The organism is Nocardia cyriacigeorgica, from assembly GCF_010858045.1.
Classification (GTDB): Bacteria; Actinomycetota; Actinomycetes; order Mycobacteriales; family Mycobacteriaceae; genus Nocardia; species Nocardia cyriacigeorgica_E.
Map to the genome: position 1 here is coordinate 1 of NZ_JAAGVC010000010.1, position 55,768 is coordinate 55,768.

Consider the following 55,768-nt stretch of genomic DNA (forward strand, 5'->3'; position numbering starts at 1 on the left):
GGCCGTAGGGGGGCGGGCGATGTCCGGGCGGGATCGGGTGTCCACCGGGCGGGACCGGCCCATAGCCGTACGGTGGTTGACTCACTCCCCCGTACCCCCTCGTCTCATGTTCACCGACAGCCGCTGACGCAGGATAGCAAGCTGTTTAGAGTAGGCACTCATGCTGACTCTTCGGGGGGGCGCCGTCGGCGCGCTGCTTATCACCATCGTCGGATTGCTCACGATGGGAACGCCCGCGACCGCACCGGTAGCCCATGCGCAGGAAGCTGTCGCCGACGGCATCACCATCGTCGCCGATCTCAAACTCAGCCGGGATGGCGTGCTCGAGGTCAAAGAGCAGATCACCGTCCCCGAGGGTGACAAGTTCACCATGACGGTGCCGCTGCGGGTGCCCGCGGGCGAGGGCGCCGAACGGGTCTTCGAGGTCACCGGCATCACCGCGGAGGGCGCGGGCACGGCGAAGGTCGAAGGCGATCTGTTCACCGTACGCGCCGATCCCGGCCAATCGAGTTTCAGCTACTCGGTGAACAACACCGTCAGCGAGCAGGAGGGCACCCAGCTCTTCCATTGGGTGGGCGTGATGAACGCCGATATCGCCTCCATCACCGCCTCGCTGATCAGCCCGAGCTTCGAAATGGGCATCGTGGACTGCACACTCGGTCCGCCGAACGCGAGCAAGCCGTGCGCGGACGTGCACATCGAGGCCGACGGCGTGCTCTACCTGGAGCAGACCGACCTCAACAAGGGCGACGCCATCGACCTGACCTTGCAGATCCCGCCGGGCACCGTGCCCGCCAACGCCGAGATCCGCGAAACCGGTTCGACCGCCTTCGATATCACCGCGCCGGTGCTCGCCGCGTTCGGTGCGCTGCTGCTGGCCCTTGCGGCCGCGGCGGCGTATGTGTTCCGCGCGCGACGTCAGCAGGCCGATGCGGGAACCGGCACCATCGACCCGGTGCTGCGCGAGAACGGCAAGGCGCAGTTCACCTCCCCCGACGGCATCCTGCCCGGCGAGGCCGGTGTGCTGCTCGACGAGAACGCCGACCCGACCGATATCGCGGCCACCGTCGTCGATCTCGCGGTACGGCGCTATCTGTGGATCGCGCCGATCAGCGATTCGGATTGGCGGATCACCCGGGTGAACCCCGCCGACGATCAGCTGCGGCCGTACGAGCGGGCCGTGTACGAGGCGCTGCTGCCCGGCGGCGCGGAGGCCGTCACCGTGAGCGAATTGCGTGCGCCCGGGCGGGTGCAGGCCGGCCCGGTGCGCGAAGCGATGCTGGCGGATGCGGTGGAGCGCGGCGCGCTCATCGACCAGACCCGGCGCAAGCTGCCGATCTGGTTGGGCATCGGCCTGCTCGTGGTCGGTGTCGGCGCGACCATCGGCCTGGCCCTCACCTCCGGCCACGCCCTCGTCGGCGTCGCCATCGCGCTCGCCGGTGTGGCCGCGCTGCTGCTGCCGCGTTTCCTGCCCACCCGCACCGCCCACGGCCGCACCCTCACCGGCCAGGTCCGCGCCCTGCAACGCGGCCTCGACGCCCTGCGCCGCGATTCCATTCCCCCCGCCGACCAGGAGCTGGTTTTCTCCCGCGCACTCCCGTTCACCGTCATCACCGGTCGCGCCGACAACTGGATCCGCACCTTCCGCGACCTCAACCCCAGCGCCGACCGCCAACCCGGCCTCTACTGGTTCGGCGGCTTCGACCGCGACCCCAACCTCCACCGCTTCGCCGGGCATTTCCCGTATTTCATCACCGCGGTGGAAGGCCTGTTCCCCGCGGGGAACTGACTCCCCCATTGCGAGCCGGTGAGTGGTACATGACGCAGGCGACACGCCGCGAGTGCCTACGTCATGTACCGCTCGGCGGCTAGGTGAGGGTTGCGCGGCGAAGGGCGGAGAGGGGGTCGGTGTAGAGGGGGGTCAGGGAGGTTACTACGGCGGCGAACTCTTGGACTTTGGGGGCGAAGCCGGTGATGCGGATGTCGGTGGGAGGGAGGGCTGTCGACTGGTTGAAGGCTCGGGAAACGTGGGACAGGGCGGGGCGGTAGGCCGTGAAGGCTTGGCCGCCCAGGACTACTCGGTCGGGGTTGAGGAGGTCGCGGATGAGGGCGACGGTCTGGCCCAGCGTTGTCGCGCGTTCGGCCAGGAGGTCGCGGGCGGGCTGGGAGCCCTCGGCGGCGGCGCGGTAGAGGTCGGCGATGGTGGTGCCCGCGGTGCCGTTGTGGGCGGGGATGATGCCGCGGCCGACGGCGCGGGCGTGCAGGGCACGGTCGCCGACGGTCACCTCGAAGCAACCCGTACGGCCGCAGGTGCATTCGACGTCCGAGCCGGTGGGAAGGTGCGCGATGGAGCCGGGGCCATTGCTGGGGGTGTGCACGCGGCCGTCCAAAGTGACGGCCACACCGGCGGTTTCGCGAACATAGAAGTAGAGGCTGCTGCCCTTGGCGAGCCCGGTGACGTCACGATCACCGGTGGGCAGCAGCAGTTCCGATGCGGCCATGGCCTCGACGTGCGGCGCCACCGACACCGGAAGTTCGAGTACCTCGGCGAGCACCGCGCCCAGCGGTGCCGCGCGCCAGCCGAGCTTGGGATGGTCGACCACACCGGTCTGCGTGTCGACACGGCCGCCGATGGCGACCCCGGCCCACAACGGTTTACGCCGATGCCAGCGCTGCAGGAACGCGCGGGCGCTGCGGGCAACGGTGGTGACGGCGAATTCCTGGCCGGTCTGCGGCGTGGCGATGGCCAGGCCGCCCAGGATGCGGCCGCGCAGGTCGGCAGCGACGATCTTGGTGGCGGCGGCACCGATGTGCACGCTGATCGTCAGATACGAGTCGTGGTCGATCTCGAACGGCACGCGGGGCCTGCCGACGGCACCGGAGGCGGTGAGGTCGGGGCGTTCGCGCAGCAGCCCCGCGGTCAGCAGTGCCGAGACCTGACGGTTCACCGTCGCGATACTCAAACCTGTTGCGCGAGCGGCATTGTCGCGCGAGACGGGTCCGCCGGTGGCGGCTCGCAGCACCGCGGCCGCCGGATTGTCGGAGATCCGCAGTTCCGGCGCGACGACGACCGGGCGAGTGTTGCGGACACGGGCAGTGGACCGAGAAACGCTACGTTCCAGGGTAGGAAGGGACATCTGTGGATTCCTTGCTGAAGTCCCGTCAACGGGACGTGCCTACACGTGTGGCGTGGCGGCGACGCGCGAGCGGAAGAACTCGCTCAGCCGCGACAGCAGGGACAACACAGTTCCCGCGTGAGCGGGAGCCGCAGACCGAGACCAGCGGTCACATAGGTGACGCGCTGAGCGGTGATACGGCCGGTGAACATGCGATCGAAGGTAACACCGATTCGGGCGACGCACCAAGCCCCGGCACGCCGATGTGCGCCCGGACACAACTGTTTCCGCAGGTGAAGACGTTGTCTGACGAATCATGAACAATCGACGGCCGAACCGGACGGCGCGGCGGTGCACACGCCGAAACCCCGCCGAGCAATGCTCGGCGGGGTTTTCGCGCAGACCGCACCGCGGCCTACCGTTTACCCGCGGATCGGACCAGATGGGCGGACAACCATCGGTCCGCAGCTACTTCGCCGGTGCCGGCGCCGGGAATGGCTGATTGATCGTCGAGAAGTACTGGATCGCGGCCCCGATCGCGACGGGCGCGGTCACCAGCAACTGCCCGGCCACCGTGCCGAGCGCACCGACGGCGAGGACACCACCGATGCAGCCGATGGCGGCGGCGGGGATGAACGGACCGAACAGGCCGATGATGGTGGCCGAGGCGACGGTGGCGCCCGCGATGCCGCCGAGCACGCAGCCCACAGCCGCGCCGCCGAGCCCGCCGACGAGTGTGCCGATCGTCGCCCCCATCGCGATGGTGCTCGTCAGCCTGGTCCAGGCATCCTTTTCCCGATCGTATTCGGACTTGAACGGCGCCTTGTCCTCGAAGGGCAGCGCGACCGGCTTGTAGACCGCATGCGCGAGATCGAATTGCGGCGTCAACGTCGCGGTGCGATCCGAAATCTGCGCGGCGATCGGGAATTCGAATTCATCCACCCGGAAACGCAACGGTGTTCCGGCGAGCACCGTTCCGTCCGCGGCCTTGACCTTGAATGTGTCGTCCTCTACCACCAGCGATCCGGCATCGGTGGTGATGATCGACTGAGTTTCCGTCGCGTGCGCGGTGAAACCGACGGCTCCGGTGTCCTTTTCCGGCGCCGCACCCGATGTTCCGGCAGCTACGCCGGTCGCGACGGTCACCAATGCCGCGATAACGGCCAGCTTCCTCATCCTCATGAAACGCAATCCCTCATCTCAATGAAACTTCCGGGGAACAGCATCGACGGAATTGCGACCGCTGCCGAGATTAAAATGCGGCCAGATTTCAATGAGTCGTGCGCGGGCGCGTCACTGCCCGCGAGCCGCCGTTACCCCGGCGGCTCGCGGTGGGGACCAGCCACGCGTTCCTTACACCGGCGCGTAGGACGCGTAGATCACTTCATTGCGAAAAGTCCTGGCGTCCAGCAATTTCAGATCGGGAATCTGGTGGCCCCTGCCTGCGATGGCACCGTCCACCGTGATGTTCTCTGCGATCACCAACGAACGCACGATCAACCTCCTCGGTGTCGTCCTCCACCGATGGAGACGAGCCGGGGTCCGGCGATTCATCGCCGTGGCCACGGGGGCGCGTCGTCCGCTCGCTCACCGGTGAGCCCGGCGCGCTCAGCTCTTCTTGGCGGCGGCCTTCATCTGCTTCTTGAAGGCACGGACCTCCAGCAGGGATTCCGCGTCGACGATATCGGCGGCCGAGCGGCGCGAACCGGGTTCGGCATAGGCGCCGGCGGCGTCCTCCCAACCCTTGGGCCGGATGCCGAGTTGTTTGCCGAGCAGGGCGAGGAATATGCGGGCCTTCTGGTCGCCGTAGCCGGGCAGGTCCTTGAGGCGGCGCAGCACCTCTTTGCCGTCCGGATCGCCCTGGGTCCAGATGGCCTCGACGTCACCGTTGTAGTGCTCGATGATGTAGCGCGCGAGGTCCTGGGTGCGGCGGGCCATCGAGCGCCCGTAGCGGTGGATGGCGGGCGGGGTCGCGCACAATTCCTCGAACTCGGCGGTGTCGGCCTCGGCGATCCGGTGGATATCGAGCCCGCCCATCCGGTCGGCGATCTTCTTCGGCCCACGGAAGGCGTGCTCCAGCGGATACTGCTGGTCCAGCAACATGCCGATGACCAGGGCAAGCGAGCTCTCCGACAGCAGCTCGTCGGCCTCCGGTTCCTGCGCGAGAGTCAACTTGGCCATGCTGCGCTCCTCCTAGCGGTCCGGATGTCCCCCGATCATCCCACCCCGCCCAGGTCCCGTGCACGAGCCCGGTCGCGGCCGACGCGCGGAAAGGAGTGGAAACCGAACGCGGTGTTTCGTAGCGTCTGCCGCATGGACGAGGCCGAAGTGGTGGTGCGCGGCTGCACCGGGCGGGATGAATGGCCTGCGTTGATCCGCATCTGGCGCGCGGCGGTCACCGCGACCCACGACTTCCTCTCCCCCGAAGACATCGATTTCTACGAGTCCCGCATGCCGGCCTATCTACCGGAGGTGGAGCTCTCGGTCGCCGAGCGCGACGGCGTTCCCATCGGCTTCTCCGGCGTAGCCGACGGCAAACTCGAGATGCTGTTCGTCGATCCGGCCCAGCACGGCACGGGAGCCGGTTCGGCGCTGCTCGCCGCAGCGACGGTGGTCAACCCGCGGCTGCTCGTGGATGTGAACGAGCAGAATCCGCGGGCACTCGGCTTCTACGAACACCACGGATTCACCCGGCTCGGGCGCTCGGCGACCGACCCGGAGGGTCGCCCGTTTCCGATCGTGCATCTCGGCCTCCGGTAGCCGGACCTGCGCGAACTCCACCGCGAGGTTACCCAGCGGTAGTGATACCTGTCACAGACCTGCGTCGCGAGCGCCGATCCGCCCACGTAGGCTCGGCGCATGCCACAAACGGCGATACCCACATCCGCAACACCCACGATGGATGCACCAATGAACAGCTTCGGGTTACGTCCCGACCGCTTCGACTCGGCGGGCCAGGAACAACTGATCGATGTGCGCGACCTGGAGGCCGCGCTGCCCGGATTGTCGCGGTTGCGCGACTGGGCCCATCAGGCGCTCGCACTGGGGCCCGGTGAAACCGCCGTCGACATCGGCTCGGGCACCGGCTCGGAAGTCATCACCTTCGCCGAGGCCGTCGGCCCCACCGGCACTGCCATCGGCGTCGAACCCGACCCGCATCTGCTGGCCGCGGCCGAACGCAACGCCGCCCAGCTCGGCTCCCGGGCGAAATTCCATTCCGGCGACGCCTACGGCATCCCGTTCGGCGCCGACACCTTCGACGCGGTGCTGTGCGAGCGCGTCTTCCAGCACCTCACCGCCCCCGATCGCGCCGCCCGCGAAATCGCGCGGGTGGTGAAACCCGGCGGACGGGTCGTGGTGGTGGACGCCGATTGGGGCACCGCGATCGTGCACCCCGGCGACCACCGGGTGGTCCGCGGCGTCGTCGACACCCTCATCTCGGCGACCACCAATCCGTTCTCCGGCCGTCGCCTGCCCGGCCAGCTCACCAAGGCCGGGCTGGTCGTCGACGATATCGGCTCGCACGCCCTGGTCCAGCAGCGTTCGGCCGGTGCGGGCGCGCTGGTCTCGCGGATCTCGGCGATGGCGGTGGCGCGCGGTTCGATCACCGAAGCCGAGCGCGACCAGCTGCTGGCCGATCTGGCCGCGGGCGCGGCGAGCGGCGACATCCACCTGTCGGTGACGATGTTCGCGGTGCTCGCCCACAAACCCGCCTGAAACCGGCCGATCGAGACGACGAACCCGCGGCGCGAGGTACCCGCCGCGGGTTCGCTACCGGGGCATCCCCGGCCTTCAAGCCTTTACTTATCGAGCATCTTCTCGGTGGCCGCCAGCAGCACGCAGGTGGCAAGGCCGTCCATCGCCTTGGCCAGTTCGTCCAGCGACGGGAAGCTGGGCGCGATGCGAATGTTCTTGTCTTCCGGATCCTTCCGGTACGGGAAGGCCGAACCGGCGGCGGTCAGCGCGATTCCGGCATCCTTGGCCAGGCTGATCACCCGGGCGGCCGTGCCCTCCATGACGTCGAGGCTGATGAAATAGCCGCCCTTGGGTTCGGTCCAGGACGCCACCTTCGACGGTCCGAGCCGATCCTCGAGGATCTTCAACACCAGCGCGAACTTCGGCTCGAGCAGCGCGCGATGCTTCTGCATATGCGCGCGCACCCCAGCCGCGTCGGTGAAGAACCGCAGATGGCGCAGCTGGTTGATCTTGTCCGGGCCGATGCTCTTCTTGCCCGCGTGGCTCAGGTACCAGTCCAGGTTGGCGGTGGAGGCGCCGATGAAGCTCACACCCGCGCCGGCGAAGGTGATCTTGGAGGTCGAGGCGAACACCAAGGGGCGGTTCGGGTTTCCCGCCGACTCGGCCATGCCGAGCACATCGAGCACCGGGGCGGCGGTGTCGGTGAGCGGGTGCACCGCGTAGGCGTTATCCCAGAACAGGCGGTAGTCGGGGGCGGCGGCGGGCATCGAAACCAATTCGCGCACCACATCTTCGGAGAAGACCACGCCGGTGGGGTTGGAGTAGTTCGGCACCGCCCACAGACCCTTGATCTGCGGATCCTCGGCCAGCAGCGCGGCGATGGCCTGGGTGTCGGGGCCATTGTGACGCATCGGGATCGGGATCATCTCGAAGCCGAGCGCCTCGGTGATCGCGAAGTGCCGGTCGTAGCCGGGGCTCGGGCACAGGAACTTCACCGTCGGCTCGTCGGCCCAGCGGCGCGGCGAATCGGGGGTGCCGTAGAGGGTGGCGAAGGTGATGACGTCGTGCATCAGCTCGAGGCTGGCGTTGTTGCCCGCGAGCAGGTTCGAGACCGGGATGCCGAGCAGCTCGCCGAAGATGGCACGCAGTTCGGGCAGGCCGTGCAGGCCGCCGTAGTTGCGGCAGTCGGTGCCGGTGCCGTCACGGAAATCACCGTCGCCGGGCAGTGCGAGCAGGGCGGCGGACAGATCGAGTTGTTCCGGTGAGGGTTTACCCCTGGTGAGATCCAGCGTGAGCTTCTCGGTCTTGAGCGTCGCGTAATTCGCGGTCTGGGTCTCGTGTTCGGACACGAGCTCCGCATGGCTCATCAAACCGATCTGCGTTTGCCGGGGCATCCTTGGCAGCCTTTCCAAGCAGCGTGGGGTAAGGGGAACGGGGGCCGATCACTCGGCACACCCCGGTCAACGTTACCCGGCGATTGCTGCGAATTGGGGGCAATAAAAAAGGGGACCCCGCGCACCCGGCAGAGCCCGTTGACCCTTGCTGCCTTCCGGCCCTGGGGGAGTTCACAGGATGCGCGCCGCGCGGGATCCGTCGGCCAGTGTAGCGGTCCCTCGCGGGCCGTGCAGACAGGGGGCGCGCGCGACAAGATCGCTGGCTACGATCCTTGGGAACAACGGGAGGGGCTTTGCCCTCACGCACGAGGGGATCGACAGATGACCAACCAGAATCCGCCCGGCAGCGGCGGCCCGGAACCGCAGTGGTGGGAGACACCGAACACCGGTCAGGGGGCCGACCCGTCCAGGGCGGATCCGACGATCCTGCGATCCGACTTGAACCAGCCGGTGGCCGATCCGACCATCCTGCGCTCGGACCTGAATCCGCCCGGCGATCCGTACTCGAGCGGTGCGAACCCCTACGCCAGCGGCGCCGCACCGTATCCGGGGGCCAACCCCTACCCGAGCGGAGCCACCCCGTACCCGCCCGGTGGACAGCAGCAGTGGGCACCGGGCCAGCCGGTGCCGCCCGCCGGCTTCATGCCTCCGCCACCGCGGCCGAGCAACAAGACGCCCTGGATCATCGGCGGTTCGATCGCCGCGGTGGTGCTGCTCGTGGTCATCGTCGGTGTGATCGCCATCGCCTCGAGCGTGTCCGATTCCAGCGACAAGCCCTGGGACGGTGAGTACGCCTTCAAGGAGGGCAACGCCTGCGAGCTGGTCGACCTCAGCGTCCTCGACCAGTGGGCGGTCAACCGGGAGGAGACCACCCACAAAGAGGACGGCCCGATGGACAGCATCGGCGGCGGCGACCTCAGCTGCCGGGCCAAGAACACCAACCCCGGCGAGGACGGCGGCGATGCGTCGCTGTCGCTCGAGGTCGCCTTCGACACCAAGTACCAGGACGAACCCCGGTTCGACATGTGGAAGCAGTTCGACACCGGAACCACCGGCACCGGCTACGACCACGGCAACGTGAGCGATATCGGCGAGCGCGGCTACTACGCCACCCAGGAACACACCTACAACTACATCCCCAGCACGCTCGACCACATCGTCGCCGTGAACGACAGCAATATCTCGGTCAAGGTCGAGATCAGCGTCTCGTCCATGAGCAGCTTCGACCGCGACGGCATCGACGCCGCGGCCCGCGCGCAGGTCAAGAAGGTGCTCGACGCCCTGCGCAAATAGCCGGCGCGACGCCGCGCACCAGCACGGATGAGCGCCGCGACCGGCCCGTTTGGCATCGGCCGGGGTCCAGCCGGTATGCTGCACCACGGAGGATTCGCCTAGTGGCCTATGGCGCTCGCCTGGAACGCGGGTTGGGTTAACGCCCTCAGGGGTTCAAATCCCCTATCCTCCGCAGAGAACAACAGGCCGGGACACTTCTCAGTGTCCCGGCCTGTTGTGCGTCACGCCACCGAACCCGCTGCATCGAGGATCGCCGCATCCCAGCGGCCGCGCGAGGCGAGCACCTCGCTTCGATATCGGGCAGACCAGGCCGCGACCGCCTCCAATACCGAGAGCAGGCTGCGGCCCATCGGCGTCAACGCGTATTCGACTTGGACCGGAACCGTCGGATACACCGTTCGCGCGATCAGGCCGTCGCGTTCGAGCTTGCGCAGTGTCACCGTCAGCATGCGCTGTGAGATTCCCGGCACCCGCCGATGCAGTTGCAGGAACCGGCGGGTGTCGACGGTGAGCTCGGCGATCACCAGCACGGTCCATTTGTCGCCGATGCCGCTGAGGACATCACGAACGTCGCAGGCCACTTGGTATCCGGTCACCATCCGCGGCGCATCGGGTGCTTGTCGGAGCATCGTTTCCATTCCTGTCGAGCAGTCACATTCGCCGGTCCGCCCCGCACGGCGGTGCGGTCCTGGTGGCGAGGCACATCCGATCCCGCGCGTTCGCGAGGGCGATGATCATGATCAGATTGCCGAGGTTGTACGGCCCGAGCAGGCGTTCGGCCGCACCGAAGGTGTCATCGGGCACTTCGAATCCGGGCAGCACGGTCAGCGTTTCCGCGAGCGCGAGCGCGGCACGTTCGGTGTCGGAGTACAGCTGTGCATCGCGCCAGCCCGCCAGTTGGTTGAGCCGCTGCTGGGTTTCCCCGCCGGCCAGCGCAGCACGGGTGTGCACATCGAGGTGATAGGCGCAGGCGTTGAGCTGTGAAATCCGGATCCGGACCAGTTCCTTGAGCCGAGCGTCCGCCCAGCCCTCGCATTGCAGCACGAGTTCGAGCTCGGCGATCAGCTCGAAGGCGCGCGGTGACACGGCCGTCAGATCGAGCCGCGGTCTGTACATGGGTCCATCCTCACCGTCCGGGTACGGCACAAGCTTGCGGTGCGCGCCCGGCCGTAACAACGGCCATCTGCTCACCCATCAGTAAGCTGCGTTTACCGATCGAGAGGGTTCCGGATGGATTGGCAGGAGTTGGAGGCGTTCCTGACGCTGTCGGATGAACTCCATTTCGGTCGGACCGCCGAGCGGCTGTTCGTGTCGAGGGCTCGGATAAGCCAACTGATCAAAGCCTTGGAACGGCGGGTGGGCGCGCCGCTGTTCGAGCGGACCAGTCGCAGCGTGGTACTCACCCCGATCGGTCACCAGCTGCGCGAGGATCTCACCCCGCACTTCGCCGGCGTCCAACGATCCATCGACCGGGCCGCCGATGCCGCTCGCGGCGGCATACTGCGCCTCGGATTCTCCAGCCCGAGGGCCAGCGAGCTGGTCGCCAAAATCATGGCCGAGTTCCGGACTCGGCATACCGACTGTGCTGTCGAGATCCGTGAAGTGCACCTATCCGATCGCTTCGGGTCGCTGCGCCGCGGCGAACTCGACGTGCAGCTCATCGAATTCCCCGTCGACGAACCCGATCTCGTGTCCGGGCCGGTCCTGTTCAGTGACGAACGGGTGGTGGCCGTGTCCGATTCGCATCGCCTCGCCCGGCAGGAGACGGTCGAGCTCGAAGACCTCGCCGGGGAAACCGTGCTCCTGATCGCGGGCATGCCCGGCTACTTCGCCGATCGACTCATCCCCGCGAGCACTCCCAGCGGCCGGCCGATCCACCGCAGGCCGGCCACTGCCTACTGGCAGGAGCTGCTCACGCTGGTGGCGGCGGGCCACGGCGTCACCATATGCGCGGCACAGGGTGCGCGTTACTACGCGCGCCCCGACCTGGTGTACCGTCCGCTGGCCGATGCCGCGCCGCTGGAATACGGATTGGTGTGGTCGGCCGTGGGAATCGGGCCGATGGGCCGGGAATTCGCACGGCTGGGGATCGAGAAGTTCGCGGCACCGGCGACCGGCACGCCGAGGCCGACGCGCTGACGCGTGCGGGCGCGGTCGACTAGGCTCACCGGCACATGGCGAGATGGGGGGGTTCCGATGAAGAGCAAGTACACCAGCTCCTGGCGAGTACGCGGTGCGGTGATCGCGCTCGCCGCGGGTTCTGCGCTGCTCACCGGATGCGATGTCTCCGGGCAGGCGGTACCGGAGTCGACTGTGACGACGGCCCCGTCGACGACGCAAGCGCCGCCCGGCATACCGGTGGTCCTGACCGCACAGACCGCCGACGGCACACCGCCGACACCGGAAACCATGAGCGCAGCCAGGCAGATCATTCTGTGGCGCGCCGAGGGCATGCGGCTGCCGGGCACGACCGTCACGATCAAAGATGACACCCTGGTGGTCACCGTCCCCGACGACGACGGCGCGGCAGCGCGCAGGCTCGCACACACCGGCAAGCTGACGGTGCGGCCGGTCCTCACCGCGGTGCCGACGGCCGGCTCCGGCAGCGCCCCGGCCCCACCGGCAACCGACCCGATCACCGCCAAGATCACCAGGCAGAGCAGTGATCCCGCGATTCAGCAGCAGGCGATCGCCGCGCTCGACTGCGGCGCGGCCGATCCGCTGCGCAGCGCGGACGACCCGGCGCTACCACTGGTGACCTGTGCCGCCGACGGCACCGAAGTGCTGCTGCTCGGCCCCTCGGTGCTCGACAATCGCGGCATCTCGGATGCGAAGACCCGCCCCGAACCCGGATCGGACCGGCACTCGATCGAGGTGACGTTCACCAGGGATGCCACCGAGGTGTTCGCGGATTTCACCACCGAAAACATCAACAGGCGAGCGGCTTTCGTCGTCGACACCGAGGTCGTCAGCGCCCCGATGATCATGTCGCCCTCGCCCGGCGGATCCACGCTGATCTCCGGGAACTTCACCGCCGAATCGGCCGAGGAGCTGGCCAACTCGCTGCGCTTCGGTGACCTCCCGGTGCCCTTCACCGAACGCTAGGTCTGTTCACCGGTCCCGGCCCGCCCGCGCTCCGCGATGCCCGCACGAATCCGCGCGATGAGGTCGTCGAGGCGATCCTGATGGGCGCCGGCCCAGTAGACGCGCCCGCAGCCGCGGCACTGCCGGAAGGTGTCGTAGTAGCGCAGGGTGAGCGGGGGCAGCCGAGCGGCGACGTCGCGTTTGTCGACATCGTCGAGCAGGTCGCCGCAGCGCACACACCGGGTGAGCGGAGCGAGGCGGTCGGCGAGATCGAGCCGGGTGATCACTTCGAGGATCTGGTCCACCGGCCGGTCCGCGCGCACGAACACCCCATGGGTGACGATGCGCCGCGCGAGCAGTCCCCTGTCGCGGGTGAGCAGGATGCGGTGCTCGGCGGCCGAGATCTGGGCCAGTTCGGCGTCGTCGGCGTCGAATTCGCAGCGGATGTCGAGCCCCATCAACCGCATCAGCCGGGCCAGGCCGCCGAGGTTGACGTCGACGAGGAAGCGCGGTTCACGCAGCGGTCGGGGCCGCACCCGGGTCAGCGATCCGATATCGAGGGTCTCGAACATCGGATACACCGCCAGCCGGTCACCCGGACGCGGGCGATGCCCGAAATCGGCCGATTCGCCGTTGACCAGCAGCAGATCGATCTCGGTATGCGGCACACCCGCCGCTTCCACCACATCCTTGACCGTCTGATGCGGGCGCACCGGCCGCCACAGCATCCGGTGCCGCGCCGGTGCCGGTAGGAAGTCGTTCAGCTCGGCGTATACGCGCAGTTCGACACCTGCGGTCATAGCGCCATTGTCGTCAGGCGGCCAGCCGTTGCTCGTAATCCTGGGCCAGTGCGCGCAGGGCCGTCGCGCCGTCGCCGACGAAACTCGACCCGTGCATGATCGCCAGGGTGGTCGGCCGCAGCTCCGCGAGCCGGTACAGCGCGGCGGGGACGGCCGGGCCGAGCGAGGTCGCATGGAAGACGTCCTCAGCCACCGTGGCAGGCTCCACCAGGTCGGCGGAGGTCAGTGCGGGCCCCTTGCCGAGCTGGCTCATCAGATCGCCGCAGAACAGCACGCCGGTGGTCTGCTCGTAGAGCACCCGCGCCTCCCAGTTGTGCGGGGCGTGCGGGGTATCGAAGTGCTGGATGCGGCGACCGCCGATATCGAGCACCTCGCCGTCGGCCATCCGGCGCGGCAGCCTGTCGGCCATATCGTCGATGGAGACCTCGCATCCCAGTTCACCGTGGGCGACCTGAGCGTTCGGAGCGGCCGCGAGGAACAGATTCATGGCGCCGCATTCGTCGGCCTCCACGTGACCGAAGGTGATCCAGCGCAACTGCTCGACCGGTCTTATCCGCTCGATCTGCGCCGATACCAGCGGGAACAGCGCCCGCATTCCGCAGTGGAACAGCAGTGGTTCCTCGGCGTCGACGAAGAACTGATTGAAGGTGAAACCGGCGGGCCCGGCCTCAGGAATATATGTCGAGATGCGATAGATGCCGTCCGCGATCTCGTCGGTGTGGGTATCCATAACCGAATCCCCTGCTAGTACCGGCCCCCCGCTGCATAACACGCGCGTCGAACACCGGTCTCGCAGTTTACTCGCGAATACCGCGCATCGGAATGTCCTTCGAACAGGTATTCGGCCGGTTGCCGGCGCCGCCCCCTACACGAGCTTGCTGAAGAGGGATTCAGGTTGCTTCAGGCTGGCTTCAGCCGCGGCTGCGAGTGTTACCGGCATCTTCGAATCAGCAGCCCGCCCTGGAGGTTTCGTCCGATGTTCTTGCGCAAGATCGCTGCCGTGTCCACCCTGGCCATCGCGGCCACCGTCCTCACGGTCGGGCCCGCCGGTGCGGACCCGCACACCCCGGCAGCGGTGAACTACACCGCGACCACCAGCCCCTCCAACACCGTCATCAGCATCGATTCGGGATCGCTCAGCACCGAGGGCGGGATCTTCGCGATCAAGGCCGAGGACGGCACCGTGCTGGCGGGTACACCACTGCAGTTCCGAGTCGACGATTTCCTCTTCCCGATCGCCGCCGAAATCAACGACAAGACCGCGACCCTCACCCCGCGCTTCGACCTCGAGCACGCGGTCTACCAGCCGGTGGCGCTGCCGTTCGAAGATCAGGCGAACTGGAAGACCCCCTACGACCGCGAGGTGGCGGCCTTCACTCGGCTGAAGGACACGATCGCCACCGGCGCCTCGATCGGCACCATGGTCGGCGGCATCGGTGGTGGCGTCGTCGGCTGCATCCTCGGCGGTATCGCGGGGGCGACGGTAGCGGCGGCGACGATCGTCGGCATGTTCGGCCCGTTCATCCCGGCCGCCGCTGTCGGCTGCCTCGGCGGCATCATCGCGATCGGCGCGCTGGGCACCCTCGCGGGCCAGCTGCTGGTGACCGCGCCGGTGGCCATCGCGGCGCTGGCCCAGTACTTCACCACGATCAACCAGCCGTTCACCCCGCGCACGAAGTAGACGACCGGTTCAGGGCTCGCGAACGCCGTCGGTTGCCGCCTCCACATCGGCCGCCGGCGGCTCACCCGGTTCATCCGGGGGCGGCGGCCGGTGCCGTTCCCATGCCCGCGCGAGCAGGATCGTCACCCCGACATACGCCCAGCCGAGCAGCACGTCGATGGTGTAGTGCTCGCCGCCGTAGATCAGCGTGAACGCCATCGCAGGCGGGTACAGCGCCAGGATCACCCGGAACCATCTCGGGGCGTACGGCCACAGCGCCACCGTCACCATCAGCGAGAACGCGGCATGCAGCGAAGGCAGCGCGGCGACCAGATTGCCCTGCGCTTCCAGCCAATCGGCGCTCGTATCGAACGAGACCATGCCGAAGCCGAAGCCGCTGACCCGGCCGACCTCCTCGTCGATCACGCCCTCGCGCGAGGCGTACCAGGGCGGCGCGGCGGGCACCAGGATGTAGGTGAGCAGGCCGAGATACGACAGCAGCACGATGCGGCGCATGTACTTCGACCAGCGCCCGCGCGACTGCACATAGAAGATGGCGGCCACCAGCCACGGGACGATGAAATGGCTGGTGTAGACGATGCCGGTGAGAACCGACCACCACGGCCGCTGGTCGCCGGTCATCAGCTGCTGCTGCAGCCAGACCGTCGGTATCGTGCCGCCGAACAGCCAGCTCTCGGCCGAGACCAACTCCTCGACCCGCACCGGCATGCCGAGTTTGTCGGCGATGCCGCGGGTGTGGTCGTACACCACGAGCGCCGCGATCAACGGTACCCAGTCGATCAGGATCCGCAGATGCTCGCGCCACGGCCGATAGGGGTTGAAGGCCGCGATGCCGACCATGATCCACGCGGCCTGATAGATGCGATCGGTGGGTATGCCGAAGACGATGCTGACGACGGCCAAGGCCGCCAGGTACCCGCACCAGACCCCACTACGAAACAGTCGCCGCGCCGGTCGCTGCTGTTGTTGCGAGACCGGAGCGTCCGCCGTTGGCACGCCCATCTATCCAGTTTCCATGCACGACGCGGTTACCCGGACGAGATCCGGCACGAGTCCGGCAGATGACACCCGAGTTAATTCGTTTGCTGAAGTGTTGCTGATTTCTTCGACAGCCGATACGGTCATGCCCGACGGGAGCAGCACGACTCCCATACCGTTCGCCTGGGACCGGGAGATTTCGATGGGAAACACCGCCAATAGCTGCCACCGTGCCCGTGCCGGATGTGGCGGCATGATCGCGGCCGACACCTCAGCGGTCGATTTGCTGGCCACCAAGCAGTTCACCGTCGACGGCGCGGCGGTGCGCGTGATGATCGGACGTCCCGAGCCGTACGCCACCGGCCGCGGCTGGCGCTGCCGCATCCGCGTCGAACGCGGCACCTCCCGACTGGAACAGTCCCAAGTGGTGGCGCCCGATGAGATGTCGGTGGTGCGGCTGGCTTTGGAACTGGTCACCTCACGCCTCGGCATGAGCGAAACCCAGTTCTTCGAAGGCGCCACCGTCGGCCCCGGCGCGGTCGAGGCCACCGCCCGCTGATCGCGCCTCATCCGGCGTGCTCGGCCAGGAAGTCGGCCCAGGTGCGCTTGCCCACGTCACAGCCGAAGACGAGATTGTCACCTGCCCGGTAGGCGCGCCCCATCGCGCCCGGCAGTCGAATCGGCAGCAGCAGCCGCCGTTTTCCGGTGACGCGCAGATACGCACGGGTGAGTTCGGACAGTTCGAGTACCTCGGGCCCGACCAGATCGCGCACCAGCCCCGCCGGCTCACCGAGAGTGAGTTCGACCAGCCGTTGCGCGACCTCGGCCGTCTCCACCGGCTGTGCCCGCAGCCCGCCGGGCGCGGGAATCACCGGTGATTTCGCCATCGCACGGACCACACCGAACAGCAGGTCGTGGAATTGCGCCGCCCGCAATGTCGTCCACGGGACACCCGAGCGCACCACGATCTGCTCGGCCGCCGCCTTCTGCCGGTAGTACCGCACCGGCAGCGAATCCGGCGCGGTGACCGAGATGTAGACGACGTGCCGCACGCCGGCACCGGCCGCCGCCGTCATCAGGTTGCGGGTGCTGTCGGCATCGGTCTTGGCGTCACCGGCCAGATGCAGGATGGTGTCGGCGCCGGACACCGCGGCATCGACACCCTCGTTCTTCAGCAGATCGCCGGTGACGTATTCGATGCCGTCGCGGATGCCGGGAGCGCGCCTGGTCAGCACCCGAAAGGGCACGCCTGCCTGACGCAGCAGCGGCGTCACCTGACGTCCGAGGGTGCCGGTACCGCCGGTGAGCAAAATGTTCGAGGGCATCGCCGTACTCCGTTCCGTCGCGTCACCGGGCGAATGCCTACGGTGATCGGCAGTTCTTCGGTCTCTGTCTGGAGACGAGGGCGGGCGGCCGAATGTGACGGCCCGGCCGAACAGTGACCACCATCTCACCGAGGGTGCGAAAATCTCGGTAGGAAGTTCGCGCCCTATCGAGGGAGGTGGCGGCCATGCGCTTCGACCCGGGTCGCGAAGTCGCGTTCACCGCAGCCACCGGCCCGAGCCACATCGAGGTCGCCTACCGCACCGAACCCGAGTTGGGCGACCTCGCCGTCGGCAGCTATCACACGGTGATCGCCCGACCCGCCCGCGACGGCGGTAGCGCCCTGCACGGCATCTGGGACAACAACGCGATCAGCGGCTCGGCGCGGTTCGGGTTGCTGATGATGCGGGCGGTGGGCCGCCCGTTCTTCACCAGGTACTACCGGCAGGTCTTCGATCAGCTCGCGGCGGGGAAACTCTGATCAGTCGGCAGCCGGGCGGATACCGCCCACCTCGGCGAGGGCCGAGCGGAGCACATCGGTGTAGAGGTCGAGGTCGGGCATCGTTTCCGGGTCGGCGTGGAGGGAGATGGTGACAGTGTCGCCGAGGCCGTGGACGCCGTGGGTCAGGTGCATGACCGAGCCGAGCGCGGGAAAGCCAGCGGTGAACAGGACGGGAGCCGCGCCGAAGGTGAGATCGGCCGGGCCGCGGTGGACGCTGGAGACGACGGTATGGCCGGCAATCGATTCCGGCACGATGTCGATCGGATAGCGGTCGACGTCGCGGCGCAGGATCGGGGCGGGCAGCGCGGCGGTGACCCGGTCCTGGGCAGCCAGCAGCGGGTGCGACGCGCGGGTGCGGCGGGCGGCGAGATCGGCGGCGATCAGTTCGGCCCGGCGGCGCGGATCGGGCTCACCGGAAAATAGTTCGACGCCGAGGCTGCGGTAATTGTTGCGCGGCGCCGCTCCCGCGACCCGGTCACGGACCAGAGCGGCCGCGCTTCGCAGCCGACCGGCATCGCGTGAGACCACCTGATCCGGTGCGGGCAAGGCCATCGGCACCTGCGCACCCAGCCGGTCCACCGGCTCGCCGCGCTGGTCCAGATACCGCTCCAGCGCGATCGACACCGCCGTCAGCGCAAGCACCGTCACGCTGAAACCCGGTGCCCGCAGCCACGCCACCGGACACACGATCATCCGCACCGCATGGCCTCCGACCTCGCCGGGGCCATTCAGAACGCTCGCCGCGAACCCACCGCCCGCCTCGGGCAACTCCCCTGCCGCTGTCGCCTCCGCCAGCTCCCGCTGGGCACGAAACGCGCCGATGCCGCCGACCACGGTGCGTGCCATGCGGACCGGGATGCCGGCGACAGCCGCACCGAGCCGGACGGCTTCGACAGCCGCACCGAACCGGATCGCTTTGGCGGCCGCACCGACCCGAATCGTTCTGACCGCCGCACCGAACCGGATCGCTGCTGCGGCGGCGGTGCGGACGATCTCACGTCCGGTGGCGGCGGCGCGTCCCGCCCGGTGGCGCGCAGCGCCGGACGGAGTGCCGATGTCGGGTACGCGCTCCCGCGAGTCCGCTCGGTCACGCCGTGACCGCGCGGCCGAGACCTGCGGCGACGAATCGGCAGGTTCCGCCGCGAGCAATTCGTTTTCCCGCTGATCACGCGATGCCGCTGGAGATCGCCGCGAGCCGCGGACCGGCGGGGCGAACAGGGCGCGCGCCAGCTCGGCCGCACGTCTTCCATCGGCGAGCGCATGCGACATCTGCAACACCGCGACGGTGACCCGGGGCGCCGCCGTGGATCCGGACGGATCGGCGGTGACGTCCGCCGCGCGCCGGAGCTCGGTCAGTCCAGTCGTTCCGGAGACGCGGCCCGGGCCGGTCGGAGGCCCGCTCACATCGACCTCGCCCGGTGCGGCGCCCGTGGCCCGGTCGGCCGCGACGGATCCGGACGGGCCTGCGAGGGCCTCGGCGGCAGCCGGGATCGAGCCGGATTCGACCTCACCGAGGGCGCTCTCCCCCCGCGACGGCAGCGGCGCCCCGGTGATTCCCCGGAACACATGTAGCCGCCAAGGATGCACGGCTGCGTCGACGCCCGTTGCGAGTACCTCGCCGAGTGCCTGCTCCAGGTGCTCCCAATCAGCTTGCGGCAGCCGATATTCGACGAACTGCCCGGCGTCGAACGCGCACGGCACCCAGGTCGGGTACGCGAGATCGCGGGGCGCCGGACGCAGGCGCACACAGAGGTCGGGGATGCGCGCGCTGCGGCGGGCGATGATCGCGCGCAGCTGGTCGGTGCTCAGCTCGGATTCGGCGAAACAGTAGAGCAGGAACAGGTCGTTGCGGGTGCGGCCGGACAGCCAGTACATCGTCGCGTCCTGCGGCTGCACCGTACTCATGCGGCGACGATAACGACCCGGTGGCGAGACCGCTGAGGTGGGCAGAAAACCATCGACTGGACACCGCGCGCGGTGCTACCGTCTGTAGTAGAACCCAATTCACTCTCCTCAGGGTCGGGTGTCGACTATGGCTGCACTGGAACGCACACTGAGTTCGCAGGCCAACGCGGTGGACGATCGATATCGCGCCGCGGCATTCGTGAAGCGCTCGATCAACAAGGTCTTCCCGACGCACTGGTCGTTCCTGCTGGGTGAGATCGCGTTGTACTCGTTCATCATCCTGCTGCTGTCGGGTGTGTACCTGACGCTGTACTTCGACCCGTCGATGGCCCACGTCGTCTACGACGGCGCCTACCAGCCGTTGCGTGGTGTGGGCATGTCGCGGGCGTACGAGACGGCGCTGAACATCTCCTTCGAGGTGCGCGGTGGCCTGTTCGTGCGCCAGGTGCATCACTGGGCGGCGCTGCTGTTCGCGGCCTCGATCATCGTGCACCTGCTGCGCATCTTCTTCACCGGCGCGTTCCGCAAGCCGCGTGAGGCGAACTGGGTGATCGGTTCGCTGCTGCTGATCATGGCGATGTTCGAAGGCTTCTTCGGCTACTCGCTGCCCGACGACCTGCTCTCCGGCACCGGACTGCGGGCGGCGTTCTCCGGCATCACCATCGGGCTGCCCGTCGTCGGCACCTGGCTGCACTGGCTGATGTTCGGCGGCGACTTCCCCGGCGACATCATCATCCCGCGCCTCTACATCGCCCATGTGCTGCTGTTCCCCGGTATCATGCTGGCCCTGATCGCGGCCCATATCGCGATCGTCTGGTATCAGAAGCACACCCAGTTCCCGGGTCCGGGCCGCAGCGAGCGGAACGTGGTGGGCGCACGCATCGTGCCGGTGTTCGCCGCCGATCAGGGCGCGTTCTTCGCGTTCACCCTCGGTGTGGTCGGACTGATGGGCGGGCTCCTGCAGATCAACCCGATCTGGAACCTGGGACCGTACAACCCCTCGCAGGTCTCGGCCGGCTCCCAGCCCGACTTCTACATGATGTGGACCGATGGCCTCGCCCGGTTGATGCCACCATGGGAGCTCTACCTGGGCCGCTACACCGTGCCTGCGGTGACCTGGGTGGCACTGACCATGGGCCTGGTGTTCGTGCTGCTGATCGCCTACCCGTGGATCGAGAAACGTCTCACCGGCGACAGAGCCCACCACAACCTGCTGCAACGTCCGCGCGACGTCCCGGTACGCACGGCCATCGGCGCCATGGCCATCACCTTCTACGTGGTGCTGACGCTGGCCTGCGTCAACGACATCATCGCCTACAAGTTCAACATCTCGTTGAACGCCACCACCTGGGCCGGACGCATCGGCCTGCTGCTCGGCCCGCCGTTCGCCTACTTCCTGGCCTACCGGTTCTGCCTCGGCTTGCAGCGCAGCGACCGCGCGGTGCTCGAGCACGGCATCGAGACCGGTGTGATCAAGCGACTGCCGCATGGTGAGTACATCGAGGTGCACCAGCCGCTGGGCCCGGTGGACGAGCACGGCCATCCGCTCCCGCTGGAATACCAGGGCGCCCCGGTGCCCAAGAAGATGAACAAGCTGGGCCTGGCCGGCAAACCCGGCACCGGCAGTTTGCTGCGCGCCGATCCGCGCGAGGAATCCGCACGCAATCTGGCGATCGAAGAGGAAGAGGAACACCGGCAGCTCGCGGTGCTGCGCAACCAGCAGGACCTGGAATCCGGGCACTGACCACTGCGAAGGCCCCGAGTCCGAATCGACCCGGGGCCCGTGATGCTGTGTTGCGGCTGCGGCCCGACGCTACTGTCGGCGCCCGAACTGGCCACTGGCCAGGCCGGATAGGAAAGCGTCCCACTCGCCGGGGGCGAAGGCCAGCACCGGTCCGTTCCCGCTGTCCTTGGTGTCCCGGACCGCCACGTTGCCGTCGACGAGATGCGCGACTTCCACGCAGTTCCCGTCCGGGCCACTGTGCCGGCTCTTCCGCCACACAGCGCCCGTCAAATCAACCTCCACGGCACCGACTCCTTTGCTGCGTCACGATATTTTGTTCTGACTTCTGACTTGCTCCGATCAACCGGCATCCGACACCGAACGACGAACGCCGTGGTGCGCCTGGTGATAGCGCGCAACTTCCCCTGTACGCCTGTCTGCACTCGCATTTCCGAGAACGCACGGGCGGCGAGGCGAAAACACCCACGTGGGCGGGCCTCGCGCAGTGAACCCTAGCAGGTTCATCCATAGTTTGCCGGTCTCTTGCCCACTACCACAACACTTTTGCCAAGCTTGCGAAGTTTTGTCGTTGCGGAAACATTGCCAGCTTCCGGCTTTCTTTCTGGGACGGTTTCGGTAGTTGAAGTATTCATCGGATGTGATTGGACTGTGATCGGTCATAAATGCCCGATCCGATACTCCGCGCGAGCACAACGCCGAACCGGCGTGGATCATGGAGAACATGGTCGAACGCGATCGCGACGCCACAGGTCGCGCCCTCAACGCCCGTCCCCGAGACCGGCTCGGGCGCCCGCTGCCACCGGGTAGCCAGGGTGTTCCCCGAATTCCCGATGACTTGAATCTGCCACCCCAGCAAACTCTCACCTACGCTCAGCAACTACTCGACGACGGCTTGGCATTCAACGCACACGAGGTTTTGGAGGCGGCCTGGAAGAACGGCCCGTTCGCCGAACGGATGCTGTGGCAGGGGCTGGCGCAGTATGCCGTGGGGCTCACCCACATTCAGCGCGGCAACACGAAGGGCGCGCATACCCTACTGGCCCGAGCGATAAACCGGCTTTCCACGTTCGAGGCCGATTTCGAGAGTGATTCCGATTACACCGAAGCCGGTGCGGAAAGTCCCCGATCCTTTCCCTACGGCATCGACGGCGCCGGTTTGATCGCCCACGCACAGAGCCTGCTCGCCGACCTGGAGTCCGGCATGCCGATACCCCAGGACAGGCTGGAGCCGCGCCTGTGCGTCGCGACCTCCCGGCCCGGCTGACCCTGCCGCATCTACCATGACCGGAATGCCGACCGACCTCGCTCCCGCGGGCCGATACGCACCGAGCCCGTCCGGTGACCTGCACCTCGGTAATCTGCGCACGGCCCTGCTGGCCTGGCTCTTCGCCCGCAGCACCGGGCGCAGATTCGTGCTGCGCATCGACGATCTGGATCGGGTGCGCGCGGGCGCCGAGGCCAGGCAACTGGCCGATCTCGCCGCGATCGGCCTGGACTGGGACCCGCCGGTGGTCCGCCAATCCGACCGGCTGCCGCACTACACCGCGGCCATCGACCACCTCACCGCCGCCGGTCTGACATATGAATGCTTCTGTACCAGAAGGGAAATCCAGCAGGCGGCGACCGCACCGCACGGACCGATGGGCGCCTATCCCGGCACCTGCCGCGACCTGACTGAGGCCGAACGCGCGGCCAAACGCGCCGAGGGCAGGCCCGCCGGACTGCGCCTGCGGGCCGCGGTGACCGAGTTCGAGGTGATCGATCAACTGCACGGCCGTTATCGCGGGCCGGTCGACGATGTCGTGCTGCGGCGCGGCGACGGCGTCCCTGCCTACAACCTCGCGGTCGTGGTCGACGATGCCGAACAGGGCGTCGACCAAGTGGTGCGCGGTGACGACCTGCTGCCGTCCACGCCACGCCAGGCCTATCTGGCCACGCTGCTCGACCTGCCGGTGCCGCAGTACGCACATGTTCCGTTGGTACTCAACGACTCCGGGAAGCGATTGGCCAAACGCGACGGCGCGGTGACCCTGGCCGACCGGCACGCCCTCGGCGAGAGCACCGGACAGGTGGTCGCCGCGCTGGCGCGTTCCCTCGGCTTCACCGCGGGCACCGCAGCGGAGTTGCTGACCGAATTCGACCCGCTCGAGCTGCCCTCGAAGCCCTGGACGCTCGACCCGGACGGGTTGTTGCCACCCGATCGATGTCCGTAACGTACCCACCGACCGATCTGTCGACGGACGAGGATTACTTATGACAAGCGGTGGGTACGACCCCAACCAGTATCCGCAGGGCGGGCAGCCGTACGGGCAGCAGCAATTCGGGCAGCAGCCACAGTACGGCGAGCAGCCGAAGTACGACCAGCAGCCGCCGCAGCAGCCGTACGGCCAGCCGCAGTTCGGTCAGCAGCAGCCGTACGGCCAGCAGCCGCAGGACCCCTACGCCCAGCAGGGGCAGTACGGGCAGCAGCCGCAGTACGGGCAGCAGCCGTACGGCCAGCAGGATCCGTACCCGCAGCAGCAGTACGGGCAGCAGGGCTACGGACAGTACGGCCAGCAGCCGGGATTCGGTGGGCAGCCGGGTGATCTGCTGACTCGGTTCGGTGCGCGATTCATCGATGGGATCATCGCCGGTATCCCGGCGTCCATCGTCTACTTCGTCATCGTGTTCGCGATCAACAGCCTGTTCGGCTCGATCCTCGCGTGGATCCTGTACTTCGCGATCGTCAGCGCGTACTTCGTGCTGTGCGAGATGAACATGGGCACGACGCTGGGCAAGAAGATCCTCGGCCTGCGCGTCATCGCCCCCGGCGGTGCGCCCAAGATCAGCCCCGAGGTGTCGATCAAGCGCAACATCTACCTGATCGTCAACATCATCCCGTGCCTGGGCCAGCTGGCCAGCCTGGGCCTGGCCATCTACATGGCGATCACCATCGAGCAGGACCCGAACAAGCAGGGCTGGCACGACAAGTTCGCCGGCGGGACGCAGGTCGTCAAGGGCTGAGCTGCGGCTACCGACTCCCGGTGCCGGACGCAGATGAAGGGGCGCACCGAAACCGGTGCGCCCCTTCATTGTTGCTGTGGTCGGGCGGGCCCGAGTTGTCCGCGGGCGACCGCCGCGACTACGGACCCGCGACGATTCCGATGATATTGAGGATCCACACGATCACACCGAGACCGATGCTCACCGCGCCGACCCAGATCGCGGCCTGGGCGAACCCACGACCCTCCTGGCCGGTCTGGTCGATCTGCTTCTGTGCAACCACGCCCAGAATCAGTCCGACCGTCGAGACCACGAACAAACCGCAGCACAGCAGGCCGATGCACGAGGTGATCAGCGCGCCGATCGCCATACCGTTGGTGCCCTGCGGCGGCATGCCGTAGCCGGGGTACCCGGCCTGATACGGGGCTCCGTAGCCCGGCTGCGGATACGGCTGCTGCGCATACGGATCCGGCGCGGGCTGCTGATACGCCGGGTATTGCGGGGCGGCCGGGTATTGGGGCTGCGAACCCGAGGGATACTGCGGCGGCGCGCCCGCGGCCGGCTGGGAGGGATACTGCGGCGCGGCCGGATACTGCTGCTGCCCCGACGGATATCCGGGCTGCTCGGCTGCGGGGTACTGCGGGACCGAACCGGCACCACCTGACTCCGACGACACGCCTTGGCCGCCGTACTGCTTCCACCACTCGTCGGAATCGCCGGGATTGGTCATGGCTACACCATATGGCAAACCTGGTTGGATGAGTCGGGTGAGTGATTCGAACAAACCCGCCGATCACGAGGGGTCTGGGCGCCCCGCGTCGAACCATGCGGCATTCGCCCAGGTCGCGCGGGGCTACTACACCCCCATCGTGGCGCTGTTCACGGCCACGCTGATCATTTCCAACGTCTGCGCGACCAAGGGCGTGCAGTTCTTCTCCGACAAGTCGGTGACGCTCGGGCCGCTCGAGGTGCTGCCCATCTCCACCGACGGCGCGTTCTTCCTCTTCCCGCTGGCCTACATCCTCGGCGACGTACTGAGCGAGGTCTACGGTTTCCGCGCCACCCGCCGCGCCATCTACTACGGCTTCGCCGCGCTCCTGCTGATGGTGGTGTGCTTCGCGATCGCGATCCAACTGCCGCCCGCGGTCTTCTACGAGAACCAGGAGGCGTTCCGCACCGTCCTCGGCACCACGCCGCAGCTGGTGGCCGCCGGGCTGGCCGGGTATTTCGTGGGCCAGCTGCTGAACTCGGCGACGCTGGTGCTGATCAAGGAGCGGACCAAGGAAAAGCACCTGTGGGCCCGGCTGATCGGCTCGACCGTGGTCGGCGAGTTCGCCGATACCCTGATCTTCTGCTCGATCGCCGCCACCGCCATCGGCATCGACAGCTGGCAGCAGTTCATCAACTACCTGATCGTCGGATTCCTCTGGAAGACGCTGATCGAGGTGCTGCTCCTGCCGATCACCTACCGCATCATCGCGGTGCTCAAGAAGCACGAACCCAGCTACGCCCCTGCGGGATCCGACCCGCTGCACGGCTGACGCACCCGGCCCGCGCCCTCGCCCGAGAGCGGGGGCGCGCCGGCGCCGGTAGGGTCGCCGATCATGTCCGATCCTCATACGCTCGACGAAATCCGCACTCGTATCGACGCCATCGATGGCGAGCTGGTCCGACTACTCGCCGACCGGCAGGCGCTGGTCCGCGTCGCCGCCACCTTCAAGTCCGATCATCGGGCGGTACGCGCGCCGGAGCGGGTGGAACGCGTGGTGGCACTGGCTGGTGAGCGCGCCGCGGCGGCCGGACTCGCGCCCGAGGTGGCCGAAGCGGTGTGGCGAGCGATGATCGGGGCGTTCATCGAGCTAGAACTGACCGAGCACGCCGCGCTGCACCCGACTACTACGGCGCCTTGATCCGGCCCTGCCAGGTACCCAGGGTCTCGGCCTGGAACTCCTCGAAATACCCGCCCTCGATGCTCTCGCGGATCCGGTCGACCAACCGGATCGTGAAGCGCTCGTTGTGAATCGTGCAGAGGGTGGCGGCCAGCATCTCCTTGGCCTTGAACAGGTGATGCAGGTAGGCGCGGGTGTAGTTGGCGCAGGTGTAGCAGTCGCAGTTCTCGTCGATCGGGGTGAAGTCGCGACGGAACCGGCTGGTGTTGATGTTGAACCGGCCCGCGTCGACGTAGATCGCGGCGTTGCGCGCCACCCGTGACGGATTCACGCAGTCGAAGGTGTCGGCGCCATTGGCGACCGCGGTGAACACGTCCTCCGGTTCGCTGATGCCGAGCATGTGGCGCGGCTTGTGCTCGGGAAGTTCCGCGCTGCACCAGCCGACGATGGTGCCGAGATTGTGCTTCTCCAGTGCGCCGCCGATGCCGTAGCCGTCGAACTCGGTGCCGTCCTGGCCGCGGATGGCTTCGAGTTCGCGGCAGGCCTTGCGGCGCAGATCCTCGTATTGCGCGCCCTGGATCACCGCGAACAACGCCTGGTACGGGCGGTGGGCGCGGGCGTGGGTGAGCCGTTCGTGCTCGTCGATGCAGCGCTGCGCCCACTCGTGCGTGCGTTGCAGGGATTTCTCCTGGTAGGCCCTGGTATTGAGCAGGGTGGTCAGCTCGTCGAAGGCAAACATGATGTCGGCGCCGAGCTGATGCTGGATGCCCATCGACACCTCGGGGGTGAAGCGGTGCTTCGAGCCGTCCAGGTGCGAGCGGAAGGTGACGCCGTCGTCGTCGACGGTGGCCAGGCGCTCCTTGCCCTTGGCGATGACGTCGTCGCTTCGCACGTCCACCGCCTCCATGGCCAGCACCTTCTTGAAGCCGACGCCGAGCGACATCACCTGGAAGCCGCCGCTGTCGGTGAAGGTCGGGCCCGGCCAGTTCATGAACCGGCCGAGCCCGCCGGCCTCGTCGACGATGTCGGCGCCGGGCTGCAGGTACAGGTGATAGGCGTTGGCCAGCAGCGCCTGCGCGCCGACCTCACGCATCGTCTCCGGCAGCACGGCCTTGACCGTGGCCTTGGTGCCCACCGGGATGAACGCGGGGGTGGCGATATCGCCGTGCGGTGTGCTGATCACCCCGGTCCGCCCGTGCTGCCCGTCGAGACGGGTACCGACGGTGAACGAGAAAGCTGCGCGATCGGACACGCAGCCCATCTTCGCAGCAGGCGCCGCCCATCCCGGCAGGTGGGCGGTGTACTCGGCCCGACCCGACCGCGAATCGCTACGCGTCCGCCGCCGCGGCAGCGAACTGCGCGTTGTACAGCCGGTAGTACGCCCCGCGGTTCTCCAGCAGCCGTTCATGATTGCCGAGCTCCACGATCTGTCCCTTCTCCATCACCACGATGACGTCGGCGTCGCGGATGGTGGAGAGGCGATGCGCGATGACGAAGCTGGTGCGGTCGCGGCGCAGCGCGGCGGTCGCGTGCTGCACCAGCAGTTCGGTGCGGGTGTCGACGGAGCTGGTGGCCTCGTCCAGGATCAGGATCGACGGCTTGGCCAGGAAGGCCCTGGCGATGGTGATGAGCTGCTTCTCACCGGCGCTGACCCCGGTGCCCTCCTCGTCGATGACGGTGTCGTAGCCCTCGGGCAGCGCGTGCACGAACCGGTCCACATAGGCGGCGCGGGCGGCGGCGATGATGTCGTATTCGCTGGCATTCGGATTGCCGTAGGCGATGTTCTCCCGGATCGTGCCCTTGAACAGCCAGGTGTCCTGCAACACCATGCCGATCCGCGAGCGCAGATGATCGCGGGTGATGTCGGTGATGTCGACGCCGTCGATGGTGATGGTGCCGGCGTCGAGTTCGTAGAAGCGCATGAGCAGATTCACCAGCGTGGTCTTGCCCGCGCCGGTCGGGCCGACGATGGCGACCACATGGCCTGGTTCGGCGACCAGCGACAGTCGTTCGATCACCGGCTTGCCCGGCTCGTACCCGAACGACACCGCCTCGAACTCGACCCGCCCGCGATCGACCGGGCGCACGTCCTCCATCACCGGGTCCGGGCTCTGTTCCTCGGCGTCGAGGATCTCGAAGATGCGTTCGGCCGAGGCCACGCCCGACTGCAGCAGATTCGCCATCGCGCCGATCTGGGTCAGCGGCTGACTGAACTGCCTCGAGTACTGGATGAACGCCTGCACCTCGCCGAGGGAGAGCTGGCCTGTCGCCACCCGCAGCCCGCCGACGAGCGCCACCAGCACGTAGTTCACGTTTCCGAGGAACATGATCGCGGGCATGATCAGGCCGGAGATGAACTGCGCCTTGAAGCTGGACTGGTAGAGCTGCTCGTTGCGCTTGTCGAACTCCTCGGCGACCTCACGGTTGCGGCCGAACGCGGTGACGATCTCGTGGCCGGTGTATGCCTCCTCGACCTGCGCGTTCACCAGGCCGGTGTACTTCCACTGGTCGACGAAATGCGGTTTCGAGCGTTTGGCGATCTGGGTGGTGACGACGATCGCGGCGGGCACCGTCAGCAGGGCGATCAGCGCGAGCAGCGGCGAGATCCAGAACATCATCACCAGGATGCCGAGCACCGAGAACACCGAGTTCAGCAGCTGACTCATGGTCTGCTGCAAGCTCTGCGAGACATTGTCGACGTCATTGGTGACCCGGCTGAGCACATCGCCGCGCGGCGCGGAATCGAAGTAGCGCAGCGGCAGCCGGTGGATCTTGTCCTCGACATCGCTGCGCAAGCGCTTGACCGTGCGGTTGATGACGTTGTTGAGCAGGTAGCCCTGCAACCAGCTGAACAGCGACGCACCGATATAGAGCACCAGCACCAGCATCAGCACCCGGCCGACCGCGTCGAAATCGACACCGACACCGGGCACCACATCCATGCCGGCGAGCATGTCGGCGAGGGTGTTGTCGCCCTGGGCGCGCAGGCCCTCGATGGCCTGCTCTTTGCTGATGCCCTCGGGCAACTGCTTGCCGACGACGCCGTCGAAGACCAGGTTGGTGGCCTGGCCGAGGATGTAGGGGCCGAGGGTGTTGAGCACCACCGACACGATCACCAGCGTCACGATCGCGATGACGTTCGCCCGCTCCGGAGCGAGCCTGCGCAGCAGCCGCTTCAGTGACGGCCCGAAGGATTTCGGCTTGCTGTCCGGCGCGCCCGGAACCGCCCCCGGCCTCATCGGGCCTCCTCCACGCTCAGCTGCGATTCGACGATTTCCTGGTATTCCGAGCAGTCGCGCAGCAATTGCTCATGCGTGCCGATGCCCGCCATGGCGCCGTCTTCGAGGACGACGATCTGGTCGGCATCGCGGATGGTGGCGATGCGCTGAGCCACGATGATCACCGAGGCGTCGCGGGTCTCCGGGCGCAGCGCTTCCCGCAGCCTGGCGTCGGTGGCGACGTCGAGCGCGGAGAACGAATCGTCGAACAGGTAGATGCGCGGCTTGCGGACCAGGGCGCGGGCGATGGCCAGGCGCTGGCGTTGCCCACCGGAGACGGTGGTTCCGCCCTGCGCGACCGGGGTTTCCAGGCCCTGGGGCATCTCCCGGACGAAGTCGGCGGCCTGGGCGATCTCCAGACAGCGCCACAGCTCGTCGTCGGAGGCGTCGGGATTGCCGTAGCGCAGATTGCTGGCGATGGTGCCGGAGAACAGGTACGCCTTCTGCGGCACCAGGCCGATCTGGCCGCGCAGTTGTTCCAGATCGAGATGGCGCACATCGGTGCCGCCGACGTACACCGCGCCATCGGTGACGTCGATCAGGCGCGGGATCAGGTTGATCAGGGTGGTTTTGCCCGCACCGGTGGAGCCGACGATGGCGGTGGTCTGGCCCGGGCCCACCCGGAAGCGGATTCCGTGCAGCACCGGTTTCTCCGCGCCGGGATAGCTGAACTCGGCGAATTGGACGTCGACCTCGGCCGGATCGCCGCGGAACGGTTGCGGGTTCGCCGGTGGGTGCACCGAGGAGCGGGTCTGCAGGACCTCGCCGATGCGGTCGGCGGAGACGGCGGCACGCGGGGCCATCATGGCCAGGAACGAGGCCATCATCACCGCCATCAGGATCTGCATGATGTAGGCGAGCAACGCGGTGAGCGAGCCGATCTGCATTTCGCCCGAATCGACCAGGTGCCCGCCGAACCAGATGACGGCGACGGCGGTGAGGTTGCTGATCAGCATGACCGTCGGGAACATCAGCGCCATCAGCCGGCCCACCCGCAGCGAGGTGTCGGTGAGTTCGGTGTTGGCCACCCCGAAACGCCAGGTCTCCTGGCGTTCCCGGACGAAGGCGCGCACCACCCGGATGCCGGTGATCTGCTCGCGCAGCACCCGGTTCACCCCGTCGATCCTGGCCTGCATCTCCCGGAAGCCGGGCACCATCCTGGCGATGATCAGCGCCATGCTCAGCCCGAGCGCTGGCACCGCGATCAGCAGCACCCAGGACAGTTTCAGGTCTTCGCGCAGCGCCATGATGATGCCGCCGATACACATGATCGGGGCCATGACCAGGATCGTCGCCGCCATCACGATCAGCAGCTGCACCTGCTGGACGTCGTTGGTATTGCGGGTGATCAGCGACGGTGCGCCGAAGCCGCCGACCTCGCGCGCGGAAAAGGTGCCGACCCGATGCAGCAGCGCACCGCGCAGGTCGCGTCCGCCGCCCATCGCGGCCTGTGCGGCCAGATAGACCGAGGAGGCCGAGGCCACGATCTGCACGCCGGTGACCACGAGCATCCACAGTCCGGTGCGCCAGATGAAGCCGATATCGCCCTTGGTGACGCCCTCATCGATGATGTCGGCGTTCAGGCTCGGCAGGTAGAGCATCGCGATGACCGAGATCAACTGCAACGCGACCACTCCGGCGAGCTGCGCTCGATAAGGAGCCAGGTAGGTGCGAAGCAGTGAGATCAACATGATGAATGGAGGCTACCGGCATTTCCGCGGGCGTGACGAGCACATTTGTTTCGGACTGGTCGAGTGTCCGAACTGTCCGGAAACGGTGCGGGATCAGGCGCGGCCGAGCAGTTCCTGATCGTCACGGGGCTCGCGGCGAACCCAGGCGCCGGGGTCGGCGGTGAGCGCGTCGATGAATCCGGGCAGCCGGTTCTCGGCGATATCGGCGATCGAGACGTCCTCGAGGACGGCGCGGATATTGACCCGCAGCGCGATCCACACCCGCTGCAGGGGTTCGGCCGCGCCCGGATAACGCACGTCCTCTGGCCGCTCACCGCGTACCGACGCCAGCGGGCCTTCGATGCCGCGGATGACATCGGCGATGGAGATCGCGGTGGCCGGGCGCGCCAGCCGGTAGCCGCCGTCCGGGCCGCGCCTGCTGGTCACCAGGCCTGCCCGGCGCAACTCGGCCAGCACCCCTTCGAGCACCTTCGGGGCGATGCGCTGCGCCGAGGCGATGGCCTCGGCCTTCACCGCCGCGCCGGTGCCCGCCGCGTCGGCGATCTCGAGCAGCGTTCGCACCGCGTGATCGACCTTCGCGGTGATGTGCACTCCTGCTCCTGACGTATCCGATTGACGGCGTCGAATCTACGCGGTCCGGTGCGCGATCAGGACGCAGGTGGCGGCATCCAGGAGTGTCTTTTCCACCAGCTCGTCCGGCGCGTCCGGCACCACCTCGGTGGACAGCAGCGCCACGCCGAGGATCTCCAGCGCGGCGCTGGCCCGCAGCAGCGCCTCGTCGGTGGGATCGGGCCCGGCCAGCCAGTGCCGCAGCTGCCTGGTGCTCTCGGCGACGTCGGGGTAGCGGTCGGCCATCGCGTTCACGATCGCGACGGTGTCCCGCATGCACATGGCGCCGGCGTCACGGTGGCGGACCATGCCGCGGACGTAGGTGCGCAGCACGGCGCGGATGCCTTCGGGGTTGTAGGGGACGGCGTCGATGTCTTCGACCACCGACCGCATGTGGTCGATCACCGGATCGATGATCGCCAGCAGCAGATCGAGCTTGGAAGCGTAGTGATAGTAGAGCGAGGCCTTTGTGATTCCCACCGCATCCGCGACTTCGCGCAGGCTCGTCTGCTCGAAACCTTTATGGGTGAACAGTTCGACGGCGGCGTCTCGGATGGCCTGTTTAGTGCCTCCACCTGCGACAACGGCGTCCGTCGACTCACGGATGGTCATGGGATGATCCTCTCATCACTGTTCTGCCCGGCTCCGGGTGCCCGAGATATTGAGGTTGTGCCTCCGGTTAGTTCCTACGGTAGTCTACCTACCGCACGGTAGGCAGAGCGCGTCAATTGGAGGCGGGGACGGCAAGCACCCGCGGCAGAGGTGCTGTCTACACGCTCCAGCAATTGAATCGATCCCAAGCAAGCCCAGCGATAGCTAGGAGAGACCCCCGTGTCCGTTTATCTATACCGATGGGGAAAGTTCGCTTTCCGCCGGAAATGGATAGTGCTGCCCGTCTGGCTGCTCCTGTTGGTGCTGCTCGGCGGGGCCGCGGCCAGCCTGGCGAAGCCGTTCCAGGACAAGTTCGACATGCCCGGCCTGCCGTCCGAGCGCGCCACCGAGATCCTCGAAGAGCACATGCCGCAATACGCGGAGGGCTTCAGCATCGACGCGATCACCGCGACCTACGTGATCGCCGCCAAGGACGGCAAGCTCTCCGATCCCAACAACATGGCCGCCCTCGACGCGATGGTGCAGAAGTTCAACGCGCCGAAGCTTGGTGACCAGGAGATCGTCGATCACAGCCAGCCGATCGTGAACCCGGTCACGGCCACGCAGATGATGCCTGCCAGCCCGGAGGCCGCCAAGCAGCAGGCCGAGGCCATGGCCGCGCTGGAACCCGGCCAGACCCCGCCGATCCCCTCGCCCAACTGCCTCGACAATCCGGAGGCGCCCGATTTCCAGGGCATGTGCTCCGGTGCGCCGCTGAATGTGCTCAACGAGCAGAAGCCCGGCACCGTCGCCGTCATCACCGTGCCGTTCACCATGGCAGAGTTCTCCGACGTCAAGCCCGAGCACCGCGAGGCCGCCGAGGCCGTGGCCGAGCAGGCCCGTGAGGCCGGCCTGACCGTCGAGATGACCGGTGTGCTCGCCCAGGAACAGCCCGAGCAGGGCACCGCCGAGATGATCGGCATCGGCGTCGCGCTGATCGTGATGATCATCGCCTTCGGCGCGCTGATCGCGGCATTCGTCCCGATCATCACCGGCATCGTCGGCGTCGGCGCGGCCGGCCTGGTGATCGTGATGGGCACCTCACTCACCGCGGTCCCGACCTTCACTCCGATCCTGGCGTCCATGATCGGTCTGGCGTTGTCGATCGACTACGCGCTGTTCATCGTCTCCCGGTACAAGCACGAACTCGTCGTGCAGGATTCGCCGGAAGAGGCCGCCGGTGTCGCGGTCGGCACCGCGGGTTCGGCGGTCGTGTTCGCCGGCCTGACCGTACTCATCGCCCTGCTCGGCCTGAGCATCGTCGGCGTCAGCTTCCTGACCGCCATGGGTATCGGTGGCGCGATCGCCGCCGCGTTCGCCGTCGTCACCGCGATCACCCTGCTGCCGGCGCTGATGGGCGCGTTCGGCCGGTTCCTGTTCAAGCCGAAGGTTCCGTTCGTCGCCAAGCACGATCCCGAGGACGACACCTCGGTCACCAACGGCATGCGCTTCGCCAAGCTCATCGCCAAGGCTCCGGCCGTCACGCTGGCCTTGTGCGTGGTGGTGCTCGGTGCGCTCGCCGCGCCGGCGCTGAACCTGAACCTCGGCCTGCCCGGCGGGGACAGCGCGCCGAAGGATTCGTCGATGCGCAAGGCCTACGAGCTGCAGACCGAAGGCTTCGGCGAAGGCAAGAACGGCATGCTCGTGGTGGCCGTCGACCTGTCCGAGGTGCCGCAGGAGCAGCGCGACCCCGCGCTGACCGAGCTGCGCGACCGGCTCGCCGGTTACGAGGACATGGACTACCTGACCACCGCTCAGCCGAGCGAGGACGGGCAGGCGGCGCTGTTCATGGCGGTGCCGAAGTCCGGTCCCAACAGTGCGGCCACCCAGGATCTGGTCGCCCAGGTGCGCGATGCCGAGGGTGAGTTCACCTCGAAGTACGGCATGGAATACGGCATCACCGGCGAAACCGCGATCTACGCCGACGTCAACCACGTGCTGCTCGCCAGCATCGTGCCCTACCTGGCGATCGTGGCCGGCGCGGCGTTCCTGCTGCTGGTGCTGGTGTTCCGGTCGATCCTGGTGCCGCTGACCGCCGCGCTCGGGTTCCTGTTGTCGATGGCGGCCACCTTCGGTGTCACCGTGCTGTTCTTCCAGGAGGGCGCGCTGGGGCTCATCGAGGACACCCATCCGATCATCAGCTTCCTGCCCATCATGTTGATCGGCATCGTGTTCGGTCTCGCGATGGACTACCAGGTGTTCCTGGTGACGCGCATGCGTGAGGAATTCGTGCGCGGCAAGTCGCCGAAGGACGCGATGATCGACGGCTACCACCACGGTGCGCGCGTGGTCACCTCGGCCGCGGTCATCATGATCTCGGTGTTCGCCGGGTTCATGCTGTCGCCGGACATCACCTCGAAGTCCATGGGCTTCGCGATGGCGGCGGGCGTGTTCTTCGACGCCTTCCTGGTGCGGATGGTGTTGATCCCGTCGCTGCTGGTGCTGATGGGCAAGTGGGCCTGGTGGCTGCCCGCCTGGCTGGAGCGCATCCTGCCCGACATCGACGTGGAGGGCACCAAGCTGCGCGAACTGCAGCAGCGCGATGCCGACGCGGCGAAGAAGCCGGTGCAAGCCGGAGTCTGATCACGCGGCACAACACATCACGACGAACCCCGTCCGGCACACCAGCCGGGCGGGGTTCGCCCGTCTTTGCTCTGACGCCGACCCGATTGACGGCACCTCGCGCGGGACGGCGAAGAAGCCGGAGACGCCCGGTCTCCGTCGACTCATGCCCGCGGACCGGAGGGACGCGGCCGGACGGCCGGCCGAGCTACTGGCTCGGTTCGGGCAATGTGCAGTGCTCGACCCTCGGATTGAGACCCGCGTAGTTGAGCGGACCCGAGACGACGGTCAGCGCGATGGTGGCGAAATCGCGGCATTGGGCCGGAGCGGCGGTGAAATAGTCGCGCTGAAATGCGGCGACGAATCCGATCACCAACCACAGCGTAAACAACAAACTCAGCAAACTCGCACCGAAACCACGAGACGATCGGGCGCGAATGGAGGGCTCGCGCATGGCAATCGTTCCTTCCATCTCCGAGTACCCAGGGAGTACCCGGTGCGGTGCCCGGCTATCACCGTGCTGCCGGACGGGCGGTTGTCACCACTGCGGCCGAACGCACTACCGCGATTTCCTGGCGGCCGGATCGTCCCGGCCGATCGACTGTTCGGCAGCGTGCTCGCGCCCCTGTTCAGCGAAGGCGCTGCCTCCAGTATTCAGCCCGAGGGGGCTGCGGCCAAGGTCTCGAGCCCGCCGACGACCGCGGCGACAGCGGTTACCGGTGGTCCGAACGGGTAGCCCTTCGGTGATCACCCGCCTCGGAGAAGGAGACGAGCATGGCAGCGACGGGCGTCGTCGGCTTACGCACGGTGGTGCTGGATTGCCCCGAACCACGTGAACTGGCCGAGTTCTATTTGCGCCTACTCGGTGGGGAAATCATCGAACCGGAAAGCGACGGCACCTGGGTGGCGATGATCGAACCGCAGGGCCGCCGCCTGGCCTTCCAGCTCGCGCCCGAATATGAGCCGCCACATTTCCCCGACCCGAAGGCCTCCCAACAGATCCACCTCGACATCCTGGTCACCGATATCGATGTCGCCGAGCCGGCCGTGCTGGCCGCGGGCGCGAAATTCGTGCAGGCGGCCGAGAATTTCCGGGTGTACACCGACCCGGTGGGACATACGTTCTGCCTGGTGTGGTTGTCGGAATAATGTCCGGGACCGCAGGCTCGGGCTGATCTCGAGTCGGCGATCCCGGCGCATGCCATCCGCTACTCGTCGAACGCGGTATCGCGGGCGAGCTTTTCCCACTGGTCCAGTTCGGCGCGTACACCGTCGAGGTGGCCGACGATGGCGTCGACGGCGTCGCTGCCCAGCGGCAGGCGCAGCGGGGTCTGTTCGGAGTTCAGCGCGGTGATGATCGCAGCGGCCGCCTTCGCTGGATCCCCGGCCTGCGCACCGTCGCCGCTGTGCACGAATTCCTTTGTCGCGCCGACAGTATCGGCGTAGGCCGGGTGGTCGGCGCTGAAGTAGGCGGCGTTCTTACCGAACAGGTTGGTGCGGAACGAGCCCGGCTCCACGACGAGCACCTTGATGCCGAAGCCCTTCACTTCGTCGGCGAGCGCTTCCGAGAGCCCTTCCAGCGCGAATTTCGTTGCGCTGTAGGCACCGAACCCGGCGAACGACATCTGCCCGCCCATGCTGCTCAGATTCACGATGGCGCCGCTGCGACGTTCCCGCATGGACGGCAGCACCGCGCGGGTGAGCGCGGCCGGGCCGAAGAAGTGCACGTCGAACAGGTCGCGCAATTCGGCGTCGGTGGTCGCCTCGACGGCGCCGACCTGCGTGCGGCCGGCATTGTTGACCAGCACGTCGATGCGGCCGTGCCGGGCCAGGACGTCGGCGATCACGTCCTGCGCGCGAGCGGCATCGGTGACGTCGAGCCGGACCGGATCGACCTGATCGGGGTGCGCGGCCACCAACGCGTCGATAGCTTCGGGGCGGCGCACGGCCGCGACGACGGTATCGCCCGCCGCGATCGCCGCTTCGGTGAGCGCGCGGCCGAATCCGCTTGTCGCGCCGGTGATCAGCCAAACCTTGGGTTCGTTCATGGATCCATCCTGGCCCGGTGCCGCACCACCCGTCCAAGACCCGTTGTGATAACCATTGGTTATGGACGTCCACGGCCGGGACCTCGGCTACTTCGTCGCGGTCGCCGAGGAACTGCACTTCGGCCGCGCCGCCGAACGGCTGTTCATCTCTCAGCCAGCACTGAGTAAGCAGATCCGCGCCCTCGAACGTCAGCTGGGCGCCCCGCTGTTCGATCGCGACCGGCGAACCGTCACGCTGACACCGGTCGGCCTGGCTCTACTCCCCCATGCCCGCACCATCCTCGCCGAATGGACCACCGCCCGCGCCGCCGTCGACGCCGCGAAAACCACCCAGGCGGCGACGCTTGTCATCGGCATGAGCACCAGCCCAGGCCGCGGCCTGCTGCCCGCCATCCGCTCCCGCGTAACCGAGCGCTTCCCGCAGATCAGCATCACCTTGCGGCAGATCGCATGGGGCGATCCCACCGCCGGGCTCGGCGATGGCAGCACGGACGTGGCGTTCGTCTGGTTGCCGCTGCCGGAGCAGCACCGCTTCGACACCGTGGTCGTGGCCCGCGAGCCGCGCACTATCGCACTGCCCGCCTCGCATCGGCTGGCCGAGTGGGAGTTCATCGACTTCGCCGACGTCATCGACGAACCCTTCCTCGCGCTGCCACCGGAAGCGGGCGCGCTGCGCGACTACTGGCTGGCCATGGATTCCCGTGCCGGGCGCCCGCCCACGATCGGCGCGGAGATCACGAGTGCCGAGGAAACCTACGAGGCGGTCGCGGCGGGACTCGGCCTGGTGCTGCTCGCCGCAGGCAATGCCCCGTTGATCGCCCGCGACGACGTGGTGGTGCGCCCCGTCCACGGCGTGGCGCCTGCCGAACTCGCCGTCGCGCATCGCCGGGACGACCACCGTCCGCTGGTTCTCGGGTACATGGCGGCGGCGCGCCGGGCCACCGAGGGCCGAGCGTCGTAGCCGGTCACTATTCGCCGGCGGCGAGCCGCTCGATGTCGGCGTCGAGATCAGGTGTTCCGGTGAGATAGCGCTGAAGCGTGGGCCCGATCCACGCGATGATCTCCTGCCTGGTCATCGCCGCCAACGGCGGGAACGCCAGCACGAAACGGCCGAGTGCCATCCCGAGGATCTGCGAGGCCGCCAGCCCGGCGCGCAGCGGCACCTGCCGCGGGTCGTCGACGGCGCGGGCGATCACGGGGGCCAGCTGGGCGGCGAAGATCGAGCGCATCCGCTCGGCCGCGGATTCATTGGTCACCCCGGCGCGCAGCAGGATCAGCAGGGCTTCATCGCGCTCCCAGCGTTCCAGGAAGTGCGCGACGACGGTCGCGCCGAGCCGTTCCCGCGGCACCGCCGACAGGTCGGGTAGTTCGAGATCGAATTCCACGGCTGCCGCGAACAGCCGTTCCTTGTTGCCGTAGTAGCGCATGACCATCGCCGGATCGATGCCCGCGTCGGCGGCGATGGCGCGGATGGTCGCGCGGTCGTATCCGTCGGCGGCGAACCGTTCCCTGGCCACCGCGAGGATGACGGCCTTCGTTTCCTCCGCTGATCGTCTCATGTCAACGAGTGTAGGCCAACAACTGTTGACATAGCGAATTCATGCCTCTACCTTGAATGCCAACAGTTGTTGACTTTCTCAGGAGGACCGCAATGACGAACTCCAACACCGACGTTCTGATCGTCGGAGCCGGACCGGCAGGGCTCACCGCGGCAGTCGTTCTCGAACAGCTCGGCCACCATGTGGTGATCGTCGACAGCCAGAGCGAAGGCGCGAACACCTCGCGCGCCGCCGTCGTACACCCGCGCACGCTCGAACTGCTCGAGCCCTACGGCGTGACATCCGCCCTCGTCGCCCGCGGCCTGCACACCCCGACCTTCACCATCCGCGACCGCGATCAGCTGCTGATCGCCGTCCCGTTCAGCGACCTCCCCACCGCCTACCCGTACACCCTGATGATTTCCCAGGCCGATACCGAAAAGTTCCTGCTGAAGCGGCTTTCCGAACTCGGCGGCACGGTGCTTCGGCCCGCCACCGTCACCGATATCGCCCAGGATGCCGACGGCGTCACCGCGATCCTGGACGACGGCGAGCAGATCCGCGCCCGCTACCTGATCGGCGCCGACGGCATGCACAGCCTGGTGCGCGAACAGACGGGCATCGGTTTCGACGGCGGCACCTACGCCGAATCGTTCACCCTCGCCGACGTCCGCCTGTCCGGCGGCGTCCCGCGCGACGAGGTGATCCTGTACTTCTCCCCCGCCGGCCTGGTCGTCGTCGCACCGCTGCCCGACAACATGTTCCGCATCGTCGCCACCGTCGACGAAGCACCCCACGACCCCGATATCGCCTTCGTGCAGCGCCTGCTGGACGAACGCGGCCCGCGAGCCCACCGCGCAGTGGTCGAGGAAGTGCTCTGGGGCTCCCGTTTCCGGGTCCACCACCGCATCGCCGATACCTTCCGGCACGGACGAATCCTGCTGGCGGGCGACGCGGGGCATGTGCACTCACCGGCCGGCGGACAAGGCATGAACCTCGGTATCGAGGACGCGATCACCTCCGCCGAGGCGCTGTCGCAGGTGCTGGGCGGCGCCCCCGACGCCATCCTCGACGAACTCGCGGCCGGCCGCCGAAGCACGGCCGAAGCAGTGGTTTCCATCGCGAGCCGTCTCACCGACGTCGCCACCGTTTCCGCGAAGCTGCGCCCCTTCCGCAACGCGGCGATGCGCCTCGCGGGCAAACTCCCCGCCGTCCGCCACCGCCTGGCCTGGCAGCTGTCCGGCCTGAACCGCCGCTGACGACGTCACCGGAACCCGAGGGCGTCCGTCCCGGTCACGCTCCTGGCTGTCGGCGCATCGAGACGGGCGCACGAGTCATCGAGACAGGCTCAGGAGGCAGATTCCGGTCTGCGCGGCACGGGACAACGGTATGCTCAACTCGGACCGAATCGCTTCGGGCCGTTCATGTTCCAGTGTTCTCTGGTCGTTTCTCATCGAGCTCTGCTCTACACCGGGAGGTTGTCGTGCGTGCTGGACGGTTGTGGTCGGCTGTCGCCGCTGGTGTGCTCACCGTGCTGGTCACCGGCACGGGACCGGCTGTCGGACAAGAGCAGTACGCGCAGGCGGGCCTCGATGCGCACAACAGATACCGGGCCAGGCACGGCTCGCCGCCCATGACGCTGGTCCAGGATCTGGTCGGCAAGGCGGGGCAGTGCGCCGTGTACTACGTCGACAAGGGCCAGATAGACCACTCGTGTCCGTACAAGAGCGGTGCCGGGGAGAACCTCTACATGGCCTACGGTGGCACGGCGGACGGGGTTCAGCACGTCCGGACCGCTGTCCAGATGTGGTACGACGAGGTCAAGGATTATGACTACGCGAAGCCGGGTTTCGCCATGAACACCGGCCATTTCACGCAGGTCGTGTGGAAGGCGAGCACCCGCCTCGGCATCGGGTTCGCCACCAAGAACAACAAGCACATCGTCGTCGCCCTCTACCTCGAGCCCGGCAACGTCTCCGGACAGTTCGAGCAGAACGTGCCGCGCCCGCGCTGAGAGCTGCCGAGGCTGCCCGGGCTACGGCGCCGGATTTTCGATTCGCGACAGCGGATTTCGCTGCGGGGCAGAGAATCCCGATCGAGTGGTTGCGCGGCCTGGTCGCGGCCCACACTCGTCGAGCGCCCATCGACGCGCGCAGTCAGAGGCCGATCACAGCACCGGAGAACCGCATGACCGAGTCCCTCATCCAACTGCCCACCGCGGGCGAACCAGTAATCGACACCTTCGACCGGATGATCCGAACGGGGCCGATCGTGCCCTACGAACTGCCGGGCGGCGTTCGGGCGTGGATGGCGGTCAGCCATCAGGCGGTGACCGAGGTCCTGGCCGGTGACGGCACGGTGTTCAGCAAGAGCACGAAGAACTGCCCCGCGATGCACGACGGTACGGTTCCCGCCGACTGGCCGCTGCGGGTATTGACCGACGCCGACCACCTGCTCAACAAGGACGGCGCCGACCATCTGCGGATGCGCCGGGCCATCGCCCGCGCCTTCACCCCGGCCCGGGTCGCTCAGCTCGAACCCCGAATCCGGCAGCTCACCAACGACCTGATCGACAACTTCGCCGACCAGCCGGAGGTCGACCTCGTCGACAGCTTCACGATGCCGTTGCCGGTCGGGGTGATCTGCGAACTGTTCGGCGTCCCCGCCGGCGATCGGCCGAAGTTCCGCGGCTGGACCGCCACCCTCATCTCGCACACCAGCACCGGCGAGCAGACCCAGGCGGCCATGCAGGAAATGGTGGGATACCTGACCGGGTTGATCGCGGACAAGCACAACGACCCGGGTGACGATCTCACCTCGGATCTGGTGCGGGCCCAACCCGAACACGGACTCGCCGACGCCGAGCTGGTGGAGATGCTGTGGATCATCATCGTCGCCGGACACGAGACCACGATGCATCTGCTCGGCAACGCGGTGGTGGCGCTGCACACCTTCCCCGAACAGCTCGCGGCGGCCCGCGCCGGTGATCGGTGGGCCGATGTGGTCGAGGAGACCCTGCGCTACCGGAACGCGGCGTGCGCCATGTTCAATCGCTATGCCCTGCACGATGTTCGGATCGCCGGGGTCGACATCCCCGCCGGTGCGATCGTCGGCTGGTACGCCGGTGTGGGCCGCGATCGGCAGAAGTACCCGGACGCCGACGTCTTCGACATCGATCGCGACCACTCGGATCAGCTCGGCTTCGGGCGCGGCCCGCACTTCTGCCTCGGCGCCCACCTGGCCAGGCTGGAGTCGCGCATCGCGCTGGCCACGTTGTTCGACCGGTTCCCGCAGCTGCGCCTGGCCTGCGCGCCGGCCGAGATCCCGTATGCGCCGCAGTTCATGACCAATGGTCCGCTCTGCGTTCCGGTTCAGCTCCGATCCGTTGACTGAGCGGGCGACGTCCCGCGGGCGGGGAGATGCGAGAATTTTGTCCGACCACCGCTGAGCGGACACGTGGAGATCATCATCAGAGCGACCGAGTTTCCGGCATGCGGTATTCCGAGCTGACCGTGGCGAGCACGGCGGTGTGGACCGAGGTCACCGACCATTTCCTCACCGCCGAGCACCGGTACCGCGACCCGGCCAACTGGTGGGCGCGGATCACGGTGCAAGAAACCTCGGGCTACACCCTGCTGCGCGCACAACAGCGCGGCGACCATCTGATGAACCGCAGCCGCTCCCATATCCGGCGCGGCCCGGCCGATCACTGCTGGATCGTGTTCCCGGAGCAGGGTGAATACGTCATCCAGCAGCCCGAGCGGCTGGTCCGGGTGCCGCCGCGGCACGGCTTCGTCCTCGAGCTGGACCTGGCCTGCCGCGTCCTGTTACCCGTCTCGACGGCGTACGCGCTGCTGCTGCCACGCGCGCAACTCCAACAGCGGTTGTCCGCCTGCGGTGACTCCGGCACGGTGCTCGATATGTCGACCGCGCTCGGCCAGGTGGTGCTGAGCATGCTCAGCAGCACCCTCGCCGGTCGATCGAACCTGACGGCATTGGAATTCGACGCCGTCTGCGATCGGGTCACCGAGCTGCTCGGTCTGATGCTCGTCGGCGACGTCGGGCCGCAGCAGGCCAACGCGGCCGAAATGATCGATGCCATCCGCGCTTTCGTGCGAAAGAACCTCGGTTCCGGTGATGTCCGGCTGCCCGCTGTCGCCCATGCGCTCGGCTGGTCGCCGAGGCAACTGCGGTCGGTGCTGCATCACACCGGTATCACCTACCGGGATCTGCGGCGCACCGAAGCCCTGCGCGCGGCCCGTGATCTGCTGGCGCGTCCCGGGCCGCTGTCCATCGGCGAGGTCGCCGCGCGCTGCGGGTTCACCAGCGCCGGTTTCTCGACGGCGTTCAAATCCGAATACGGCGAAACGCCACGGAACTTTCGCCGGCGGCGGTTGTCCGAGCAACTCGCGATGCACCTCGGACCAGAAAAAGCCCCTCACCGAACAGGTGAGGGGCTTTATGGCGGTGGCGGAGGGATTTGAACCCTCGGAGGGGGGTTACCCCTCACACGCTTTCGAGGCGTGCTCCTTAGGCCGCTCGGACACGCCACCGCCGACTAGGCTACCGGATGCCTCGCGGATCGCTAAATCGGCAGGTCAGCAAGGTCAGCGTTGGGCGTGGAAGAACTCGTCGAGGAGGGCGGCGCATTCGGGTTCCAGGATGCCGCCACGTACTTCGGGGCGGTGGTTGAGGCGGCGGTCGCGGACCACGTCCCAGAGGGAGCCGACGGCGCCGGTTTTGGGTTCCCAGGCGCCGAAGACGAGGCGGCCGACACGGGCCAGCACCAGGGCACCCGCGCACATGGTGCATGGTTCGAGGGTGACGGCGAGGGTGGCGCCTTCCAGCCGCCAGCCGTCACCGTGCACGGCGGCGGCCCGGCGTAGGGCCAGGATCTCGGCGTGCGCGGTGGGGTCGCCGAGGGCTTCCCTGGCATTGGCGGCGCGGGCCAGCTCGCGGCCGTCGGCGTCGAAGACGACCGCGCCGACCGGGACGTCTCGTGGGTCGGCGGCGCGGGCGGCCTCGATCGCGGCGCGGATCATGTCGGCCTCGGCGGGCCGGGCCACGCTCATCTCAGCGCGGCAGTTTGTCCAGCACCGCCGACAGTTCGTTGGCGAAGCCGAGGCGCTGGGCGATCATGCCGAGCTGCTCGTCGGGGTAGAGGTCGGTTTCGGCGAGGATGACGCTGAGCACCGGTTCGGGCAGGCCGAGGTCGGCCAGCACACCGAGATCGCCCTCCTCCCACGGTTCGACATCGTCCAATTCGTCCGGATCGATATCGGGGATCTCGACGTTCAGCGATTCGAGGACGTCGGCGGCGATGTCGTAGTCGATCGCGGCGGTGGCGTCCGAGACCAGCAGGCGGGTTCCGCTGGGGGCGGGGCGCACCACCACGAAGAATTCGTCGTCGACGTCGAGCAATCCGAACACCGCGCCCGAGCTGCGCAGTGCCTTGAGTTCGTCTTCGGCTGCGGCCAGGCTGGTGAGCGCGGCCGAGCTCAGCGGACTACACCGCCAGGTGCCGTCTTCACGGACAACGGCTACCGCGAAACCTTCCACGTCGTCGAAATCGTCCGACGCCGCCCTGTTCCCGCCCGAGCGCTGTGCTGCCATGGGCGCAACGGTAGTCGGCTCGAGGTCAAATGTTGAAGTCGTATGCGAATCTGTTCCGGTGACTGGTGATCAGCAAGCCCCCGTCTGCGTTCTCGGGACCGGATTGATCGGCGGATCGCTGCTGCGCGCGGCGGTCGGCGCCGGATTCCGGGCGTGGGGATACAACCGGTCGGCGGCGGGCGCCGAGGCGGCGCGCGCGGACGGCTTCGACGTCATCGGCGACCTGCCCGCGGTACTGCGCCGGGCGGCCGAGACCGATGCGCTGATCGTGGTCGCGGTGCCGATGCCAGCGGTCGACCAGATTCTGTCCGCTGTCTCCACCTTCGCCCCGGACTGTGCGGTGACCGATGTGGTGAGCGTGAAAGCGCCGGTCGCGGCGGCCGCGCGGCGACATGGGCTGGGTGCGCGGTTCGTCGGCGGGCATCCGATGGCGGGGACCTCGCAGTCCGGCTGGGCGGCAACCGATCCGGCCCTTTTCCGAGGCGCTGCCTGGGCGGTCGGGGTCGACCCGGGCACCCATCCACAGCCCTGGACGCGGGTGGTGCGGCTGGCGCTCGCGTGCGGGTCGGTGGTTGTCCCGGTCGTCGCCGAGGAGCACGACCGGGCGGTGGCCCGCATCTCGCATCTGCCGCATGTCCTGGCCGAGGCCCTGGCGGTCGCGGGCGCGGGTGGCGGTGAGCTGGCACTCGGACTGGCCGCGGGCTCGTTCCGGGATGGCACCCGCGTCGCGGCCACCGCCCCCGACCTGGTGCGCGCGATCTGCGAGCCGAATGCGGCGGCCCTGCTCGAGGTGCTCGACGAAACCCTGACGGTGCTGAACGCGGCCCGCGACCGGCTCGAAGAGGACGGTTCACTCGCCGATCTCACCGAGGCAGGGCATGACGCGCGGCAACGGTACGAAACGACCGAACGCTGGGAGATCACCGATATCAGGCCCGGCGATCAGGACTGGCTGGAGCGTCTGCGGGAGGCCGGGCAACGCGGGGGCGTCATCACCCGCCTCGACTGATCGGCGAGCCCGACCCACCCGTCCGGCAGGCGCTCAGCCGGCTGTTCAGATGCGTTCGGCCAGGCCCGGGTAGTCGAGAAGGAAGCCGTCCTGGTCGACGGTGACGGTCGCGCTCGACACCGGGGAGAGCACGCTGATGCCGTCGCTGGCGCTGCTGTAGACGAGGCTGGCTTCCTGGACGGTGAGCTCGGGCAGGCGCACATAGACGACCGGGACCTGCACATCTTCGACCGCGTGCTGGAGGCTGAAGCGGCGGATGGGCAGGGTGTTGAAGAACGGGCTGAGCACCACGTCCACATCGAGGGCGCCGCCGAAGGTGGAGCGGATGTGGGTGCCGGTGGCGTCGATCAGCCAGTAGTTCTCCTCATCGCGTGAGATGGAGGCGTGCCGCTCCCCCGCGGCCGTGGTGCTGCGCAGCGAGAGGCGTTTGGTGGCGCCGTTCTCGTCGGTGACCAGATCGTAGGAGGCGCTGAACGCCGGATGCTCGGCGCCTGCGCCGCCGATGATGCGGCCGGTGGCCCGGATGCGGTTGCCATTGACGGTCACGCGGACCGATTCCATCCGCGTCGCGTCGTGTGCGCGCCAGGTGAGGACCGCGGGCCACCGTGAGGGCGACGGGCTCTCGTTGCCTGATGCTGCGTCGGTCGCGTGCGTCACGTATCTACCGTAAGCGACAACGGCGTCATGGCCGCATCACACCAGCGACTCGCGCCACGCCGCGTGCAAACCCGCGAAACGGCCGTTGCCCGCGATCAGCTCCTGCGGTGTGCCGTCTTCCACGATGCGGCCCGCTTCCAGCACCAGCACCCGATCCGCGATGGCCACGGTGGACAGCCGGTGCGCGATGATGACCGCGGTCCGATCCCGCAGCACCGTCTCCAGGGCGTCCTGCACCAGGCGTTCGCTGGGAATGTCGAGGCTCGAGGTGGCCTCATCCAGCACGATCACCGCCGGGTCGGCGAGGAACACCCGGGCGAAGGCCACCAGCTGCCGTTGCCCGGCGGAGAGCCTGCCGCCGCGTTTGCGCACATCGGTGTCGAAACCCTCGGGCAGGGCCTGCACGAAGTCGTACAAACCGACCGCCCGCGCGGCCTCGTGCACCTCTGCGTCGGTGGCGTCGGGCCGTCCGAGCCGGATGTTGTCGGCGACCGAACCGGAGAACAGGTACGCCTCCTGGGTGACCATGACGACGTGCCGGCGCAGATCCGCGTCGCTGATCCGGCGCAGGTCGATACCGTCCAGGGTGACGACGCCGCCGGACGGATCGTAGAAGCGGGTCAGCAGCTTGGCCAGGGTGGATTTGCCCGCACCGGTGGGCCCGACGAGCGCCACCACCTGGCCGGCCGGGATATCGAGGGTCATCTCGGGTAAAACCGGGCCGCGCGGTTCCTGAGCTCCGGCCGCAGTGGCGGGGGTGCCCGGTTCGGCGGTGCTCGTTCCCGCGGCGGCGGCATCGGCCCCGGCGCGGACGCGGGCGGCGTAGTCGAACCACACGCGGTCCAATCGCATCCCACCGGCGACCTTGCCGAGCGGAATCGGATCACTGGGCTCGGCTACCGCAGGCCGCTCCTCCAGCACACCCGAGATCTTCTCCAGCGCGGCCGCGGCCGATTGGTAGGAGTTGAACACCTGCGCCAGCTCGTCGAGCGGGCCATAGAAGTTCTTCAGGTACAGCAGGTATGCCGCCAGCACGCCGACGGCGAGGTGGCCGTCGATCACCTGCCAGGCGCCGACGATGATCACGACGACGGTGGTGAGGTTGCCGAGCAGCCGGGTGAGTCCCGCGTATTCGCCCATGCCGCGCACCGCGGTGACGTTGGCTTCGCGATACGCGCCGTCTTCGACGGCGAGCACCGATTCGTTGCGCTCTTCCCTGCGGAAGGCCTGCACCGCGCGCATCCCGCCCATCGACTCCACGAACTGCACCACGACCTTGGCGATGGCCCCGCGGGTGCGGCGGTATCCGGCGCGCTGCCTGCGCTGGGCCCAGCGGGTGACCAGGAACAGCGGCACGAAACCGGCGAAGACGACCGCGGCCAGCGTCAGGTCGAGGTAGACCAGCAGCACCGCGATGGTGAGGACCGACAGGATCGCGCTCAACGCTTCGTTCAGCGCGCCTTCCAGTAGTTCCTGGAGGGTTTCGATATCGCCGGTGAGGCGGGCGACGACCTTGCCGGAGGTGTATTTCTCGTGGAACTCGACGTCGAGTTGCTGCACATGGGCGAACGCGCGCACCCGCAGGTCGAACAGCACGTTCTGGCTGAGCCTGCCGGCGACGCGCACGAAGCAGAACGTGGTGAGCCCACCGATCAGGGCCGCGCCCAGGTAGCCGCCTGTGGCCCACAGCAGCGGCGTCCAATCGCCTGCTCGGCCCGCGCTGATGCCGCGGTCGAGCCCGTAGGCGACGAACAGTGGGCCGACCACCGTCGCGGCGTTGTCGACCACGATGATGGCGAGCGCCAGCGCGGCCAGCTTGCGGTACGGGCGTACCAGCTCGGCCAGCAGCCGCCGTGAGCGCGCCGCGAGCACGAGGTTTCCGGTCTCGGTGACCTCCTTGTCCTCGCTGGCGATACCCCGCCAATCGGCGATCTCTTCCGCGCGTTCGAGCACGGCGGCGCCGGAGCCGGATTCCCGCGTCGTCGCGGATCCGTCGGTGCTGCTCATCGTTCACCTCCCATCAGTTCGCGGTAGCGGCTGCTGGTGCGCAGCAGGTGGTCGTGAGTGCCTTCGGCGACGATGCGGCCGTCGGCCAGCAGGGCGACCCGATCGGCGAGGGCGGCGGTGGAGGGCCGATGCGCGACCAGCAGCGTGGTGGCGCCGGCAAGTGCGGTGCGCAGACGTTCCTGCACCTTCTCCTCGGTCTGCACATCGAGAGCCGACAGCGGGTCGTCCAGCACGACGATGCGCGCGCGACGTTCCTGACCGGCCCGGGTGAGCACCGCCCGGGCCAGCGCCAGCCGCTGCCGCTGCCCACCGGACAGGCTCAACCCCTGCTCGCCGATCCTGGTGTCCAGCCCCCATGGCAGATTCGACACGAAGTCGATGGCCTGCGCGATCTCCAGGGCGCGCCGCACATCGTCGTCGGAGGCGTCTGGATCGCCGAGCGCGACGTTCTCGCGCACGCTCGCCGAGAACAGCACCGGATCCTCGAACGCCACCGACACCAGCGAACGCAGATCACGCACCCGCAGGGTGGAGATATCGATGCCGTCGATGGTGATGACGCCACCGGTGACGTCGTAGAGCCGGGGAATCAGGTTGAGCAGGGCCGTCTTTCCGCTGCCCGTCGCACCCACCAGCGCCACCGTCTCACCAGGACGGACCACCAGCGAAATATCGCGCAACACCTCGCTTTCGGCCTCGGGGAAGCCGAAACGCACACCGTCCAGCCGGAGTTCACCGACGATCCGTTCCGGTAGATCCACCGGGGCGTCGGGATCGGTGATCTCGACCGGGGTGTCGATGATCTCCCAGTACCGGTCGGCCGCGGTGCCCGCATCGTTCAGTTCGGCGAGCAGGAAGCCCGTCCAGATGATCGGCCATTGCAAGAAGGTGGCCAGGGTGATGGCGCCGACCGCGGCACCGAGCGACATCGTGCCACCGACCACCGCGTACGCGCCGAATCCGAGCGCGAACACCAGGATCGCTTCCGAGAGCACCACCAGCGACGCCCAGAGCGTGGCGTCCAGGCGCACCTTGTACATCTCGGTGCGCTGGAGTTCGCGGGCCTGCGCGGTGAAATGGGCGCCGAAGAAGGTGCCGCGACCGAAGGCCTTGAGCACCCGGATGCCCTGCGCGGATTCCTCCGCGGTGGTGGCCAGATCACCGGATTGATCCTGGGAGCGGCGCGACGCACCGGCGTAGCGGCGTTCGAATCGGAGGCAGATGATCGTGATCGGCACCGCGGCGACGGCGAAGATCACGCCGATCTGCCAGCTCATCGCCACCAGCACGGCCAGGCCGACCGGGATGACGACGGCGTGGATCACCAGCACCGGGCCGGCGAATCCGATGAACCGGCGCAAGGTGGCCAGATCGTCGACCGCGCGCGAGAGCAGCTGGCCCGACTCCCAGGAATCGTGCCTGCCGATGGACAGGGCCTGGAGTTCTCGAAAGATCTTGGCCCGCATGGTGATCTCGAACTGGGTGGCGGGCTCGGCGAGCAGCCAGCGGCGGCCCCACACGCCGATCGCTTCGATCACTCCGAGCACCAGCACCAGCAGCACCGGCGCGATGACGCCGCCGAAATCGCCACGTGCGATCGGGCCGTCCACGATCCGCGCGATCACCAGCGGGGTGAGCACCGCCGTCAACATGGCGACTGCCGAGAGCACAGTGGCGGCGATCAGCTGGTTTCGATACGGCCGCAGATACGGCCAGAACCTGAGCAGCGAGGCGCGCCGCCCCGTGGCGCGCGCGGGCAGCGGCTGTCTATCGGCCTCCGTGTCAGTGGAAGGCGAGTCCAGCGTGACGGACAAATCTCCCCCTTCGGTTCATCGATGTCTCTGGCGATCCGCACCCCGACACCGGCGACGCCCTCGATCATCGCAGTGGGGTATGACAACAAACGGGCCCATCCAGACTGGCACCGCGATTACGAACAGCCAACCGATTTTCTTCCCGCCCATCCGGGCAGGTCCGGACTTACACTCCGGGTGTGCTGATCGTCGCCGGATATCTGAGAGTCACCGATCGGGACCGCTACCTCGAGGCCTGCCGCGAGGTGGTCGAGCAGGCGCGGGAAGCGCCGGGCTGTCTGGATTTCACCCTCGGTGCGGATCTGGTGGAGCCCGACCGCGTCAACGTCTACGAGCGCTGGACCAACCGCGCGGCGGTCGAGGTGTTCCGCGGTGAGGGCACCTCGGGCGAGCTCGACGTCCAGATCACCGCCGCCGACGTGCGCGAGTTCGACTGCACCAACGAAGTGGCGTTGTGAGCGTTTCCACACCCCGCACACCGGCGGCATCGCGGGCGCACTCGACGCCCGGATCACCGATATGCGCGCATTGAACCGCACCGGCGAAGTGGCGCTCTGAGCGTTCGACACCCCCGAATACAATGGCCGGTCACACCCGTTTTCGAGCGAAACGAGACCGAGCATGAAAGTTCGCGGCGCGTCTCGTGTCTCCGCTGCCGCGACGCAAACCGAAGGCGAGCAGCGGAGTCACGAGACACCACGGGGCCGCGAACACGCGACGCCGCAGGCGCCGAAAAAACACAGCACGATGGTCGGGCTGTTCGCGGGGATCGGCGGGCTCGAGCTCGGGCTGGCCGAGAACGGCTGGCAGACCGAGCTGCTGTGCGAGATCGATCCGGGCGCGCAAGGGGTGCTGGCAGCGCGTTTCCCGGATGTGCCGCTGCACGCCGACATCACCCGGCTGCGCGCGATCCCGGCCGGGACGGAATTGGTCGCGGCCGGTTTTCCCTGCCAGGACCTCTCGCAGGCGGGCCGGACCGCGGGCATCACCGGCGACCGTTCGGGCCTGGTGGATGAGGTTTTCCGGCTGGTCCGGCGCAAACGCGGGCCGCGCTGGCTGTTGATCGAGAACGTGCCGTTCATGCTGCAACTCGGGCGCGGCGCGGCCATGCGCCACATCACCGCCGCGTTGGAGGAACTGGGGTACACCTGGGCGTATCGGGTGGTGGACGCGCGTGCCTTCGGGCTGCCGCAGCGCCGCAACCGGGTACTCATGCTGGCCTCGCGCACCGAAGATCCGCGCGGGGTGCTCTTCGGCGAGGACGCCGGCCCGCGCACGGTGGGCGATGCCGACAGCGATCCGTGCGGCTTCTATTGGACCGAGGGCGTGCGCGGGCTCGGCTGGGCGGTCAACGCGGTGCCGACACTCAAGGGTGGTTCCGGTCTTGGTATCGCCAGCCCGCCCGCCGTACGGTTACCGTCCGGGGAGATCGTGACGCCGGGAATCGTCGACGGGGAGATGCTGCAGGGCTTCGACCCCGACTGGACCGCGCCCGCCACCGAAGTGCCGGGTATCCGGCAAGGCCATCGCTGGAAGCTGGTCGGCAATGCGGTGAGTGTGCGGATGGCGTCGTGGGTGGGCGCCCGGCTGGCGGCGCCACTGGACCCGCTGCCCGGTGATCGCCCGCTGCCGCCGGGCAAACCGTGGCCGGTTGCCGCGTGGGGCCGCAATGGCAGCGCGTTCGAGGTGCCGGTGTCCACCTGGCCGGTGCACGAGCCGTATGAGGATCTGAAGAACTTCCTGACCGACTCCCGCCTGCTCTCGGCGCGCGCCACCGCCGGTTTCCTGCGCCGCACCGCGATGGGCAGCCTGCGGTTCCCGCCGGGGTTCCTGGACGATGTGGAAGCCCATCTCGACCGCATGGGCGGCTGGGCGGCATGAACCCGGACCGGTGGATGCGCGGGCTGCCCAGCACGGCGCCGGCCCCTGTCACCGCGCCGAGACGCGTCGAGCGGCACGACACTTCGGCCGGGCACGCGCACTCGCCGGCGGTGTCCGCGGCGTGGACGGATCTCCGACAGGGCTCGCGGACCGAACCGTGACCGCTCGACGTCCGCCCACCGATCCCGCGACCAGTGCCCGCATGTCCCGGCAGCGCCGCGCGGGCACCGAGCCCGAACTCGCCCTGCGCCGTGAATTGCATCGGCGCGGCCTGCGCTACTTCGTCGACCGGGCACCGGTGCGCGGCCAGCGCCGCCGCGCCGACGTGGTCTTTCCGCGGCTCAAGGTGGCCGTCTACGTCGACGGTTGCTTCTGGCACAGCTGCCCGCAGCACGCCACCTACCCGAAGAACAACGCCGAGTGGTGGGCCGAGAAGCTGGCCGCCAACGTGGCCCGCGATCGTGCCACCGATGCCGCCCTCGCCGCGGCGGGCTGGCACGTCATCCGGATCTGGGAGCACGAAGATCCCGTCGCCGCCGCGGACCGGATAGCCGACGCGCTGCGCCGCGACTGACCTCTGGCGCGGGCCACAGCCGAGCACCACGATCAGGTCGTCACCGCGCCGGGCGGGCAACGCCTGCCATCCAAGGTTCGATGCTTTCGAGTCTCGTGCACTTGGGGAGACGTTCCGCGAGATTCGGCTCTGCCGAATGAGACGCTGCGAAAAGGGATTCGGCTCAGCCCTGTCCGCTCCCGAACGCCCCTTCCAACCGGCTGCGCGACCCGGGATGGATCAACCGCGCCGCGCTCACCAGACCGCTGCGCGACCAGGTGCGGCGGCGGATCAGCAGGCACGGCTCCGAGCGCGCGATACCGAGCAGCCGGCATTCCTCGGCGCTGGCCAGCACCGCCTCGACGACGTGTTCGCCGCGTTCGAGCGGGGCCACCTCACTGAGATAGGTGTTCGGGGTCTGCGCGGTGAAATCCTGTTCGAGATACCGCGGTGCCTCCGCCGGATTCACGTAGCGGTCCTCCAGCTGGATCGGCACATCGTCTTCGAAATGCACGATCAGCGAATGAAAGACCTTCCCGCTCAGATCGTTACCGAGCAGCGGATGGCCTGCGTCGGCGTCTTCGGCGCGGACGAACACGATCTCGGTGCGATGCCGGTGCCCGCGTTCGGAGATCTCGTCGGCGATGTTCTTGACCTCGAACAACGGTGAGGCGGCCTTGGTCGGCGCGACGAAGGTGCCAACGCCCATCACCCGGTTGAGCACGCCCTCGGCGGTGAGATCGCGCAGCGCGCGGTTGATCGTCATCCTGGACAGGCCCAGCGCATTGACCAGCTGGTTCTCCGACGGGATCTGATCGCCCTCGCGCCACCTGCCGACTTTGATCTGCGACACGATCAGCTGCTTGACGCGCTCGTAGGCGGCGAACTCGGTCCCGAGCCCGCCGTAGAGCTCCGCGAGCTCCGCATCGACTACTTCGATCGCCACCACCGACATCCGTTCCCTTGCCTCACGGGTTTTCGTACCGGCCCGCGTGCTCATCGCGCCAGCGCCCGTAGCTGCCTGGTCGCGACCGACAGCGCCGCCAGATCCTGTTCGCCCGATTCCGAGATTGCCCCGAGGATACGTTGCGTGCGGTCGAGCCGGGCCGCGCTGCGCTGCTCCCATCCACCGATGACGTCCTCGGCGGGCTCGCCCGGGTCGCCGTCGGCCAGGACGTCCTGGCAGAGTGCGCGGATCGTGGCGTACAACTCGTCGCGCAACGCCACGCGCGCCAGTGCGTTCCATTTCGTGCCGCGTTCCAGCCGGGATACCGCCACCAGTTGCGGCACCACGCCGAGCCGTTGCCCGAGTAGGTAATAGACCTCGGCCACCGCGGCGGGCGGGCGGCCGGAGATCTCGGCGATCTCGATGATGTCGAGCAGCGCGAACTGATCCAGCAGCAGCGACACGCGTGCGGCCAGATCCTCCGGTACGCCCCGATCGACCAGCGCGGCGGTGCGTTTGCCCAGATCGGCCGCGTCGCTGCCGGACAACCAGCCCGCCACCCCCGGCGTCAGTTCGGCGATGCGATCGCGGAAGCGCCGGATCTCGGCGCCGACGGCCAGCGGTTGCGGGCGCTGGGTGAGCATCCAGCGCGAGGCCCGGTCGAGCAGTCTGCGGCTGAGCACGATCAACTCGTCGGTGAGCTCGGCACTCAACCCGCTGCCACGAATGTCACGCCACAGGGCCGGCAGGTCGAAGACGGCCGCGACCACGGCGAACGCGCGCACCGCGTCGGCATTGCTGGCACCGGATTCCTCCGAGAGCCGATAGGCGTAGGTGATGCCGCCGTTGTCGACGACGGTGTTGGTCAGCACCGTCGCCACGATCTCGCGGCGCAGCGGATGCTCGGCGATCACGTCGGCGTACCGCTCGCGCAGTGGGCGCGGGAAGTAGCGGGCGAGATCGTCGGCGAAGGCCGGGCTGTCGGGCAGATCGCCGGCCAGCAGGTCGGCCTGCAGTCCGAGCTTGACGTGCGCGAGCAGGGTGGCGAGCTCGGGTGAGGTGAGCCCCTGTCCCGCCCGCTGCCGCGCAGCGATCTCCTTCTTGCTCGGCAGCACGTCCAGTTCGCGATCCAGGCCGGTGGTGGCCTCGAGGTGGTCGATGAGCCTGCCGTGCACGGCGATCGAGGCCGCTGCCCTGGCCCGGCTGGTGCCCATGAGCTGGTTCTGCGAGGCATTGTCGGCCAGCACCAGCCGCGATACCTCGGAGGCCATCTCACCCAGTAGCGCGTTGCGTTCGCCGGTGGTGAGCCTGCCCGCTCCGACCAGGCCGTCGAGCAGGATCTTGATATTCACCTCGTGGTCGGAGCAGTCGACGCCCGCCGAATTGTCCAGGGCGTCGGTATTGATCCGCCCGCCCGCGCGGGCGTATTCGATGCGGCCGCGCTGGGTGCAGCCGAGATTGCCGCCCTCGCCGACGATCCTGGCACGGACCTCGGCGCCGTCGATGCGGACGGCGTCGTTGTTCTTGTCTCCGACGTCCAGATGGGCCTCGGTGCTCGCCTTGACATAGGTGCCGATGCCGCCGTTCCAGAGCAGATCCACCGGTGCGCGCAGGATCGCGCGCACGAGTTCCGGCGGGGTCATCGCGGTGACATCGTCGGCCAGGCCGAGCGCGGCGCGCACCTGGGCGCTGATCGGCACGGATTTGCTCGTGCGCTCCCACACTCCGCCGCCCGCGCTGATCAGTTCGGGCGCGTAATCGGCCCAGGATGAGCGTGGTTTCGCGAACAGCCGGGAGCGTTCGGCGTAGGACGTCGCCGCGTCGGGATCGGGATCGAGGAAGATGTGGCGGTGGTCGAACGCCGCGACCAGCCGGATATGCCTGGACGCGAGCATGCCGTTGCCGAAGACGTCGCCGCTCATATCGCCGATGCCGACCGCGGTGAAATCCTGCGACCGCGGGTCCACGCCCAACTCGCGGAAATGCCGTTTCACACTCTCCCACGCCCCGCGGGCGGTGATGCCGAGCGCCTTGTGGTCGTAGCCGACCGAGCCGCCGGAGGCGAAGGCGTCGCCGAGCCAGTAGCCGTGGTTCGCGGCCACGTCGTTGGCGATATCGGAGAAGGTGGCGGTGCCCTTGTCGGCGGCGACCACGAGGTAGGTGTCGTCGCCGTCGCGGCGGCGCACGCCGGGCGGGGCGATCACGGCGCCGGTGGTGAGGTCGAGATTGTCGGTGAGGTCGAGCAGCCCGCCGATGAATGTGCGGTAGCAGCGAATTCCCTCGGACCGCAGCGCCTCCCGGTCAGCGGCGGGATCGCCGGTGGGTGCGGGCGGACGCTTGACCACGAAGCCGCCCTTGGCGCCCGCGGGCACGATGACGGCATTCTTCACCGCTTGCGCCTTGGCCAGCCCGAGCACCTCGGTGCGGAAATCCTCCTTGCGATCCGACCAGCGCAGCCCTCCGCGCGCCACCATCCCGAACCGCATGTGCACGCCCTCCACGCGCGGGGAATAGACGTAGATCT

The 55,768-nt window shown here is 68.0% G+C and carries 55 protein-coding genes, 2 tRNA genes and 1 other RNA gene (1 of these 58 cut by a window edge); 27 read left to right on the plus strand and 31 right to left on the minus strand.

The features are described 5' to 3' along the window. Positions 1–160: 160 nt before the first annotated feature. Positions 161–1,789 (plus strand): DUF2207 family protein, encoded by a 1,629-nt coding sequence (locus GV790_RS12100; protein WP_163813464.1) that lies wholly within the window; start codon positions 161–163, stop codon positions 1,787–1,789. Positions 1,790–1,868: 79 nt separating this feature from the next. Here GV790_RS12100 and GV790_RS12105 read toward each other — a convergent pair whose 3' ends face one another. The 4 genes from GV790_RS12105 to GV790_RS12120 form a co-directional block, all read right to left on the minus strand. Continuing rightward, the gene (locus tag GV790_RS12105) at positions 1,869–3,137 is read right to left on the minus strand and encodes an ROK family transcriptional regulator (RefSeq protein ID WP_163813465.1); all 1,269 of its coding nucleotides are present in this window, start codon (positions 3,135–3,137) and stop codon (positions 1,869–1,871) included. A gap of 447 nt (positions 3,138–3,584) precedes the next feature. Then, on the minus strand, positions 3,585–4,298 hold the full coding sequence (locus GV790_RS12110; RefSeq protein WP_163813466.1) for a hypothetical protein: 714 nt from the start codon (positions 4,296–4,298) through the stop codon (positions 3,585–3,587). A 171-nt stretch (positions 4,299–4,469) separates the two neighbouring features. Then, positions 4,470–4,610, minus strand: a complete 141-nt coding sequence (locus tag GV790_RS12115) for a hypothetical protein (protein WP_163813467.1) — start codon at positions 4,608–4,610, stop codon at positions 4,470–4,472. Between the two features lie 114 nt (positions 4,611–4,724). Further along, positions 4,725–5,297, minus strand: coding sequence for an HhH-GPD-type base excision DNA repair protein (locus GV790_RS12120; protein ID WP_163813468.1), 573 nt, complete (start codon positions 5,295–5,297; stop codon positions 4,725–4,727). A 132-nt stretch (positions 5,298–5,429) separates the two neighbouring features. Here GV790_RS12120 and GV790_RS12125 point away from each other — a divergent pair, with 132 nt between their 5' ends. Further along, complete coding sequence (locus GV790_RS12125) at positions 5,430–5,876, plus strand: acetyltransferase (RefSeq protein ID WP_163813469.1); 447 nt, start codon at positions 5,430–5,432, stop codon at positions 5,874–5,876. A gap of 150 nt (positions 5,877–6,026) precedes the next feature. Further along, on the plus strand, positions 6,027–6,833 hold the full coding sequence (locus GV790_RS12130; RefSeq protein WP_163813470.1) for a methyltransferase domain-containing protein: 807 nt from the start codon (positions 6,027–6,029) through the stop codon (positions 6,831–6,833). A gap of 83 nt (positions 6,834–6,916) precedes the next feature. Here the strand turns inward: GV790_RS12130 and GV790_RS12135 are convergent, their stop codons facing one another. Continuing rightward, positions 6,917–8,206, minus strand: coding sequence for an aminotransferase class I/II-fold pyridoxal phosphate-dependent enzyme (locus GV790_RS12135; RefSeq protein WP_163813471.1), 1,290 nt, complete (start codon positions 8,204–8,206; stop codon positions 6,917–6,919). Positions 8,207–8,312: 106 nt separating this feature from the next. Beyond that, positions 8,313–8,407, minus strand: an RNA gene (ffs, locus tag GV790_RS12140) — signal recognition particle sRNA small type. 120 nt (positions 8,408–8,527) lie between these two features. On the opposite strand from ffs, the gene GV790_RS12145 reads away from it, so the two are divergent. Together GV790_RS12145 and GV790_RS12150 are read left to right on the plus strand one after the other, a co-directional pair. Further along, positions 8,528–9,499 (plus strand): hypothetical protein, encoded by a 972-nt coding sequence (locus tag GV790_RS12145; protein ID WP_163813462.1) that lies wholly within the window; start codon positions 8,528–8,530, stop codon positions 9,497–9,499. Between the two features lie 87 nt (positions 9,500–9,586). After that, positions 9,587–9,671: transfer RNA gene (locus GV790_RS12150), tRNA-Ser, on the plus strand. A 49-nt stretch (positions 9,672–9,720) separates the two neighbouring features. On the opposite strand, the gene GV790_RS12155 is transcribed toward GV790_RS12150, so the two are convergent. Continuing rightward, the gene (locus GV790_RS12155) at positions 9,721–10,128 is read right to left on the minus strand and encodes a winged helix-turn-helix transcriptional regulator (protein ID WP_256673238.1); all 408 of its coding nucleotides are present in this window, start codon (positions 10,126–10,128) and stop codon (positions 9,721–9,723) included. Positions 10,129–10,150: 22 nt separating this feature from the next. Continuing rightward, positions 10,151–10,615, minus strand: coding sequence for a carboxymuconolactone decarboxylase family protein (locus GV790_RS12160; protein WP_163813473.1), 465 nt, complete (start codon positions 10,613–10,615; stop codon positions 10,151–10,153). Positions 10,616–10,729: 114 nt separating this feature from the next. On the opposite strand from GV790_RS12160, the gene GV790_RS12165 reads away from it, so the two are divergent. Continuing rightward, positions 10,730–11,638, plus strand: coding sequence for a LysR family transcriptional regulator (locus GV790_RS12165; RefSeq protein ID WP_163813474.1), 909 nt, complete (start codon positions 10,730–10,732; stop codon positions 11,636–11,638). A gap of 57 nt (positions 11,639–11,695) precedes the next feature. Then, on the plus strand, positions 11,696–12,604 hold the full coding sequence (locus GV790_RS12170) for a SecDF P1 head subdomain-containing protein (protein ID WP_163813475.1): 909 nt from the start codon (positions 11,696–11,698) through the stop codon (positions 12,602–12,604). Here the strand turns inward: GV790_RS12170 and GV790_RS12175 are convergent. Next, positions 12,601–13,383: a Mut7-C RNAse domain-containing protein gene (locus GV790_RS12175; protein ID WP_163813476.1), complete on the minus strand. Its 783-nt coding sequence runs from the start codon at positions 13,381–13,383 to the stop codon at positions 12,601–12,603. The two genes, GV790_RS12170 and GV790_RS12175, sit on opposite strands and share 4 nt — an antisense overlap. A gap of 13 nt (positions 13,384–13,396) precedes the next feature. Continuing rightward, a complete protein-coding gene (locus GV790_RS12180) occupies positions 13,397–14,113 on the minus strand; it encodes an MBL fold metallo-hydrolase (RefSeq protein ID WP_163813477.1) in 717 nt (238 codons plus the stop codon). Between the two features lie 246 nt (positions 14,114–14,359). Here GV790_RS12180 and GV790_RS12185 point away from each other — a divergent pair, with 246 nt between their 5' ends. Then, the gene (locus tag GV790_RS12185) at positions 14,360–15,064 is read left to right on the plus strand and encodes a hypothetical protein (protein ID WP_163813478.1); all 705 of its coding nucleotides are present in this window, start codon (positions 14,360–14,362) and stop codon (positions 15,062–15,064) included. A 9-nt stretch (positions 15,065–15,073) separates the two neighbouring features. Here the strand turns inward: GV790_RS12185 and GV790_RS12190 are convergent, their stop codons facing one another. Further along, complete coding sequence (locus tag GV790_RS12190; RefSeq protein WP_163813479.1) at positions 15,074–16,066, minus strand: phosphatase PAP2 family protein; 993 nt, start codon at positions 16,064–16,066, stop codon at positions 15,074–15,076. A 229-nt stretch (positions 16,067–16,295) separates the two neighbouring features. On the opposite strand from GV790_RS12190, the gene GV790_RS12195 reads away from it, so the two are divergent. Then, complete coding sequence (locus GV790_RS12195) at positions 16,296–16,601, plus strand: DUF6968 family protein (RefSeq protein WP_163813570.1); 306 nt, start codon at positions 16,296–16,298, stop codon at positions 16,599–16,601. Positions 16,602–16,608: 7 nt separating this feature from the next. Here the strand turns inward: GV790_RS12195 and GV790_RS12200 are convergent, their stop codons facing one another. Next, entirely contained in the window at positions 16,609–17,367 is a 759-nt protein-coding gene (locus GV790_RS12200; protein WP_163813480.1) for an SDR family oxidoreductase, read from the minus strand. A gap of 185 nt (positions 17,368–17,552) precedes the next feature. Between GV790_RS12200 and GV790_RS12205 the strand changes: the two genes are divergently transcribed. Continuing rightward, positions 17,553–17,846, plus strand: coding sequence for a hypothetical protein (locus tag GV790_RS12205; RefSeq protein WP_175585871.1), 294 nt, complete (start codon positions 17,553–17,555; stop codon positions 17,844–17,846). On the opposite strand, the gene GV790_RS12210 is transcribed toward GV790_RS12205, so the two are convergent. Then, positions 17,847–19,772 carry a WS/DGAT domain-containing protein gene (locus tag GV790_RS12210; RefSeq protein WP_163813481.1) on the minus strand — a complete coding sequence of 642 codons (1,926 nt, stop codon included), beginning with the start codon at positions 19,770–19,772 and terminating at the stop codon, positions 17,847–17,849. A 127-nt stretch (positions 19,773–19,899) separates the two neighbouring features. Here GV790_RS12210 and qcrB point away from each other — a divergent pair, with 127 nt between their 5' ends. Beyond that, positions 19,900–21,516 (plus strand): cytochrome bc1 complex cytochrome b subunit, encoded by a 1,617-nt coding sequence (gene qcrB / locus GV790_RS12215; RefSeq protein WP_163813482.1) that lies wholly within the window; start codon positions 19,900–19,902, stop codon positions 21,514–21,516. Between the two features lie 69 nt (positions 21,517–21,585). On the opposite strand, the gene GV790_RS12220 is transcribed toward qcrB, so the two are convergent. After that, the gene (locus GV790_RS12220) at positions 21,586–21,798 is read right to left on the minus strand and encodes a DUF397 domain-containing protein (RefSeq protein WP_163813483.1); all 213 of its coding nucleotides are present in this window, start codon (positions 21,796–21,798) and stop codon (positions 21,586–21,588) included. A 439-nt stretch (positions 21,799–22,237) separates the two neighbouring features. On the opposite strand from GV790_RS12220, the gene GV790_RS12225 reads away from it, so the two are divergent. From GV790_RS12225 to GV790_RS12235, 3 genes are read left to right on the plus strand one after another with little or no spacing between them, the layout of a single operon-like run. Further along, positions 22,238–22,780, plus strand: coding sequence for a DUF309 domain-containing protein (locus GV790_RS12225; RefSeq protein ID WP_163813484.1), 543 nt, complete (start codon positions 22,238–22,240; stop codon positions 22,778–22,780). Between the two features lie 25 nt (positions 22,781–22,805). Further along, positions 22,806–23,729, plus strand: coding sequence for a tRNA glutamyl-Q(34) synthetase GluQRS (gene gluQRS, locus GV790_RS12230; RefSeq protein ID WP_163813485.1), 924 nt, complete (start codon positions 22,806–22,808; stop codon positions 23,727–23,729). Positions 23,730–23,769: 40 nt separating this feature from the next. Then, positions 23,770–24,519, plus strand: coding sequence for an RDD family protein (locus GV790_RS12235; RefSeq protein WP_163813486.1), 750 nt, complete (start codon positions 23,770–23,772; stop codon positions 24,517–24,519). Positions 24,520–24,637: 118 nt separating this feature from the next. On the opposite strand, the gene GV790_RS12240 is transcribed toward GV790_RS12235, so the two are convergent. Then, a complete protein-coding gene (locus tag GV790_RS12240; protein ID WP_163813487.1) occupies positions 24,638–25,228 on the minus strand; it encodes a DUF4190 domain-containing protein in 591 nt (196 codons plus the stop codon). Between the two features lie 28 nt (positions 25,229–25,256). Between GV790_RS12240 and GV790_RS12245 the strand changes: the two genes are divergently transcribed. After that, a complete protein-coding gene (locus GV790_RS12245) occupies positions 25,257–26,039 on the plus strand; it encodes a queuosine precursor transporter (protein WP_163813488.1) in 783 nt (260 codons plus the stop codon). Between the two features lie 63 nt (positions 26,040–26,102). Next, complete coding sequence (locus GV790_RS12250) at positions 26,103–26,408, plus strand: chorismate mutase (RefSeq protein WP_163813489.1); 306 nt, start codon at positions 26,103–26,105, stop codon at positions 26,406–26,408. Here GV790_RS12250 and tgt read toward each other — a convergent pair. The 5 genes from tgt to GV790_RS12275 all read right to left on the minus strand — a co-directional run bounded on the left by tgt (position 26,395) and on the right by GV790_RS12275 (position 32,577). Continuing rightward, positions 26,395–27,648: a tRNA guanosine(34) transglycosylase Tgt gene (gene tgt, locus GV790_RS12255; RefSeq protein ID WP_163813490.1), complete on the minus strand. Its 1,254-nt coding sequence runs from the start codon at positions 27,646–27,648 to the stop codon at positions 26,395–26,397. The genes GV790_RS12250 and tgt overlap by 14 nt on opposite strands. A 67-nt stretch (positions 27,649–27,715) precedes the next feature. After that, positions 27,716–29,626 carry an ABC transporter ATP-binding protein gene (locus tag GV790_RS12260; protein WP_163813491.1) on the minus strand — a complete coding sequence of 637 codons (1,911 nt, stop codon included), beginning with the start codon at positions 29,624–29,626 and terminating at the stop codon, positions 27,716–27,718. Then, a complete protein-coding gene (locus GV790_RS12265; protein WP_163813492.1) occupies positions 29,623–31,356 on the minus strand; it encodes an ABC transporter ATP-binding protein in 1,734 nt (577 codons plus the stop codon). The genes GV790_RS12260 and GV790_RS12265 overlap by 4 nt, the downstream gene beginning before the upstream one ends. A 93-nt stretch (positions 31,357–31,449) precedes the next feature. Continuing rightward, positions 31,450–31,947, minus strand: coding sequence for an RrF2 family transcriptional regulator (locus GV790_RS12270; protein ID WP_163813493.1), 498 nt, complete (start codon positions 31,945–31,947; stop codon positions 31,450–31,452). Between the two features lie 36 nt (positions 31,948–31,983). After that, on the minus strand, positions 31,984–32,577 hold the full coding sequence (locus tag GV790_RS12275; protein WP_163813494.1) for a TetR/AcrR family transcriptional regulator: 594 nt from the start codon (positions 32,575–32,577) through the stop codon (positions 31,984–31,986). 219 nt (positions 32,578–32,796) lie between these two features. Between GV790_RS12275 and GV790_RS12280 the strand changes: the two genes are divergently transcribed. Then, a complete protein-coding gene (locus GV790_RS12280) occupies positions 32,797–35,199 on the plus strand; it encodes an MMPL family transporter (protein ID WP_163813495.1) in 2,403 nt (800 codons plus the stop codon). Positions 35,200–35,386: 187 nt separating this feature from the next. Here the strand turns inward: GV790_RS12280 and GV790_RS12285 are convergent, their stop codons facing one another. Next, positions 35,387–35,551, minus strand: a complete 165-nt coding sequence (locus GV790_RS12285; RefSeq protein WP_306306367.1) for a hypothetical protein — start codon at positions 35,549–35,551, stop codon at positions 35,387–35,389. Positions 35,552–35,952: 401 nt separating this feature from the next. Between GV790_RS12285 and GV790_RS12290 the strand changes: the two genes are divergently transcribed. Next, on the plus strand, positions 35,953–36,327 hold the full coding sequence (locus tag GV790_RS12290; protein WP_163813496.1) for a VOC family protein: 375 nt from the start codon (positions 35,953–35,955) through the stop codon (positions 36,325–36,327). A 59-nt stretch (positions 36,328–36,386) separates the two neighbouring features. Here the strand turns inward: GV790_RS12290 and GV790_RS12295 are convergent, their stop codons facing one another. After that, complete coding sequence (locus tag GV790_RS12295; protein WP_163813497.1) at positions 36,387–37,226, minus strand: oxidoreductase; 840 nt, start codon at positions 37,224–37,226, stop codon at positions 36,387–36,389. A gap of 61 nt (positions 37,227–37,287) precedes the next feature. Between GV790_RS12295 and GV790_RS12300 the strand changes: the two genes are divergently transcribed. Then, positions 37,288–38,187, plus strand: a complete 900-nt coding sequence (locus GV790_RS12300) for a LysR family transcriptional regulator (RefSeq protein WP_163813498.1) — start codon at positions 37,288–37,290, stop codon at positions 38,185–38,187. Positions 38,188–38,194: 7 nt separating this feature from the next. On the opposite strand, the gene GV790_RS12305 is transcribed toward GV790_RS12300, so the two are convergent. Then, positions 38,195–38,785: a TetR/AcrR family transcriptional regulator gene (locus GV790_RS12305; protein WP_163813499.1), complete on the minus strand. Its 591-nt coding sequence runs from the start codon at positions 38,783–38,785 to the stop codon at positions 38,195–38,197. Between the two features lie 92 nt (positions 38,786–38,877). Between GV790_RS12305 and GV790_RS12310 the strand changes: the two genes are divergently transcribed. From GV790_RS12310 to GV790_RS12325, 4 genes are all read left to right on the plus strand, one after another. Then, positions 38,878–40,023 carry an FAD-dependent monooxygenase gene (locus tag GV790_RS12310; RefSeq protein ID WP_163813500.1) on the plus strand — a complete coding sequence of 382 codons (1,146 nt, stop codon included), beginning with the start codon at positions 38,878–38,880 and terminating at the stop codon, positions 40,021–40,023. A 224-nt stretch (positions 40,024–40,247) separates the two neighbouring features. After that, the gene (locus tag GV790_RS12315; RefSeq protein WP_163813501.1) at positions 40,248–40,778 is read left to right on the plus strand and encodes a CAP family protein; all 531 of its coding nucleotides are present in this window, start codon (positions 40,248–40,250) and stop codon (positions 40,776–40,778) included. Positions 40,779–40,951: 173 nt separating this feature from the next. Continuing rightward, entirely contained in the window at positions 40,952–42,157 is a 1,206-nt protein-coding gene (locus tag GV790_RS12320) for a cytochrome P450 family protein (protein WP_163813502.1), read from the plus strand. A 98-nt stretch (positions 42,158–42,255) separates the two neighbouring features. Beyond that, on the plus strand, positions 42,256–43,248 hold the full coding sequence (locus tag GV790_RS12325) for an AraC family transcriptional regulator (protein WP_163813503.1): 993 nt from the start codon (positions 42,256–42,258) through the stop codon (positions 43,246–43,248). Here the strand turns inward: GV790_RS12325 and GV790_RS12330 are convergent. From GV790_RS12330 to GV790_RS12340, 3 genes are all read right to left on the minus strand, one after another. Then, positions 43,227–43,317: transfer RNA gene (locus GV790_RS12330), tRNA-Ser, on the minus strand. The two genes, GV790_RS12325 and GV790_RS12330, sit on opposite strands and share 22 nt — an antisense overlap. Positions 43,318–43,371: 54 nt before the next feature. After that, a complete protein-coding gene (locus tag GV790_RS12335; protein ID WP_163813504.1) occupies positions 43,372–43,836 on the minus strand; it encodes a nucleoside deaminase in 465 nt (154 codons plus the stop codon). A 1-nt stretch (position 43,837) separates the two neighbouring features. Then, on the minus strand, positions 43,838–44,377 hold the full coding sequence (locus tag GV790_RS12340; RefSeq protein ID WP_163813505.1) for a tRNA adenosine deaminase-associated protein: 540 nt from the start codon (positions 44,375–44,377) through the stop codon (positions 43,838–43,840). Positions 44,378–44,435: 58 nt separating this feature from the next. On the opposite strand from GV790_RS12340, the gene GV790_RS12345 reads away from it, so the two are divergent. Next, complete coding sequence (locus GV790_RS12345; protein ID WP_163813506.1) at positions 44,436–45,386, plus strand: prephenate dehydrogenase; 951 nt, start codon at positions 44,436–44,438, stop codon at positions 45,384–45,386. 45 nt (positions 45,387–45,431) lie between these two features. On the opposite strand, the gene GV790_RS12350 is transcribed toward GV790_RS12345, so the two are convergent. The 3 genes from GV790_RS12350 to GV790_RS12360 are packed head-to-tail and all read right to left on the minus strand — an operon-like array spanning position 45,432 to position 49,864. Next, positions 45,432–46,043, minus strand: a complete 612-nt coding sequence (locus GV790_RS12350; protein WP_081597107.1) for a putative glycolipid-binding domain-containing protein — start codon at positions 46,041–46,043, stop codon at positions 45,432–45,434. A 36-nt stretch (positions 46,044–46,079) separates the two neighbouring features. Continuing rightward, a complete protein-coding gene (locus GV790_RS12355; RefSeq protein WP_163813507.1) occupies positions 46,080–48,050 on the minus strand; it encodes an ABC transporter ATP-binding protein in 1,971 nt (656 codons plus the stop codon). Further along, positions 48,047–49,864, minus strand: a complete 1,818-nt coding sequence (locus GV790_RS12360) for an ABC transporter ATP-binding protein (RefSeq protein WP_163813508.1) — start codon at positions 49,862–49,864, stop codon at positions 48,047–48,049. Before GV790_RS12360 ends, GV790_RS12355 begins: the two co-directional genes overlap by 4 nt. A gap of 179 nt (positions 49,865–50,043) precedes the next feature. Here GV790_RS12360 and GV790_RS12365 point away from each other — a divergent pair, with 179 nt between their 5' ends. The 3 genes from GV790_RS12365 to GV790_RS12375 all read left to right on the plus strand — a co-directional run bounded on the left by GV790_RS12365 (position 50,044) and on the right by GV790_RS12375 (position 52,319). Beyond that, entirely contained in the window at positions 50,044–50,322 is a 279-nt protein-coding gene (locus tag GV790_RS12365; protein WP_163813509.1) for a putative quinol monooxygenase, read from the plus strand. Positions 50,323–50,611: 289 nt separating this feature from the next. After that, positions 50,612–51,745, plus strand: coding sequence for a DNA cytosine methyltransferase (locus tag GV790_RS12370; protein WP_163813510.1), 1,134 nt, complete (start codon positions 50,612–50,614; stop codon positions 51,743–51,745). Between the two features lie 202 nt (positions 51,746–51,947). After that, positions 51,948–52,319 (plus strand): very short patch repair endonuclease, encoded by a 372-nt coding sequence (locus GV790_RS12375; protein WP_163813571.1) that lies wholly within the window; start codon positions 51,948–51,950, stop codon positions 52,317–52,319. A gap of 163 nt (positions 52,320–52,482) precedes the next feature. Here the strand turns inward: GV790_RS12375 and hutC are convergent, their stop codons facing one another. Together hutC and GV790_RS12385 are read right to left on the minus strand one after the other, a co-directional pair. Continuing rightward, a complete protein-coding gene (gene hutC, locus GV790_RS12380; RefSeq protein ID WP_163813572.1) occupies positions 52,483–53,253 on the minus strand; it encodes a histidine utilization repressor in 771 nt (256 codons plus the stop codon). A 41-nt stretch (positions 53,254–53,294) separates the two neighbouring features. Beyond that, positions 53,295–55,768: the 3' portion of an NAD-glutamate dehydrogenase domain-containing protein gene (locus tag GV790_RS12385; protein WP_375139386.1), read on the minus strand. The gene runs 889 nt beyond the window's last position; the window shows 2,474 of its 3,363 coding nt (coding positions 890–3,363); its start codon lies off the right edge, out of view; it ends in the stop codon at positions 53,295–53,297.

Bases quoted from the DNA above. Each gene is read 5' to 3' on its own strand.
- GV790_RS12100 (WP_163813464.1), top strand. From the start codon at position 161: ATGCTGACTCTTCGGGGGGGCGCCGTCGGCGCGCTGCTTATCACCATC.
- GV790_RS12105 (WP_163813465.1), bottom strand. From the start codon at position 3,137: ATGTCCCTTCCTACCCTGGAACGTAGCGTTTCTCGGTCCACTGCCCGT.
- GV790_RS12110 (WP_163813466.1), bottom strand. From the start codon at position 4,298: ATGAGGATGAGGAAGCTGGCCGTTATCGCGGCATTGGTGACCGTCGCG.
- GV790_RS12120 (WP_163813468.1), bottom strand. From the start codon at position 5,297: ATGGCCAAGTTGACTCTCGCGCAGGAACCGGAGGCCGACGAGCTGCTG.
- GV790_RS12125 (WP_163813469.1), top strand. From the start codon at position 5,430: ATGGACGAGGCCGAAGTGGTGGTGCGCGGCTGCACCGGGCGGGATGAA.
- GV790_RS12130 (WP_163813470.1), top strand. From the start codon at position 6,027: ATGAACAGCTTCGGGTTACGTCCCGACCGCTTCGACTCGGCGGGCCAG.
- GV790_RS12135 (WP_163813471.1), bottom strand. From the start codon at position 8,206: ATGCCCCGGCAAACGCAGATCGGTTTGATGAGCCATGCGGAGCTCGTG.
- GV790_RS12145 (WP_163813462.1), top strand. From the start codon at position 8,528: ATGACCAACCAGAATCCGCCCGGCAGCGGCGGCCCGGAACCGCAGTGG.
- GV790_RS12155 (WP_256673238.1), bottom strand. From the start codon at position 10,128: ATGCTCCGACAAGCACCCGATGCGCCGCGGATGGTGACCGGATACCAA.
- GV790_RS12160 (WP_163813473.1), bottom strand. From the start codon at position 10,615: ATGTACAGACCGCGGCTCGATCTGACGGCCGTGTCACCGCGCGCCTTC.
- GV790_RS12165 (WP_163813474.1), top strand. From the start codon at position 10,730: ATGGATTGGCAGGAGTTGGAGGCGTTCCTGACGCTGTCGGATGAACTC.
- GV790_RS12170 (WP_163813475.1), top strand. From the start codon at position 11,696: ATGAAGAGCAAGTACACCAGCTCCTGGCGAGTACGCGGTGCGGTGATC.
- GV790_RS12175 (WP_163813476.1), bottom strand. From the start codon at position 13,383: ATGACCGCAGGTGTCGAACTGCGCGTATACGCCGAGCTGAACGACTTC.
- GV790_RS12180 (WP_163813477.1), bottom strand. From the start codon at position 14,113: ATGGATACCCACACCGACGAGATCGCGGACGGCATCTATCGCATCTCG.
- GV790_RS12185 (WP_163813478.1), top strand. From the start codon at position 14,360: ATGTTCTTGCGCAAGATCGCTGCCGTGTCCACCCTGGCCATCGCGGCC.
- GV790_RS12190 (WP_163813479.1), bottom strand. From the start codon at position 16,066: ATGGGCGTGCCAACGGCGGACGCTCCGGTCTCGCAACAACAGCAGCGA.
- GV790_RS12195 (WP_163813570.1), top strand. From the start codon at position 16,296: ATGATCGCGGCCGACACCTCAGCGGTCGATTTGCTGGCCACCAAGCAG.
- GV790_RS12200 (WP_163813480.1), bottom strand. From the start codon at position 17,367: ATGCCCTCGAACATTTTGCTCACCGGCGGTACCGGCACCCTCGGACGT.
- GV790_RS12205 (WP_175585871.1), top strand. From the start codon at position 17,553: ATGCGCTTCGACCCGGGTCGCGAAGTCGCGTTCACCGCAGCCACCGGC.
- GV790_RS12210 (WP_163813481.1), bottom strand. From the start codon at position 19,772: ATGAGTACGGTGCAGCCGCAGGACGCGACGATGTACTGGCTGTCCGGC.
- qcrB (WP_163813482.1), top strand. From the start codon at position 19,900: ATGGCTGCACTGGAACGCACACTGAGTTCGCAGGCCAACGCGGTGGAC.
- GV790_RS12225 (WP_163813484.1), top strand. From the start codon at position 22,238: ATGGTCGAACGCGATCGCGACGCCACAGGTCGCGCCCTCAACGCCCGT.
- gluQRS (WP_163813485.1), top strand. From the start codon at position 22,806: ATGCCGACCGACCTCGCTCCCGCGGGCCGATACGCACCGAGCCCGTCC.
- GV790_RS12235 (WP_163813486.1), top strand. From the start codon at position 23,770: ATGACAAGCGGTGGGTACGACCCCAACCAGTATCCGCAGGGCGGGCAG.
- GV790_RS12240 (WP_163813487.1), bottom strand. From the start codon at position 25,228: ATGACCAATCCCGGCGATTCCGACGAGTGGTGGAAGCAGTACGGCGGC.
- GV790_RS12245 (WP_163813488.1), top strand. From the start codon at position 25,257: ATGAGTCGGGTGAGTGATTCGAACAAACCCGCCGATCACGAGGGGTCT.
- GV790_RS12250 (WP_163813489.1), top strand. From the start codon at position 26,103: ATGTCCGATCCTCATACGCTCGACGAAATCCGCACTCGTATCGACGCC.
- tgt (WP_163813490.1), bottom strand. From the start codon at position 27,648: ATGGGCTGCGTGTCCGATCGCGCAGCTTTCTCGTTCACCGTCGGTACC.
- GV790_RS12260 (WP_163813491.1), bottom strand. From the start codon at position 29,626: ATGAGGCCGGGGGCGGTTCCGGGCGCGCCGGACAGCAAGCCGAAATCC.
- GV790_RS12265 (WP_163813492.1), bottom strand. From the start codon at position 31,356: ATGTTGATCTCACTGCTTCGCACCTACCTGGCTCCTTATCGAGCGCAG.
- GV790_RS12275 (WP_163813494.1), bottom strand. From the start codon at position 32,577: ATGACCATCCGTGAGTCGACGGACGCCGTTGTCGCAGGTGGAGGCACT.
- GV790_RS12290 (WP_163813496.1), top strand. From the start codon at position 35,953: ATGGCAGCGACGGGCGTCGTCGGCTTACGCACGGTGGTGCTGGATTGC.
- GV790_RS12295 (WP_163813497.1), bottom strand. From the start codon at position 37,226: ATGAACGAACCCAAGGTTTGGCTGATCACCGGCGCGACAAGCGGATTC.
- GV790_RS12300 (WP_163813498.1), top strand. From the start codon at position 37,288: ATGGACGTCCACGGCCGGGACCTCGGCTACTTCGTCGCGGTCGCCGAG.
- GV790_RS12305 (WP_163813499.1), bottom strand. From the start codon at position 38,785: ATGAGACGATCAGCGGAGGAAACGAAGGCCGTCATCCTCGCGGTGGCC.
- GV790_RS12310 (WP_163813500.1), top strand. From the start codon at position 38,878: ATGACGAACTCCAACACCGACGTTCTGATCGTCGGAGCCGGACCGGCA.
- GV790_RS12320 (WP_163813502.1), top strand. From the start codon at position 40,952: ATGACCGAGTCCCTCATCCAACTGCCCACCGCGGGCGAACCAGTAATC.
- GV790_RS12325 (WP_163813503.1), top strand. From the start codon at position 42,256: ATGCGGTATTCCGAGCTGACCGTGGCGAGCACGGCGGTGTGGACCGAG.
- GV790_RS12335 (WP_163813504.1), bottom strand. From the start codon at position 43,836: ATGAGCGTGGCCCGGCCCGCCGAGGCCGACATGATCCGCGCCGCGATC.
- GV790_RS12340 (WP_163813505.1), bottom strand. From the start codon at position 44,377: ATGGCAGCACAGCGCTCGGGCGGGAACAGGGCGGCGTCGGACGATTTC.
- GV790_RS12355 (WP_163813507.1), bottom strand. From the start codon at position 48,050: ATGAGCAGCACCGACGGATCCGCGACGACGCGGGAATCCGGCTCCGGC.
- GV790_RS12370 (WP_163813510.1), top strand. From the start codon at position 50,612: ATGGTCGGGCTGTTCGCGGGGATCGGCGGGCTCGAGCTCGGGCTGGCC.
- GV790_RS12375 (WP_163813571.1), top strand. From the start codon at position 51,948: ATGTCCCGGCAGCGCCGCGCGGGCACCGAGCCCGAACTCGCCCTGCGC.
- hutC (WP_163813572.1), bottom strand. From the start codon at position 53,253: ATGTCGGTGGTGGCGATCGAAGTAGTCGATGCGGAGCTCGCGGAGCTC.